Here is a 56,789-nt window from a genome sequence, read left to right as displayed (position 1 = left end):
TCTAAAAAGTGGTCGATGCCAATCCGTAACTGGACGTCTGCTCTGAATCGTTTTATGATTATGTTTGATGACCGTATCAGTAAGCATTTAATCTAAATGGCAGTTACACAGAATCTGGGATGGTCTCAATAAATTACCATTCTCCAGACACGATAAAACCGCATAGCAATCAATTGTTATGCGGTTTTATTGTTAACTATCCATGTTACCTATCACGACTGCTTTTCATGCATCCTTGCACAAATATTCAGTATATTGTGATACTGGGCATCCTGCCCTTTTTACTACACTACAGCTTCAGTATTACTTGCTGCTATCAGCAAAGGGTATGCGTCCTTACTTCAATCGCTATTGTCATCCTGACGCTAGTTATCGAATCATTATCCTTAATGCGGTTAACTCAATCCTTGAGTCACATTCCCTAATGCCGTGTGACTATAATGCCTAACTCTCACTCGTATGTTAAGTCGCGTAAACGTCATTACGTGTAAGCATATGCTTACAACAATCTATTTTACTTGCCACAATTATTACAACTTATTAACGCAAATGACACCTAGCGCAAAGTTTTGTGCTCTATTATAGATAATGTAAGGAAATATTTCGAAAAATAACCTAATAAAGATACTTATTAATTACGATCTAATTTAATTCATCAGAATACTTTTAAAATCTTATAGTTATAGATATTTCTAACATATATCGCCTACTTAATACCATCATAGGATATTGCCTCATGAAAGCAATAAAACCTTTCTCTATTAAGGCCACTGTATCTACTGGTCTTGTCGTTGCATTATTGGGTACGACAGTGGGTTGTGCGGTTGTAGGTTCAGGATATGACAATCAGCCCGTATATCGTGGTGATAATAATAGCCAAAGTAATAACTTTAATCGCGTAAGTCAGCAGCTTCGACAAGACTTGCGCCGTAAAGGCTATCAAGTTATAGATATCAGAGCTGATAGTTACCGTGGTGATCGAGCTCTTACGGCTTATGCTAAAAAGAACAACCAAGCCTACGAGCTAAAATATACTTACCCTACCCTAAGACTTATCAACTCAAGCAAAAAAGCGTGGCCAGATAACTGGGATAATAAGTCGCAAAATAATAATGGCCGCTATAAAGAAAACAAGCGTAAAGATAATTATCAGAATGGTCAGCGCTATAAAAAAGGCGATGTCGAAGACACTATTAAAAGAGAATCACGTTACCCAGCTATTAAACGCCGTGCTATCAACAAAGTAAGGGCTATGGGCTACCGTGTTGAAGATATCGATCTTGAAGAAAAAAATAAGCGCGGTGTCTTTGAGATTGAGGCCAAACGAGGTTCACAGAAGTACGAAATATTATTAAGTTATCCAAATTTAGATGTTATGAAAGTCAGAAAAGATTGATTGCTTTCAGCATTTTTAGCTAATTACCTCGGTACATTTAACTTTTACCCATATTGAGCAACGATATATTGCTAGGAAATCATTATGAAAACTCTATCATTTGCAACATTAAAGACGGTAGCGACTGGCAGCATAGTCGCAGCTTTATTGGCAGTGACCACAGGCTGTGTGACTGCACCGAATGGCTACAATGGCTATGACGACCTATACGAGCATACTCATAAGGACAATAAAGGCCATAAAAAACACAAAGACAAAAAGAACGATAAAAACAGCTATGTCTCCGTTGTCGAGCAACGAGCTGCTAGTAAAGTCCGTAGCATGGGATATCGTGTCAAAGACGTTAAGTATAAAAACGGTGATCGTAAGATTAAGATAAAGGCTGAACGTGGACGCGACGATTATAAAATCGAGCTAGGCTATCCAAGCTACAACGTGATTAAGCTTAAAAAAGATTAATCAGTTGTTAAGGGCTGACATTCACTATTAATACTCAGTTGAAATATTAAAAGCTTTATAGCCAAATAAGTTAGCAAATGGCTTATTTGGTTTTTCTATGAGAATTCTTACAGTCAATCATCTGATACTTTTCTATATAAAACTAAAAATCCAAAACTTTTATCACATCATAAGCTGGCGTTTCATAGGGGTGCGCTTCTTTTAACGCGGCAATGGTAGCATCGATAAAAGCTTCATCTACCACCATTTCCACTCGCCACTCATCGACTATTTCTAAACTATCCTGTGTGCCAATGTGCGGCGTACTACCTGATAATGGCATAAACTGACCGCTTCCTTGTACCTGCCAACAGCATTGCTCATAGTTTCCAATCTTCCCAGCGCCAGCAGCAAACAAAGCAGACTTTACTTGGTCTAACGCTGCATCAGGAATAAAAACGGTCAACTTGTACATAGGCTTACCTCATAGAATAGTTTTGAATCTCAATCTGCTAGCTCTTAGATAAGGAAGGATGCTCGGTCCATATATAACGTAGCAGCCAGTCTTTGGCATCACCGGCATAATCAATACCAATACGTGGGCGTAGTGATACAGGTGGCTGGCAATTATCATCTTCTATCCAAACGTCTGATGTCGGCGAAACAGGTTTGCCATATAAATCGCGATCAATTTGCAAGCGTTTGGTCAATTTGCCAGGGCCTGCAAACTGCTTAGGGTGAGTAAACTGCTTATCTGAACTGAGTTGTTGCTCTTCAATCAGACGGTCACTATCATCCGTCAAAAACCCAGCGCGGATCAATACCGATTCAGGCGACTCTACAGAGCCGCTAATCAAATTTAGCATATGATGCACGCCATAGGTCAAATAGACATAGAACACACCGCCTTGCTCATACATAATCTCTGTGCGTGCCGTTCGAGTGCCTGCATGTGAGTGGCAAGCGGGATCATCTTGACCAATATAGGCCTCAGTCTCAGAGATACGCATACGTAGCGTTTTTTGCTGTCCATCACTATCGGTTAGCTGTCGACATAAGACTTTACCAATCAGGTCAGCAGCGACCACACAGGTCGGACGAGTGAACCAGTCAGGATCCAAAACGGTTGATGAGGCAGTAGACATCAGCGAAACCTTTTCTTATTTTTATGGTCTAATCAATATGAGTAAGCATTAACAAATTAGCATAAAAGTAAGATAAGGTATCGGGGACAGTGTTGGCGCTATGTTTGATTTTTTATACAATCTAAACTACAAGCCTGTGCCTAAAGAGTAATACTGTTTTATAAATAGATAGAAGTTGCAGGCTGTGATGTGTGGTTCCATTATGGCAGTCTATTTTAAGTAGTCTGTTAATACGTTTGAAGAGTGAAATAGCTGGTTCCGTTGGGGTATACCGTTAATACTTTAAGAGTATATTTTCTGATTTTCTAGTTGATACCTGCAAATCTCCTTGATCTAATTTTTTTAAATGCGCGTAATTGTTTCCAAAAGAGATAATGTGTGCCTTAAACTCTTTAGGCAAATCTATGTGATATTTTTGAACTAGATAAATGTGCATGTCATACCAGAAAAAAACTCCATCCGAGTACTCACCTGTACAAACATTATACTTACTATCAATTGGATCCTTTACAAGTCCCATCCATGCATAAACTAATTCTCCACTTCTCATATAATTTGAAAATAAGCTAGCCTCTGCTGAGGTTAGCTTATTTATATGATTTAATACACTTGGAAACTCTTTAAGCTTATCTTTACCTAAAAAGTATTTAGAATCTTGACTTGTATATTCAGTACCTAATTCTTCGATAAATCGTGGCAACACTTTAAATGACATACTCATGACCTCTAATGCGCTAAATAGTCAGCGATAAATTGCCTCTATGATAACTTACTTGAAGAGCCATCAAGCCTAGGTTGTCAAATACACTCGGATGTACACTAATGCGACACAGGAGGTTACGTTAATTGAAATCACTTGAGCTACAGCCGAGCCTTCAAGTCCTCACTAGGGTACCATTATAAATATAATGACATAAAAAAACTGAGCACATGGCTCAGTTTTTTATTTTATGCTAAGTATCAGATACTTATTTTAATGGCACACCAATACGGTCAGCCACTTCTTCATAAGCTTCGATCACATCGCCTAATGACTGACGGAAACGGTCTTTATCAAGTTTCTTCTTAGTGTTCTTATCCCAGATACGGCAGCCATCTGGTGAGAACTCGTCACCTAACACGATACGGTCATGGAATACGCCAAACTCTAGTTTAAAATCAACTAGGATTAAATCACCCGCATCAAACAATGCCTTTAATACATCGTTGACTTGATAGGTCAGCTCTTCCATCTTAGCCAATTGCTCTTTGGTCGCCCAGCCAAGAGATACAGAAAGTGATTCGTTAACCATCGGATCACCTAGCGCATCATCTTTATAAAACAGCTCATAAGTTGGCGGCGTCAATGCTTGACCTTCTTCTAAGCCTAAACGACGCACCAAACTACCAGCTGCAAAGTTACGAACCACGCACTCTACAGGAATCATGTCCAAGCGTTTAACCAACACTTCGTCATCAGACAATTGCTTCTCGAAATGTGTTTCGATACCAGCATCAGACAATTTTTGCATGATAAAAGCATTAAAGCGGTTATTAACCACACCTTTACGTGCTAATTGTTCGATACGCTTACCATCAAGCGCTGAGGTATCATCACGGAAGTGCAAAATCAGAAGATCATTGTCTTCTGTTTCATAGACAGATTTGGCTTTACCTTTATACAGCAGTTGTTGCTTTTGCATTATGGGGGTTCCTGTTCGTTCAAGCTTATGTGGTAAAAACGCGCAGCTACCGCTGACTGATGTAAGATACATGGTTTGCAGCTATGATAAAGACGCAACAGTCAGCGATATAGATAAGGGAATAAGTTTAGTTCGAAGTGTTACTAACAGCACGCTGAGGTTTTGGCAGTTGATACTGATTGCCTGACTCATTTTGTAGTTGGAGCGTGTTTGCCCCAGCATTAGGTGTTGAATACAAAGGTACAAAGGGTGCCGTTTCTTGGGCGGCAGGTAGCTCTATCGGTGCAAGCTTTTTGCTTTGCTGATAATCTAAGCTGCCGTTATCACGTTTACCAAGCAGGTTTTTGGTCGCTTGACAGCCGCTTAATACCAAAGTGCTACCCAAAACCAAGGTCAGCATTGCTGGAAATAATTTTGTCGTTGATGATGCTGTCTTTGATGTTACTGTCATCATGTTGTCTCTCTGAGTTAGCAGTTATTGCTCATGTAGGCGATTGACTTATCGTGATAAGTTGACTTGCTGCTAGCTCGAATGGCACTCATCTAATGTGCAGCAAGTCTTAAATCGCCGAATATCAATTGGCTAAATATCAATTTATCGTATGTTTGCTCGAACCAATGCTTCATCGATAGTCGCATGATGCTGCTCGGCGAGCCAAACCAATGGCAGACGGATACCTTTATCGATAATGCCCATTTTATGCAAGGCGTACTTCACTGGGATAGGGCTTGATTCGATAAATAGGTCACGGTGCAGATGCTTGACCACGTCATGGATTTTACCAGCCGCTTCAAAATCACCACGTAAACCCGCAGAAAAGGTCTCGCTCATAGCTTTTGGTGCCACGTTAGCCGTGACTGAGATATTACCTTTGCCACCTACTTTCATTAGATCAAGCGCAGTGCCGTCATCACCAGATAGTACAACCATTCTGTCACCAACGGCTTTGATCAATTGCTCACCGCGACCGACAGATCCTGTCGCATCTTTGATAGCAACGATATTATTGATATCACATAAACGCTCAACCGTTTCTTGAGCGATATCAACCACTGTACGTCCAGGCACGTTATACAGCATTTGCGGTATATTTACGGCTTTGGCAATGGCTTGATAATGCTGAAATAAGCCTTCTTGTGGCGGCTTATTGTAGTAAGGAGCAACGAGCAACGCACAGTCTGCGCCTGCATCGGCAGCATCCTGAGTCAGCTTGATGGCTTCCATCGTGTTGTTGGCACCAGTACCCGCGATGACCGGTACACGACCCTTGACATGCTGGACAAAATAGCGAATGACATCGCTATGCTCTTGCATAGATAGGGTCGCTGATTCGCCAGTAGTACCAACAGCCACAAGGCAGTGTGTGCCCTGCTCGATCTGCCAATCTATGAGATCTGCGAGACGTTTATAATCGACCTTACCGTCAGGGTGCATGGGCGTTACCAAAGCTACCATTGAGCCTTGTAGTCGGGTTTTGATCTCGTCGTATGCTGTGCTCATAACCGTGCCTTACTGTATTATCCTAGCTTTTATTAAAGCTGTCACATGATAGGTCGTTTGCAAGTGGCCATTGCTTTGTATGCGTTGATAAACGCTGATGGCGTAACTTACTTGATGTTAATGCTGCGTCTCTACTTACTATAATAGCGTTTGTATCATAGATTATTATATCTACGATATCAGTATCGTGATGGCAATCTACCAAGAGTAATGGGCGTACCTACTAACCGACAGAAATATAATAATAAGAGTGCTCGTTAGTGTAGCATATTTTGATTTGACCGCTATCAATCAATTGGCAGTCAGCACATAATTTTAGTACCAAAAAACGGGAGTTATTTTTTGCTTAAATTTATAGAACTTGAACTAAAACCTTGCAAAGAAGTAATCACATTACTGTAGAAGCAGTTTAGCGTAATCAACGTGCGCTGATAAGTCTCTTATGTAATATTAACGAATCGTCAACACATCGATAGTAGGTCGATAGAATCGAAAAGGCAACCCTCTCGTACCGATGCTCATGAATATACAATATTCTATTAATAAGCTAAATAGAAAGCACAATTATTGACGTGCGCGCTGCCTTTATACTCTGCACCCTAATCTGAGTTACATTATTAGTCACATTAACAGTCACGCTTTAATCATGACACCTACTCAATACGCAGACCAATAATAGCAGGAATGCCTTGGCGTATAACCTCTATAGTGACCACGCCTTTTTTAGGAAGAGATGAGATAGCACCTGAAAAGTCTGCCACTGTTTCAATCGGCTTTTGATGAAAGTTGGTAATAACATCGCCTGCCAGAATACCTGAGCGCGCGGCCAATCCAGTAGGATCCACTGTAGTAACCAATATGCCCGTTTTATTATCGACTGCGATTTCTGCTTGTTCATCTGCCGTCAAATCGCGTAAACGCAAGCCCAACTGTACATCATCATTTTGCTCATCACCGCTCTGTGCTCTTACATCATTGGGCGCATAAGCGAGCTTGCCGTTAATCACCATCTGCTTACCGTTACGCTGGATCCGTGCACGGAAGGGATCGCTTGGACGCGCTCGGTTGAGCAAGTTCAGCAAATCTGATGCCTCCATGATTTGTACGTCATTGTATTGCAAAATGATGTCACCAGGTTTTAGGCCTGATTTTTGTGCTGGTGAGTCTGGTGATACACGAGTCAGTAAGGCACCTTGAGGACGCTCTAAATTATAAGCCTCGGCCAGATTTCGATCGATATCTTGTGGATAGATTCCTAAATATGCACGCGCCACTTCACCGTCGTTTTTCAGCTGTTCATAAATATCCATGGCAGCGTCAATAGGGATAGAGAATGACAGTCCCATATAACCGCCAGTACCACTAAAAATGCGCGAATTGATTCCAATCACTTCGCCGCGCTGGTTAAATAGTGGCCCGCCAGAGTTACCAGGGTTTAGCGCTACATCTGTTTGGATAAATGGCACGCTCGTCTCACGTGAGAAACTACGCGACTTGGCACTGACAATACCAGCAGAGGCTGAATAGTCAAAACCAAATGGCGAACCAATTGCTAACACTGGCTCTCCTACTTTTAGACCACTTGAGTCGCCAATAGGCAGAGCTGGAAATTGGCTGCCCTCAACTTTTAGCACGGCCACATCTGAGCGCTCGTCACTACCGACCAAAGTTGCATCAAGCTCGGTTCTATCATTGAGCGTCACAGTGATTTTGTCCGCACCTGCGATGACATGATGATTGGTCAGCATATATCCATTGGAGGTAATAAAAAAGGCCGTACCATAAGCATGTTCAATCGCTGGCGTCGCGACTCGATCAGGGATACGTAGACGATCACCAAAGAACTGACGCAACACTTCAGCAGTCTGAGCCTTAGCAAGCTCGGCTTCACTAATCGTTTTGGTAACATTGACACGTGCCACTGCTGGCGTGACTTGTTGCACCAAACCAGAGAAATCAGCCGTCGTGACTGCAGCCTGAGCACTGTTTATCGTCGTGACATTAATACTAGCAAACATCGCGGTACTAACAGCAAGTGCCAGCGCACTACGTTGTAACCAGCGCTGCATATTAGCAGTGGTCTGTCCTTTGAACATATTGATAGGCATTTTGTGTCCTCCATATGAGTAATCGCTGTTATTAACAGCCACGTTATGATTGTCAGCGATAGCGACTACACCAAGCGGCATGCCCCTATTCGTTACTATTCGGTGAAATTATATTCTTTTATCTATTTATCTTGTCTATTTATGCGGCACAGCACTTTTATTCGAACTTATTGTCATAGCTTTTTAGCCGTTACTTTACGCTTATTTTTATCACTACTCATTATTTGAATACTTATAGAGCGCTCGTCTTTAGGACATGGTTAATAGTGTAGAACATGATTAATAGTGTCTTATAAAAATAAACCATGCCAGCAATCAGTATATGACATTTCATGGCGCTAACACTATTATCCTGTGCGCGACGTGCATGCCCCACGCAGCTACTGCGTGCATGCCCCACGCAGCTACTGTATGATAAATAAAAACTTGAAGTATTATGCTGAAGCCTTTTGCATAGTGCAGGATAACCCAAGGCAACGTTATTTCATATGGGCTTCGTATACTTTCGTGGCCGTGACATGGCTTTTTAGCAGGTACGGCTTACATCAGCTTGAAATAAAATCATGGTATGATGTCAAACCAAATATTTTACTAAACAAACAAAAGTTAGCTTATATATAAGACTGTTTATTACGACCTTATTAAACTGGCTATCATCACTCTTGTTTTCCATCTTTTGCATTTCTAGCGTATTGTGATTTATCTAGAAGCGCTTTTGTCTTTGCTACTTTATAGTAGTTATATCATATCTAGCTTATTTTGTGATTCATGATGGCTATCAGTGCGATGGCTTGGCTACAACAGAAACGGATAACAACTTATTGTTAAATAAACGGTAGCGACTATCTTATAACAGCTATCGGTAGATATAAAATATGACAAGATTATAAAAGGATTAATTTATGGATACCGCCCTTTTGCTATCCGGCGTGGTTGGGATTGGCATTGCCGCCCAATGGTTGGCTTGGTATTTAAAGCAACCATCCATTTTATTTTTATTACTGATTGGTATTATCGTCGGCCCAGTGCTGGGTGTATTTGACCCAGATTTGGTATTAGGCGAGCTCATGTTTCCTTTCATCTCTTTGGGCGTAGCAATTATCCTATTTGAAGGATCGCTAACGCTAGAGTTCGATGAGATTAAGCAACATGGTACCGTGGTACAGATGCTAGTATCGGTCGGTGTACTGATTACGATTGCTATCGTGGCACTATCGACTTATTTACTATTCGATGTCGATCCATTGATTGCTTTACTCTTCGGTGCGCTAGTCTGTGTGACTGGTCCGACGGTTATTATGCCGCTGCTGCGCAGTGTACGCCCTAACAAAACCATTTCCAATATCTTGAAATGGGAAGGTATTATCATTGACCCGATCGGCGCTATCGCTGTGGTATTGGTCTATGAGTACATTATCTCAGGCGGCGAAGCCAGTAGTATTCTACTATTTGCTAAGATTGTCGTATTGGCTACTGCAATGGGTATGGCGGGCGCTTGGCTACTTGCGTTCCTTATGCGTCGTCATATGATTCCTGAGTTTTTGCGTAATGTTTTTACTCTAGCATTTGTACTGGTGTTATTTTCAATATCAAATCATCTAGAGCATGAATCTGGTCTATTGACCGTTACAGTATTGGGTGTGGCGTTGGCAAACTGGCCAAAATTCCCCCGTGAGACGATTTTAGAGTTCAATGAATCGTTAACTATTCTGCTGATTTCAGTGCTATTCATCATTCTGGCGGCGCGTGTAGAGCTAGCAAGCTTGCTTAGTGTGGGTTTTGCAGGGCTAGTGCTGCTCGCTATCGTGATGTTTGTCGCACGTCCACTATCAGTCTGGGCATCGGCTATCGGCTCTAACCTTAAGACTAATGAAAAGCTGATGATTAGCTGGATTGGGCCACGTGGTATCGTCGCTGCTGCTATCTCATCGCTGTTTGCGATTCGTTTGCAAGAGTATGATATTCAGGGCGTAGAGCTACTTGTACCTCTCGTATTTATGGTCATCATCGGTACGGTCATGATTCAGGGTCTGGGTGCAAAAGTCGTCGGTAATTTACTTGGCGTACGTGAGCCTGAGACTAACGGTATCCTTATCGTTGGCTCAAACCCAATTGCACTATTGATTGCTACCTCTCTCAAAGACCAAGGCTTCGACGTCATCGTTGCGCACAATAACTACACCAATATTGCACGCGCACGCATGAGCGGTCTGCGTACTTATTTTGGTAACCCTATCTCTGATCACGCAGATCATCATCTGGATCTAATCGGTATTGGTCGTTTGTTTGCGATGAGTATGGACAAAGAAATGAACACGCTGTCCGAGATTCATTATCGTCATGAGTTTGGTGAGCGTAAGCTATACCGTCTTAAATTCAGTGATGAAAAAGTTAAAAGCGAGCGTGATGATAAGCAATCGAACTTCCACTCACAGTGGTTGTTTGGCAAAGATGTGACCTATACCAAGCTTGCCAGTATGCTGTCCAAAAAAGCTCGAATTAAGATTACCAATATCACGGATAGCTATAGCTTTGAGCAATATAAAGCGGATAATAAGCAATTCGTACCACTATATACGGTAGATAAAGAAGGCAAACTGCACGTCATCACAGATAAGTTTGACGGTACTGTCCCTCGTGACCGTAAGCTTATATCGCTAGTGGTAGACGATGAAGTACAGCCGAAGCCAGTCGATGTAACGCCGAAGCAAGAGCAGGCTCGCATGGCAGCTGATGCTAACTTTGAGTCCAACTCAAAAGCCCCTGAAAAGCGCAAAGATCAGGAGCCTAGCTCTGATGATAGCCAGACAGCAGCGCCAGAGTCTTTGGTAGATAGTGACAAAAATGATGAGCAAAATACCGTCAATCAGTCATCAACCACCCAAAGCAGTAGCACTGAGACTAAGTCACCTTCTAGCACTACTGTAGAGAAAAGTGAGCCAGTAGAAGAGCCAAAAACATCTGCTACTAATGGGGATAATAAAGGCGTTATGTCTGCAAACTCGACAGCGACTTCGAAAACCAAAACCTCTACGAACAGTAATGGCAATGGTAGTGCGCCTAAAAACAAAAAAGGGGCGCTTGACCCAAATCGTCTACCTGACTCTGCTCAAGATAACGACGCCTCTATCGATCCTACTGAGGATATAAAAGTAGATAAAATAGATGACAAATAATGGCCATAGTTATCTGCTTTATTGATTCAATAATAAAGAATTTATCTTAATGAAAAGCCCCAGCAATGAGCTGGGGCTTTTCATTGGTGCTAACTAACTGGCTAATAACTGGCTAATAACTGGCTATCGATACATCTAACTGCCTTATAAATCTACAAACCTACTTGGCAAAACCTAATTATTTAATATCGAATCTATTCATAACCGTCTGCCATATACGCGCACTCACATCATCCGTACTGCCCGATGCATCAATACGCTGTATGCGCTCAGGGTATTCGCTCGCAAGCTGGCTAAAACCAGTATGCACCCAAGTAAAAAACTCGGTAGCCTGCTGCTCAAAACGATCTGCCGCACTGCGCTTGTTGGCACGTTTCATGCCCTCTGCTACTGGCAAATCTAGCCATAATGTTAACTCAGGAAGCTGCGTCACAAATTGCTTGATAAGCATATCTATTTTGCCGCGTACCAACTCGTCACCATACGCACGCCCAAAACCCTGATACGCAATAGTAGAGTCGGTAAACCTGTCACATATTACCCAAGTACCATTTTGGAGCGCTGGTAGAATAACCTGCTGCATATGATCACAGCGCGCCGCAAACAATAGCAGCAGCTCGGTATCGTCTTCGATATCCGTCGCTGGATCTAATAATATGTCACGCAATTGCTCGGCAAATGGGCTACCACCCGGCTCACGAGTACGCAGATATGGAATACCATTAGCTTCTAAGCGCAAGCATAACTGTTCAATCGCGGTGGTTTTGCCCACGCCTTCGGTTCCTTCAAAACTAATAAAGCGGCCTAAAGTAGGTACCGTCTCCGTATTTGAAGCACTTGATTCAGGTAGATTCGATGATGGTGTGTTGGCATGTGACGGTGTTGCGCTGGTGTGCATAGATACTGACATGATATGACCTTATGTCATTGATGAGCGCTACCTCTACTTTGTAGCACTCAATAAACGATAAGTTTTATAAGAAGATTAAGAAGGAATATTACTGCGGCGGCGTTTGAGATTTTTTCTCACGCATGACACTGAGATAGTCTTTTACTGCTTGATTGTGCTCAGCCAAGCTATTGGTAAATTTGTGCCCACCATTGCCCGTTGCCACAAAATACAATGCTTCACTATCGGCAGGATGTAAGGTCGCTTCGATAGAGGCCGCTGATGGTAGCGCAATTGGCGTTGGCGGTAAACCATCAATTTGGTAGGTGTTGTAAGACGTTTTTTCATTGATGTCTTTGCGGCGGATATTGCCATCGTAACGACTGCCCATACCATAGATAATAGTCGGGTCCGTCTGCATACGCATGTTTTTATTCAAGCGATTTCTAAATACGGCAGAAACTAAAGGACGTTCATCAGCAACACTAGTCTCTTTTTCAATAATAGATGCCATCACTAACGCTTCATATGGACTCTTATAAGGAAGATTCGGCGCACGATTTTCCCATGCATCAGTCAGCACCTGCTGCTGACGCTTATATAAGTCAGTCAATACTTTTTTATCGCTGGTTCCTTCACCATAATAATAAGTGTCAGGCGCGAACCAACCTTCAAGATTGTAGTTAACAATCGGGTCACTGCTATTAGCTACACTATCTGGCAATACACCTGTCAAATCCAATGCTTGTGCAATACTCGCATTGTCACTATCTGCGGTCAGTACTTCTTTTTCGATTTTGTCATTATCACGCAGTGCTTGGTAAAGGTCTTTAGATGTCTTACCTTCGATAATCTGTACCTTGACCATGGCCGCTTTTGCGCCTTGACCTAGTATTTGTAGCGCCTCAGCGATAGTCGGGTTTTCGGGTAGTTGATACGTACCAGCATGCAACGGCGCATCGACTTGTGACTTGATATATAGCTTGGCCACGCCTGCCGAAAACAGCGGAATCTGCTGCTGCCACTGCGGTAGTAGACCGTAATACGTCTGACCTGGCTCAATCGTGACCATTTGCTGCGGCTGCTCGATACGACCAAACAACGTCTGATAAACCATGACTAAGAAAAATGCAGCAATAAGCCCTAGCACTAGCAGCACTTGATAGCCGCGTTGCATAAAAAACGATGGGTTATTGACTTTATATTGACGTGGTTTACTGTTGCCGCTGATAAGCGAGACGTTGGTTGCTGGCGTTGCTGATGTGTCTTCCACCTTATCTACCACTGGTTGCGCGTCCGGCAGCGTGGTATCGACACGCTCCTCGACTGTGCCATCTTGTTTGTTTGACGGCGACTCATTGGGACGTTCAGGTGGTATATTGGGTGTAGGCTTGCTCATGGCAACTCGCGAGGCAGATGTTTGCTAGAATTTAGCACTGAACCGTGCGATTTTCAATGGTATTTGCTTAGCTTATGAATTGATGAGTGAAAAATGCTATAATTTTGCGCTCAAATTCTGCAATACAATCTATGCAAAGAAGGTTCTTAGTAATGGCAAAACCATTTGTAAAGTGGGTGGGCGGTAAAGGCCAATTAATACCAGAGATCACTCAACGCTTACCTGAATATGTAAAGAATGGCCTGCCATATATCTATGTCGAGCCTTTTAGTGGTAGTGCTGCATTTGCATTACATCTTTTAGATAGTGAGCATCCTCCTACTGCCGTTATCTTAAACGATATAAATACTGACCTCGTTAACCTTTATAAAGTCATAAAGTCTTACCCTGATGAACTATTAGCATGTCTAAAAGTAATTCAATCAGAATATGACCAACTTGAAGACAAGGAAGCGAAGCAACCTTATTATTATGCTAAACGCGACGAGTTTAATACTCGGCAAGCTAGTGACATTGAGCATGCTGGTCTATTCATCTTTCTAAATCGTGCAGGGTTTAATGGTTTATATAGAGTAAATAGCAAGAACAAATTTAATGTTCCTATTGGTAGCTATAAAAAACCTAATTTTGTTTTTGAAGATACTATCTTAAAAGCATCAGAAGTATTGAGTAAGGTAGAGGTATACAATCAAAGTTATGAAGATACGCTCGCTCATTTGGAGCAATCAAACAAAGACAACTTACCTGCTTTGTTTTATTTTGATCCACCTTATAAACCTTTAAGTGAGTCTTCTAGTTTTACGTCTTATTCTAAAGATAGCTTCAATGATGAAGATCAGGAAAAATTAAAATCTTTTTGTGATTTGATAGACAAAAAAGGCTATCAGTGGCTACTTAGTAATTCTGATACAACCAATCTCGATGCTGAAAATAAGTTCTTTGACACTCTATATTCAGACTATAAAATAGAGAGAGTCAAAGCTAGTCGAAGTATTAACTCAAAAGGTTCAAAACGTGGTCAAATTAATGAGTTACTGATTAGGAATTATTAAATTATTTTTTGGCTTGGTAAACTACTACTCTGTATAGCTTGCATGAACTCTTTTTTGAAATAGAATGCAAAACCTTTATTTGATACATAGCGTCCGAGCTTTTTTGAATAAATAGGGTTATACGGTTTACTATCCTTTGTTCTAATTTGCATATACTGACCATTTGCGGTGTGCAGCATACCATCCTTAGGATCAGCCATCATCTCATGTATTTTGGATTTAATAATCTCAAAATCATTATCAAGTATCTTTTTCAATGTTTCATTATCTTTTAAGTCAAGATAATGCGCTGGTAAAAAATACCAGTCCGCTTCTTTTGCTCCTTTTACCGCTGGCACGTATAAAATACTTTCGATTTTACGATAAAGATGAGTTTCGTGAAATAACTTACCGTCATAAAATAGACTATCAAACTGTGTACCTATTTGAGTAATAGCCATAGTTTCCATCGGACTACCATCTGGTTTTGATTTATTAGTTTTCAACTCACCATTTTCAAAATCTAATTCACTATTAGATAGATTTAATGTCAATAATTTTTCTAAAAACTGACCTGCAAACCCTTTATTGCCTTTGAGCTTAGTCAAATCAATAGGGACTGCTAGGTTTGGATGGTTCTTCAATATGCCAAACTTAACGTTATATAAGCTTGGTAAAAGTGGAAACGCTTCTTCAATTTTCATTTTTCACCTCAAATGTAAATAATTCCGACAAACTTATCTCAAATGCATTAGCAAACACTGCTATGTTTTCTAATGATGGATTGCGTTCACCCCTCTCTATCATGCCCACGTAGTTGTAATGAAAGCCTGTCAACTCTCCCAATTGCTTTTGACTTAACTCACGCCCTCTACGTAACTCACGAATTCTTTTGCCAAACTTAACTAGAATTAGTTTTTTCATTTGCTTTACGCTCAATAATTGGTTACTATAAAAAACACACAATAAGTGTTATTCTTATACTTTTTGGATAAGTCGTTGAGGATAATGTGATGATAAGTATCAAGAACCTTACTATTAATATGAATGCTACCTCATCGACATCCGATGATTTTTTAAATACTCAAAGCCCCATAGACGTAAGGGAAGAACTGATTAACATGCTTCGCATCATTAGCGAAGATAAGAGATTTATTGGTCAAACTGTTGTTATTCCAGACGATTGTGGGCAGTATGGTTTTGTACAGGGAGAGTTCAATTTGCCTGAGCTTCTTTATTTCTTAGCTGATATGCTGGAATAGACATGGAAAGTCATTCGTTTTTTAGTAGTACTCATTTAGATTTTAACTTACTGAAAGGTGATTGCTTAACTGTTATCCCTCAGTTAGATAATAACGTAGATATGGTCTTTGCCGATCCACCTTATTTTTTGTCCAATAATGGTCTGACAGTGAAAAACGGTAAAGTCCAGTCAGTCAATAAAGGTCAGTGGGACAAGCTTGTCAGTGACAATGATGCTTACGTATTTACATACGAATGGCTGTCTGCTGTACGAGAAAAAATGGCAGATAATGCAACCTTATGGGTCAGTGGTACACACCATAATATTTTTACCTTGGGACGTATTTTACCGCAGCTTGGTTTTAAGATACTTAATGTTATAACTTGGGAAAAAACCAATCCACCACCCAACTTTTCTTGTCGGTTTTTTACTCATTCTACAGAATTCATTATTTGGGCAAGAAAACATCCTAAAGTACCGCACTATTTCGATTACGATTTGATGAAGAGACTCAATAACGATAAGCAAATGAAAGATGTGTGGCGATTGCCAGCAATTGCTAAGTGGGAAAAATCTTGTGGTAAGCACCCTACGCAAAAACCTTTGGCATTACTAGCTCAAATTATTTTAGCTTCTACTAAGAAAAATGCAGTGGTTCTTGACCCTTTTGCTGGCTCTGCGACGACAGGAATTGCAAGTAATGTCTTAGGAAGACAATTTATTGGTATTGAACAGGAAGCTGAATACCTACAACTTAGCCAAGCGCGTTACGAAGACCTACAACAAGAAGGAAGAAAAGAGTTTTTCAAACAGCATTTCTATCGTTTATTAAATAAAGAGAGTAACAACTAAACGGATTAAAAATCCACAACCTCACCTGACAATAACATCAGACTGCTCATTGGCATGATACCGCGTAGTGCATTGCAAAAGAATAACTGCGTTAATTTAGGTAAATCCTCATCTTGTAGCGACCTGATTATGACTGGATATTGCGTCGTAGATAGTGCATCTATAATTACCTGACGCATGACGCCAGCGACGCCCGATTGATCCATGGAAGGGGTGTACCATTGGCCAGTGGTTAGGTAGTTTTCATCATCTTTATGAACGCTAGCGCTGGTTTTGGATGCTGATAGTGGTGCTTCTGCCAATTGATAGAATACATTACTCATCGTACCCTCAACCCACTGCCCGCTCATATCACGTAGCAGTCCTTCACCAAGTGTTGAAGCAAGCTTTGATGCCAATGGCTCAGATTTTATACGTTGTAGCTCACCACTAGCGAGGACATTGTCTAAGCGATTAAGGCTCTTGAGACCTGCCAGCGATGGCGGTAAGCAAGCAATCTGAGAAGACAAACATATTGCCGAGCCATTAGGTTGGATGGGTACTAAGCTTCCATCAGGCAAAGACAATTGCAGTGCCGTAGAAACCCTCATTGCCATAGCCTTTAGCCATATTTCACAGTCGCTACCGTTTGTACTAGGTTCATAGCCATAACCGCGCACATTCTGCGCAGCACGAGTGACTACTAGCTTGAGCATACCCTGCTCTAATTGCTGAGCGTACAGTTGCAGTACGGCTAATAGCTCTTCGCTATTTATGTTTAGCTGCAAGGCTTCAGCATGAGAGACAAGCCGCTGATAATGATAATCTGACCACAGTATCAACCCATCGATGACACCCATGGTGGTAAAAAACCCATCAGCATATGCCAGTCCGCGATTATCTAAAGACATCGTTACCGTTTGACTGGTTGTCCTGTTATCTTCAATCACACTGCTGTCTTTGGTCAAACTACTATCTTCGGTCACACTGCTGACTTGTGGGTACAGACACACCCAACCGTTTGGCACTGACGTCATATCGATCATGATTTAGCTATTGTCTGTTTGAGCAGCGGCTTTATTGATAACCAGCATGCAGCTATAAAACTCGCATTTTGCTAGCTCTATTTTTTGTCCACCGACGATTCTGTTTTTGATGATTTGGCTATTGAGCATATCAGCAACCATTTTACCGCCATCATCACCCATCAATTGACGCGATAGCTGATAGGCTTTTTTGGCGTGGTTTTGGCTCAGCTCTTTTTCTTTGTCTGTGTCAGTAGGATTGGCATAGTACCAGCCAAGCTCTAGATATTTTTCAGAGTCGATGATATCTAGATAAGGCGCGTCCGTTTTCATAAAGCGATATTTTGCCGCTGGATTGCTGGCATAGTCTAGGCTGTTTTCGTCAGTGCTCATCACTTCGCCAAACACCGATTTTATACTATCTAACTCGTCCACCGCGAGCGACTCAACCTTATCCGTACCCCATGCTGCGACATCGTATCTCACTGGTGTGCCTTGCTGAGCAGTGGCACCGTCTAGGTCAGGATTGTTTGCGCTGTCCTGTACTGGCTCATTCGTCGTTGCCTGCTCAGTGGTCTCCGCATCTGGATTTGGAGCATCTTCTTTGGTGCTGTCACAGCCACTGAGCGTCACACCAACTGCCATTATCGTACCGACTAGAAGGGTCTGTAGGTTAGGATTCCACATGGATAATTTACTCACACTTTTAGATTGATCTCGAAATAGTATTAACGAGCTGGCAAGAACGCCGCTGATAACGAATAGTTTTCAATAAAGAGCATATTTCACAAATATTATAATCTAGCAGTCATTACAGCATATTGATATAGGTTTCCATATTTTATAGTTTACCCAACTGCTCAGCACTTGACTACCTTTTACGTTACGCGGAGCACTCCCCGAGAGTACAGATTTGTTAAATATATAACGTACTAAAACGACCTTCTCTTTAATAGAAAGTACAAAACTGCTTGCGCGTGTTTTGCGTATGCTTGCCTCAATGTCACAATTTATTTTCAAAAGCGATAAGGCGGCCTCTAATTAACGCTATCACTTTCTAATAATCGATTGGTGATAGCCTCTTGGTTTGTCAATCATAGCGTTATCCCTTATGATGATTGAGCGCCACTTACTTGCTTCTTTGATAGTATTTTTATTTTCTAGCCAGCGGACTATTTATGACCCAACACTTTATCGTTATTGGCAATCCAATCGCCCATAGTAAATCTCCTGAGATTCATGAGCAGTTTGCTATCCAAGCAGAGATTGATATTAGCTATCAGCGTCAGTACTGCCCTGATGATGCCGCTAGTTTTACGGCTGTTGTTGAAGCGTTTTTTTGCGGTGGCGGTGTGGGCGCTAATGTGACAGTTCCTTTTAAACAAGTTGCTTATGATTGCTGTGCGGCGCGTGGTGGTTTATCAGAACATGCCAAGACGGCAGGTGCGGTCAATACGTTACTGTTAAATAAAGCACTATTAGAAAGCGGCGTGCCAATTACTGAAGCACTCTATGGTGATAACACGGATGGACAAGGACTTATCAATCACATTATGAGTATGGACTGGCCGCTGACTGATGCTCGTGTGGCGCTAATAGGTTCAGGCGGTGCCGCTCGTGGCGTGATATTGCCATTATTTGAAGCAGGTATTGGCTCTCTCACGATTGCCAATCGCACCGTGTCTAAGGCAGCTGATTTGGTAAATGAGCTGAGTGCGGCCAGCTCTATAATCGATAATCAACATATCGAGGTTTGCGCGACCAATGAACTCAGCGGTTCTTTTGACATTATTATTAATGCCACCTCTATCGGCTTGTCAGGTGATACGTTACCGCTAGATGATGCTCTAAACTGTCAGTACGCTTACGACATGATGTATGGACGCCCGCTGCCATTCTTGCAGCATTTTGCCGCTCGTGGTGCACAGACCTCTGAAGGCTACGGTATGCTTATCGGTCAGGCCGCTTTAAGCTTTGAGCGTTGGACTGGTCATACTATCGATGTAGCACAAGCGACAACAGCGCTAAATAAAGACAGTTAATCAAAGAGTAATCTTTGTAGAGCTATACCCTATTAACTAAAACGTAATAATAGCCAATTTTCAAAACGGCGCAGCGGTACACGCAATCGCGTAGAGTGTATCGCTAGACCACCACTCAATCCAATCATGCAACCGAGTGCCGTATCAATCATACGCGCTTGAATAACCTCCCCAACGACTGGAGGCACTGACATCGTACTACCATACTCAGCGATAAATATCGTCAGCGGCGTGATAAATATCACCGCCAGCCCATAATGCCGATCGACAAATGACTCAATCAAAAACATCATACATAATATCGCGATAGCGATGCCCCATCCTGATAGTCCCCAAGACAGCATCCAACTTGCCACGCCCATGCCAGCCAACGTACCCAATAATCGATGCAACTGTTTGATCCACATGGTTCGTAGCTGCATACCTTGGATGATAATAAAGCAGCTCATCGCGGCCCAATACGGATAAGGCAGCTCTAACAGAACGGCGATGACCAATGCCAAACTAACGAAACCTACCACAATAAGACTATCGCTAATCATCTCAGGCTGATAATCATAGACAGGTACAGAAGCAACAGGACGGGTCGCCAATAAGAACAAACTATAGAGTAGCGCTAGCAACATCGAGGAGCCACTACCCAATATGACAAGCCCTATCGCTGAGAGCACTTGATCAATCGGCACAGGGATAAACAATGCAATCGCACCCGCCATCAACACAAACAATCCCGCTGGTGGTGGTTGTCGATAGTAACGACCTAGCATCACTACGCTAATGCCAATTAGCATAAACACGGGTAGCCGCAGTATTGGCAATAGCTGCGCGATCAGACCCAGTGCAAAGCTAAGTATCATCGCAAACCCCCAAGCCATGACCGTCACTAGCCGGTGTGGTAGGCCGCCTGCAAACGGTAGGTTTAGAATAATCATCGAGCCTAGCGAGGCTTTGATACCTGAAGACAAGTCACCAAAATAAGCCCCTACAAACACCGGAAAGCTAATCGCAATCGCCGCGATGATTGGCATATGCCATGGTCGCTGACTGCGATTGACTGTCAGTAGATGATTCAGTTCACCATCGATTAACCACTTAATACGAGTTAATAGTGCGCTTAACCAAGAGGCTCGCTGTTGCTTTTTTGAGGTATTCATAAATGGCTTTTCCTATTTGATAAGTCCATTTTTCTTTGAATTTAGATGAGTCTACATAGCCCTTTATAGAGTAATTTCAAGCGAAGATACAATTTACCTATACAAACTAAAATGAATTAATAACATAATTAATCATGAATAATAGTTATTAGTTGTATATTTGTCGCTGTTTAAGATTTATAATCATATCAACGCCATAACAGCTGTCCGTCACTAAAGACGTTCTAATAACTAATACACTAGAAAGCTGTCCACTAATAATTCACTTGATGACTAATATAACGTCTAGCTCATCTAAAATAAGTAAATATCGCTTACATAATTTGTGACTCAGATATTGCGCCATAAGTTTATGATAGCGAACTAACCAAAGAGAGCGATTATGTTAACTTACAAAGCCCCCTTACGTGATATCAAATTTTTGATTAATGATGTATTTGACTATCAGACGCATTATAAAAGCTTAGACAACGGCGAAAACGCTGATCCTGAAACTGTAGACATGATTCTACAAGGTATGGCTGATTTTGCTGAAAACGTCATTGCCCCGCTCTATCAATCAGGTGGTGAAGAAGGCTGTCATTTTGAAGATGGCGTCGTGACCACGCCAAAGGGCTTCAAAGAGGCGTATGACCAGTTCGTAGAAGGCGGCTGGCAAGGTATCTCATATCCTGAAGAATTCGGTGGTATGAATCTGCCAACGTCAATCAACCTTATCAAATCTGAGATGATCGGTACTGCTAACTGGTCATGGTCGATGTATCCTGGTCTATCAACAGGTTGTATCAACACATTGCTTCAGTACGGTACTGACGAGCAAAAAGCCCTGTATTTACCTAAACTGGTCGAAGGCTCATGGGCAGGTACCATGTGTCTGACTGAGCCACAGTGTGGTACGGATTTGGGTCAAGTTAAATCAAAAGCCATTCCACAAGATGACGGTACCTACAAAATCAGCGGTACCAAAATCTTTATCTCAAGCGGTGAGCATGACTTAACAGATAACATCGTCCATATCGTTCTAGCACGTCTACCAAATGCACCAGAAGGCACACGCGGTATTTCACTATTTATCGTACCAAAGTTCACGCCAAACGCTGAAGGTGAAGCTGGCGAGCGCAATGCCGTAGTTTGTGGTTCAATTGAGCACAAAATGGGCATCAGCGCATCATCGACTTGTGTATTGAACTTTGATGGTGCGACAGGCTATCTGATTGGCGAACCGCACAAAGGCCTAAAAGCCATGTTCACCTTTATGAACACGGCTCGTATCGGTACGGGTATCCAAGGTCTGGCGCATACAGAGTTATCTTTCCAAAATGCGCTTCCTTATGCTAAAGAGCGTCGCTCAATGCGTACGTTGTCAGGTACTAAAGACCCTGAAAAAGTAGCTGATGCGATCATCCATCATGCTGATGTACGCCGTATGCTACTGACACAAAAAGCCTTTGCCGAAGGCGGTCGCTCAATGATTTATCATTCAGCACGTTATGCAGATAAAATGGCACAAGGTATTGTCAATGGCGATGATGAAGAGTTCGAAAAATGGGACGACAAACTGGGCTTCTATACGCCAATTCTAAAAGGCTTCTTAACTGAGCTAGGTATCGAAGCTGCTAAGCACGGTCAGCAAGTCTATGGCGGCCACGGCTACATCAAAGAATGGGGCATGGAGATGATCGCTCGTGATGCTCGTATTGCGACGATGTACGAAGGGACTACTGGCGTACAAGCACTTGATCTACTAGGTCGTAAGGTTATCTTACAGTCTAAAGGTAAGATTATCCGTGATTACACGTCAAGCATCATGAAATGGTGTGGCGAGTACGCACTCGATAAAGAAATGCGTAAATTCGTTTGGGCACTGACCAAACTATGTGCTGAGTGGAACACCTTGACGGTACGCTTGATGCTGATGGCACGTAAAGATCGTGAAATCATTTCAGCCGCGTCAGAAGACTTCCTAATGTACTCAGGCTACGTGATGATGGGTTATCATTGGGCTCGTATGGCAGCGGTCGCTTATGAAAAGCTAGAAACTGGCGGCACAGAAGCACCAGAGTTCTATAAAGCAAAAATTCAGACTGCTGAATTCTACTTTGATAAGTTGCTACCACGTACTTCTGGTCACGCAGAAGCGATGGTTGCACCAAGCGAAAGCATGACATCAATGGAAATCGATCACTTTGCTTTCTTAGATTAAAATTGACTAAAACTGCATCGATAATCAATAAAAAAGCGCCTATCATTTAGGCGCTTTTTTGTGCTTAACTAAAAATATGCTTATACATAATAAAAAGCAACGAGCTGTTTAAGGCGAGTACTGTTAGCTACCAAGCATTTTTTTATGATAGACCGCACTTATCTCTTCAACTTCTACACATATCTGCAATGCCGCACGCCCTGACTGCTCTGCGCCTATTTTTTCCTCGATAGTAGCAACCAACAGCTCAGCCAATTGATCACGAGTGGCCATATCACGTCCGCTCATCAGCTTTAGGTGGGCATAAATAAATCCATTGGCCTGCTCATCATCTTCAACACCTACTAGAAATGACTTAATAGGTACAATGCGTGCTTTTATATCAGCAGGTTGCTTGAACTGACCACTATCCCACAATGCTTTGTTTAGCGATTTGAGCAATGATTCTTCGTGAGCAATACTGACGTTGGGTGTCACTTGAATAGTTAAATGTGGCATGAGCATGTCCTTAAATGTAGATAAAAATAATAGATAAGCTGGCGTATAAGTCTATGCCTTATCGCTATGGTCAATCCACAATAATATTGCGCCAAAATATTTTCAATACAAGCGAACCCAGTATAGATTATTCATAAATATGCTTAGCGAAATTGTCGACATGGCGAATTTATAATATGCAGATGATAGCCACCGTATAACATTTTACTCATCAGTGATATCACTAAAGCAAGCATCAAGCGTTGCTGCCAATTGTGTAGGCGGCAATTCAATCTCTAGACCGCGGCGGCCACCACTTACATAGACTGTGGCCTGGTCTTGAGCTGTGCTATCCATCACGGTTTTTAGTCGTTTTTTTTGACCCAGTGGACTGACACCGCCTAGCACATAACCCGTGCTACGCTCTACTTGTTTGGGGTCAGCCATCTGTACTTTTTTGCAGGATAGCAATTTATTAGAAGATAGCGCCTTAGCCATTTTCTTAAAATTAAGTGTTTTATCAACTGGTAATATCGCCACAGCAAGTACGCCAGTATCAGTCGTCACTACTAAAGTTTTGAACACTTGTGTCACCGCTACGCCGAGCTTTTCTGCAGCTTCTAAACCAAACGATGCGGCATTGCTGTCGTGAATATATTCATGTACTTGGTAAGCAAGGTTACGTTTTTTGGCAAGATCGATAGCTGGAGTCATAAGTTTTAGGCTTAATAAAGTGAAATTGAAAAGTGGACGCTATATTTATGAGTCATCGGTGATAAAAATATATTATTACGCTAAATATATGAACTTTCAAATGTTTGAGCATTTTGTATAATACGTCACTCACTACAGCGTAACCAAACCGTATTAATATTGGTAGTATATACAGACACTATATATCGCTTTGGTGGCTTTTATGGCATCATAAGCGCAACATATTTGACTATTTTTGATACTGATTATGATACCGAAGTTCCTAAAAAAACGGATTTTTAAAGCGCCGGTCGCGACTGACCGTGCGTCTGAAACTGACACTGCTGAAACTGATGGCAATGCAATCGCTACGAAGCCTTATTCTAATGCACCGATCAATCAGCTGTATCGTAAGCTGTCTGGTCAGATGCTCGATATCGCCGTAAAACCTAAGTTATTAGGCGAGCTACCTGAGTTCGACAATGATGATCAGACGCTACGGTTTTATGTACTACAGGACTATTCTCGTTCCAACAGTATTCTGATTGATTTGCAAACGCAAGAGCACAACTTACCGCCAGCACTGGTTGGAGTAAATGATGCCGCCCATAATATTAAAGAAAATGCGGCCATCATATTTTTGAATCATCCAAGTGCCAAAGACAGTCAGCTGTCTCCTCGCCTTTCTCGCTTAGTATCTGCTGTGTTGCAATATCCAGAGTTGAAAGTACGTCTAGTGCCAGTATCGATTCTGTGGGGACGCGCACCTGAAAAAGAAGATTCGCTATTTAAGCTACTGACTGCTGACAACTGGCAAGACCCTAGCATCACTAAGCAATTATTTAATATCGGAGTAATGGGCCGCGACACTTTTGTACAGTTCCACCCACCGCAAGACTTACGTACCGTTATCAATGATAATCTTAAAGGTGATGTGGAAGGACCTGCTACCTTTGACTCAGTTGCTACAGATGCACTGAAAGCAAATTTAACAGCGACGGATTCACTCGATACAGAGTCAACGGCTACTAACAGTGATGGCGCAGCTGACGCTGAGCAGACACCAAGCTATGCGCTAGTCGCATCGGCTGATAGTAATCGTGAACTGGTTCGTATGTTGCAGCAGCAATTGTCGATTTATTTAGATAAGCAGCGCGCCAGTATGCTTGGCCCAGATCTATCAGATAGACGCAACTTGGTAGATAAGCTGGTGTACTCGCCAGCGATTAAGCATGCGATCGAGATGGAAGCGGCCGAAAAAGGGACTAGCGTTCGAGAAGCTCGCAGTCAGGCCAGAGGTTATGCTAATGAGATGGTCAATGACTACTCTCATTCTATCATCCGTGGTTTTTATAAATTTCTGACATGGTTGTGGACGCAGTTGTATGACGGCGTAGAAGTCCATCATTTCGAGCGAGTACGTGACCTTGCGACCGATTATGAGCTGATTTATGTGCCTTGTCATCGCAGCCATGTTGATTATCTATTACTGTCTTATGTCATCTACAAACGCGGCCTGAGTATCCCTTATGTCGCAGCAGGTGACAACTTAGATGTGCCTGTATTAGGCCCACTATTACGCGGTGCCGTTGCTTTTTATATTCGTCGTAGCTTCCGTGGTAACGCGCTATATACCGCTGTACTGCGCGAATATATGCATACCCTGATCACACGCAACACCCCGATTGAATACTTTATCGAAGGTGGTCGCTCACGTTCAGGTCGCTTGCTACCGCCAAAAATGGGTATGCTAGCGATGACCGTCCATAGTCAGCTACGCCAAACCAATAAGCCTGTAGTATTTATTCCAACTTATATTGGTTACGAGCGCATTATGGAAGGCGGCACGTATGTCGGCGAGCTAAAAGGTAAGCCGAAAGAGTCAGAGTCTTTAATCGGGCTGCTTAAAGTTGGCCGCAAAATCGAACGTATCTTCGGTAATGTGCACTTGAGCTTCGGTACACCGTTGCACCTTAGTGACTTTATGACAAAATTCGATGTGCCAGCCAATAGCTTGCCATCCGATCGTACTGACTCGCTGCTTGATGAAAAGACCAGCGCTATGGTTGATAACATCGGCGTAAAAGTCATGCAGCATATCAATAAAGCTGCGGTCGTAACCCCTGTATCCTTATTATCATTGGTTCTACTCTCGGCACCGAAAGCAGCATTGGATGAAAATATCTGCCGTGAGCAAATCGCTTTGTATCAAGGTCTGGCTCAGCAGCTGGTCTACTCAGATGATACGGTTATCACTGATATGACGCCGCAGCAAATCATTGATTATGGTATTAAGCTAAAACTTATTGAGCGTACGCCGCATATCTTGGGCGATATCATTCAGGTCGCAGGCAAGCAAGCAGCGTTGCTCAGCTATTTCCGTAATAACATCTTACATGTCTTTATTTTGCTGTCGTTCCTGTCTGCACTAGTCGCACGCAACGGACGTATCAAACGCAGCCGTCTTGATAGCATCGCTGAGCAGCTATATCCGTTCTTACAAAGTGAGCTATTCTTATATTATCCAGCACATGGCTTGGCTGATACGCTTAATAAGAAAGTTGACAACCTGCTGTCTCATGGACTCATCGTTGACTTGGGTGATGATACGCTCAGCGTTCCTGAATCTAATAGCAAGCACTATCAGCAGCTGCAAGTACTGGCAACTCCAGTTGGTCAAAGCCTTGAGCGTTACTTTATGACGCTTGCCCTACTTGCTCAGCAAGGCTCCGGTAATTTGACTGAAAATGAAGTTGTGGACCTGTGTCACCTGCTTGGGCAGCGTTTGTCTGTGCTTTATGCAGATGATATTCCTGACTTCTTTGATCGCGCCTTGTTTACCAGTTTCATTAGTGCGTTGACTCGTCTTGACTATCTACAAAAAGACGATGAAACAGGCATACTGACTTTCGACCATCGTATTAATGACATTGCTCATCATGCTAAGTACGTGTTAACGCCTGATATGATGCAAATATTGCAACAAGTCGCTAGTTTGGACGAAGAAGAAATCACTCACGCCATTACTGAGATTAGTAATAAAAAGCAGCGCAAGTTTGGGCGTAAGCGTTAATTTTAACAACTACCCACACCCTTTGAAATTTTACGCTAAACAAAAAAAGACCGCTAACGATTAGCGGTCTTTTTTTGGTTTGGACTATATTAAACAGCCGTATTAGTTCGTAATTTTCTTATACTTGGCACGTTTAGGACTGGCATCGTCACCCATTGTCTTTTTACGATACGCTTCAAACTCAGTATAGTTACCGTCGAACCAAACTGGACCTTCTTCTTCAAATGCCAAGATGTGGGTTGCGATACGGTCAAGGAACCAGCGATCATGCGATACGACCATTACTGTACCTGGGAATACTTGAATCGCATCCTCTAGTGCACGTAAGGTTTCGATATCCAAATCGTTTGATGGTTCATCGAGGAGCAATACGTTTGCGCCTTGCTTTAGTGTTTTCGCTAACTGCAGACGGTTACGCTCACCACCTGATAATTGACCGACGTGCTTTTGCTGATCTGAACCTTTGAAGTTAAAACGTCCGATATAGGCACGGCTTGGCGTGGTGTAGTCGCCAACCGTAATAATATCAAGGCCGTCAGAGACTTCTTCCCACACGGTTTTGTTATCATCTAGATGATCACGTACCTGACCGACATAGGCAACTTTAACACTTTCACCCAAATCGACTGAACCTGTATCTGGGGTATCACGCTCAGTAATCATGTTAAATAGCGTGGTTTTACCTGCACCATTTGGACCGATAATACCAACGATACCACCAGCTGGTACGTTAAAGCTTAGGTTTTCATACAGCAGACGATCGCCAAATGATTTAGAGATGTCATTAATCTCAATAACCTTGTTACCCAAACGTGGACCAGGTGGAATATAAATCTCAGAAGTCTCATTACGTTTTTGGAACTCAGTTGAGTTCAACTCTTCAAAACGCTGTACACGAGATTTAGACTTAGCCTGTTGGCCTTTTTGGTTTTTGCGAATCCACTCAAGCTCTTTTTTCAGCGCTTTAGCAAATGATTCTTCTTGCTTGTTCTGCTGCTCTAGACGCGTGTTCTTTTGCTCTAGCCACTCGGTATAGTTACCTTCATACGGATAGCCATGGCCACGGTCAAGCTCCAAGATCCACTGAGCAACATTATCCAAGAAATAGCGATCATGGGTAATGGCAACGATCGTACCGCTGTAGTTCTGCAAGAACTGCTCTAGCCATGCAACAGACTCGGCGTCCAAATGGTTGGTCGGTTCGTCAAGTAGTAGCATGTCAGGGCGCGACAATAGCAGACGGCATAGTGCCACACGGCGTTTCTCACCACCTGACAGTTTGCTAACGTCCGCATCCCATGGTGGCAGACGTAGCGCATCGGCTGCTTTTTCTAGCTGGTTATTTAAGTTGTGCGCATCCCAAGACTGGATGATATCTTCCATCTTGCCTTGCTCTTCAGCAAGCTTATCAAAATCAGCATCAGGCTCTGCGTATTCAGCATAGATAGCATCTAAACGTGCTAGCGCATCTAATGCTTCGCGCATACCGTCTTCGACATTACCACGAACGTCTTTACTGTCATCTAGCTGTGGTTCCTGTGGCAGATAGCCAACTTTGGTACCTGCTTGCGCGCGTGCTTCACCACTAAACTCAGTATCGACACCTGCCATGATACGGAGCAAGGTTGATTTACCTGAACCGTTGATACCCAAAACACCAATTTTGGCACCAGGGAAAAACGATAGGTTGATATTTTTTAGGATTTCACGCTTAGGGGGAACAAGTTTTGACACGTTGTTCATCGTGTAAATATATTGAGCCATTAACACTCCGATAGACTGCATAGAAGAGAACAGCAAATGCAACTCAGCGATGATGCCAAGCGTGCCGTACCTCAAAATCAGGGTTACAAATTATAGGTCATTATCGCATTGTGGCGCATACCCTGCAAGCTGACAGGTTGTTTTACCAGTTGTTTTACTGTTTTTGACAGCAGGCTATGCCTTTTGGCTATAAAACTCGCTTTAAAAAATAACTCAAGGAGTCTTATCTTAATGAACTAACTTAACATTTTGATTCATTAGCGTTTTATAAAGACCACAAAAAATAGCATCAAAACTTTCGCAAATTTAATCAATAGCCGTTAGCATATTAGTGTGGCTTAACAAGGTCTATCGGCTCGATTTCATTTTCGATTATTAGAATGAATTATGAACTGACTTTGTATGCGTTACATCATTCACTTTCATAGCAATCATACAGGTACTGATAATATGGCCAACGGCTATCGCCCTGAAATTATTCAACGTGCGTTTGTTGATTTTATCGGATCGCGCTTACATCCGTTTTGGTCATTGACGACTCCTAAGTTACGCCTGATCGCACGCTATACATTAAGTGATAATTTGATAGCACTTCGTTTTGAGACCAATAGAGCCTTTAAACAGCAGACTTCTGAGATGATGGGTGGTTGGCAAGGCGGCCAATATCTCGATTTGCGCGTTTGTATCGATGGAGTTTATCACCAGCGTAGCTACTCGATAGTAGGTTTGGCGCATCAACCCCTCTGGTGGCGCGACGATACTACCGAGAGCCATACGGCAGACCAACGACATACGGTAACTATCGCGATTAAACCGCAAGGGTTGGTATCTAACTATTTAACCAAACAGATGCCACTGGCTAGCGTCGTTGATACAAGCTTGCCACTGGGTCATTTTACTTTAGCACAGGCAAAGGCAAATTTAGACCATAGAGAACCAGATAACCAAAAACTAAACCCTTTATTATTTGTCGCTGGTGGTAGCGGTATCACACCTATGCTCGGACTTATCACTCAAGCCCTGAATAATGGGCACCATGTGACGCTATTGCATTACAGTCGAACTGTTTTATCCAAGCTGCAACATCAATGGCAACAGCTGAGCGATATATATCCAGACTTTATTTATCATTTAATCCATACTGAAGAGCCGACTACCTATTTGGCTGGCACACGATACTTAAGTGTAGAGGGTCTGCTGTCACTAAACTTACCTCTAGCAGATACGCAAATATTTGCCTGCGGTTCACAAGCGTTATTAGCTGGCTTATATAAAGCCGCCGCAGAGATAACTTTACCTATAGACAAACAGCTGCGCGATAACATCATAGTAGAGAACTTTGGTAATGCCCTAGCTAATGTTGATAACGGTAGCAATCAAACATTCGATAAAACGGTACCTGTAGAAGAACACACTGTCTATTTGCGGTCACGGCAACGACAGTTTAACAGTGACACGACCATACTGGCTGCGGCTGAGAATGCAGATGTACGACTAGCACATGGTTGCCGGCAAGGTATTTGCCAATTGTGCCGCTGTAATAAAGTCAGCGGCGTGGTCAAAAACGTCCAGACAGGGAAAGTGAGCGGGGATGGTTACGAGTCTATTCAGACTTGCATCAATATTGCCATGACTGATGTGGTTCTCGATGTTTAATGACTGATTTAATAGAACGACTGGCTCAATAGAAAGCATATGCTAGACAACCTATGAGAAATAAAAGACAAACGTTACTTTATAGACTACAACTCAGATAACTTATCAAACCGGATGCAGTGCTGCTTATTCATGCCGTTTCGGTTAAGGATTTATTTATGCGCTTATTACCACCCGTTACTACGCCACAATCTGCTGTGCCTATCTTGACGCCTTTGTCCGATGCACAACTAGCGAAAAACGCGCCTTTACCTTTGACGCCGCAAACGCCTTACACGCAGCTTAATGATGAAGCAATCAATGATAGCGATCAGCCAGACACGTCAACACGGACTCGCTACCCAACAGTAACTGACGCCCCTCTATCAAAGCCTCAAAGTGATGCTTTAGCTGCAGAGCTCAATGCCCTGTACAAAAGCGTTATGGACTCGCTAGGTAGTGAGGATGCACGCTACATACAGCGAATATATGCCACCGTGGTATATAGTGAAATTATCGCCCGTGGTCTACTTGCAGCGGCTGGGCGTATGCCATCGAAACGCAGTCTGGTCGCTAATTGGCTACTAGGTACGTCTTTACTTAGCTTTAGCAAAATATTGAACAACATGGAGCTGGGTCATAACGTCATGCATGGTCAATATGACTGGATGCAACACCCGCACCTTAATAGTCAAAAATTCGACTGGGATATTGTCTGCCCTGCTCCACTATGGCAACACTCTCATAATTATTTACATCATACTTTTACCAATATTGTTGGCCGTGATCATGACGTAGGCTATCACTTGATTCGAGTGACTGACGAGCAGCCTTGGGCGCCAGAAGATCGCTACAATATGTTTAGTACAGCGATACTGGCATTTGGCTTTGAATGGGCGGTAGCCTTTCATGACATCCAAATCAGTGCAGATGAATACGCTGACTCTCCTGATCTGCACAAAATCATGCAGCAAAAGTCTCGTGCGTTATTTGCCAAAATTGGACGACAAATAGGCAAAGACTATATTGCACTGCCGTCTGTAGTTGCGCTGACACTAGGTCGTCGTAGCGCCTTTAGTACGTTGAGCGGTAACATGACTGCCAACACTGTCCGTAACCTATGGACGTGGGCAGTGATTTTTTGCGGGCATTTCACTGAGCAAGCGCATATCTATACCCATCTCGATGCCAATGAAAGTAAAGGCGACTGTTATGTACGCCAAATCCTTGGCTCTAGCAATATCAAAGGCAGCAAACGGTTCCATCTTTTAACAGGTAACTTGTCTCATCAGATTGAGCATCATATATTTCCTGATATGCCAGCCGGCCACTATGCAAAGATTGCGCCGCAGGTACAGGCCATATGCCGTAAGTATGGTTTAAGCTATAACACTGGCCGCTTTGGTACGCAACTCAAGCAAGTACTGGGACGTATTTATCACTTTAGCAAACCTAGTGAAAAAGAATGGCAAGCCTATGTACAGTCAACGAAAAATGCAGATAGTACTACTCATAAAGATGATAGGTCAGCTGTCAATTTAGAAAACAAATTAGCGATAGAGAACACTGATGGTCTCACTCGCTTTTTGCCTCCAGTCGTCCGTAAAGCCATATCCTATGCATGGTGACATATTCATATTTGCAACTAGATACGGCCATGATAAGGTAGGACGGAAGATATAGATGACGTTAACAGTCGTCCTATCAACCATTACGGTAAGGGTCTAGATTATTAAGCATCAAACCTACATACTAAACTGGTACTATTAAATTAATAAGAATTTAGTTACTAATAAAAATTTGATAATAAGAAATGGAGTATATTAATGAGTAATCAAGCCTCTAAATCAAATCTAGACATTGTTCATAATCAAGCAGCGAACCGCTTTGAGACATCTATCGACGGTCAGACAGGTTATATTAGCTATCAGGACAGTGCTGACAAATTGGTCTACGATCATACTATCGTACCGCAGCAATTAGGCGGTCAAGGCGTTGGTTCAGCACTCGTTAAGCACGCATTGAATTATGCACGTGAGCAAGACAAGAAAGTGATACCACAATGCTCATTTGTCGCGTCATACATTAGCAAACATCCTGAGTATCAAGATTTGATTTAACTGGCTACGTAGTTAGGTTCAACTAATTCGTTAACTAAGTTCAGTTAAGTGATATCGGGTGAAGCAGAAAAATATGCAAATATTTATTTAGCATAGGAGACATACCCCAGCACCACTTTTAATAAACCAATTCGACATAACAATAAAGGTTATTAATATGAGTAGTTTATCTGACAAACAAATCAATCTACAGCTAGAAGAGCTTGCTGGTTGGCAGCGTGACGGCAATAGCATCGTCAAGACCTATCACTTTAGCGATTTTATCGAGGCTATGAGCTTTATGAATCAAGCGGCATTTCATGCTGAAGCGCTTGAGCACCATCCAGAATGGCGTAATACCTACAATATCGTAGAGGTTCGTTTAACCAACCACGATACAAGTGGTATATCTAGTCTGGATATTCGTTTAGCCAAGCGTATGGAGCATATTATTCAGCCTAAACGGTTGTAGTAGAAAGTCTATAATGCATACCTTGATACTAATTATCTTGGTTCTGTACTGATTATCATAGTTGAAGCAGACAAAAAAAGACCCTCAATTGAGGGTCTTTTTTATAGTAGGTATTTACAACGATAAGCTGTATTTACATTTTACGACTGACAAAGGCAACGATAAACAAAATCACAGCGACTGCTAAGAAAATGTATGCCAAATTAGCAGACAATCCTGCGACACCGCCAAAACCTAGGAAACTCGCTAATAATGCGATCACTGCAAAAATAATAGCCCAACGAAACATAATCTTCTCCTCAAATAATGGTAAAAAACAGATATTAGAATTTATATAGCATCTATTTAACTTGTTTTTATCTAATGCTAGTTATTACTGTTTACGCTTATAGATTAGCAATGTTCGTCTCTAAAAAACGTTCATTTTAGTAATAATATCGGTAGGTTATGTAAAGTTTGTAGTAACTGTTAATGTCTCATACCTCTTTTTCCTTAATAGATGATATTTTCGAAATAGAATTATATTTCTGAATACAGCGTTATTTAACTGAGAGTTCTTAAACTAAGCGCTTTTTACCTGAATGTGCTTTTATTGAATACTCTTTTACTGAACGCTACTCTTCTAACTGTATGCATAACTATTTTAAATTTCTAACGTTATATGCAATGTCGTATGGGAGGTAGGCTGCAAACTATAAACTGTAGCGACCTCACAAACCTCTAACCTAATCAAACGACTTGGTTTATAGTTTACTATCCACTTATTCTCAAATCTATTAAGGACAATACATATGGATACCAATACGGATACTGAAACCCCTATACAAAAAACCAGCGGCGACACACGCCCTTATGCAGTTGTTCTATATGGTGCGACAAGCTTCGTCGGTCAGATCACTGCCCACTATTTAACCAATTTTTTATCAAATAATAAGAACGAAGATGGCTCAAATGTATCATGGGCAATCGCAGGTCGTGATGAAGATAAACTCAATAAGTTGCAGGCCAAACTTGAGAGCAAGGTAGACATTATTATTGCCAACAGTAACGATGCTGCCAGCCTTGATAAGATGACAAAGCAAACTCAAGTCATCATCTCAACTGTCGGCCCATATCTGAAATATGGTGAGCCACTGATTAAATCTTGTGCTGAAAACGGTACAGATTACGTCGATCTTACTGGTGAGGCTATTTTCATTAAAGATATGATGGACAAGTACCAAGACACTGCCAAGCAAAGTGGTGCCCGTATCGTAAACTCTTGTGGTTTTGACTCTATCCCGTCAGATTTGGGCGCGTACTTTACCCAAGCCAAGGCAGAAGAAAAGTTCGGCGAGACCTGTAATGTCATTCATATGCGTGTCAAAGCAGCGAAAGGTGGGATCTCAGGCGGTACTATCGCATCGATGGCATCAATATTTGAAGAAGCTGGTGAGGACAAAGCACGTCGCAAACAAGTGGCCAATCCATACCTGTTAAACGATGATGCCAACGCACCAAACGTACGTCAGGATAATGTTAGCAAACCGGTATATGACAGCAACCATAAGCGTTGGTTAGCACCGTTCGTCATGGCGACCATCAATACGCGTATCGTCCATCGCACTAACCAATTGCTCAGCTATGAGTACGGTCGCGATTTCAAGTATGACGAAGCGATGTGGATGAAAGATGGTGTCAAAGGAAAACTGTCTAGCTATGCTATGAGCGCAGGTTTATTGGGCTTTGCCACTGCGATGATGATTAAACCAAGTCGCGAGTTACTATCCAAGCACGTCTTACCAAAAGCTGGCTCAGGCCCTTCTAAAGACGAGCAAGAGAACGGCTACTTTGATATTCGTCACTTTGGACAAACGGCCAAAAATGACACTATTACCGTTAAAGTAACAGGTGATAGAGATCCTGGTTACGGCAGTACTTCTCGCATGATTTCGCAAGCGGCATTATGCTTGGCACACGATATCAGCAAAGAGGACGTTGGCGGTGGGTTCTGGACACCAGCATCTGCGATGGGTGATAAGCTAATAGCTCGCTTAGAAGCGCATTCTGGTCTTAGCTTTAAAGTAGTTGATAGTTAATCTATTGAGTGATAACAAAGGCTCAATGTCTTTACGACCGTATCTTGGTTTCGAGATACGGTTTTTTTATTGTCTACTCTAAATATTTAGACGAAGATTAAATTAAGAATAACGTACTTTTTTGGTGAACAATGTTTCTGTTTACCGATTATTTAATACTTTATGATACTAACCACTAATCTAATATTGCTACTATCGTTTTATAAACATTGTAGAAAAATTATATGTAAACATTAGTTTAATAAAGTATATGTTATCAAAGGATTTATATAATAGAACTTAAGAATTATCTAAACACTAGCTTTAAATCATAAATAAAAATTTTTAAAATAATTCTCTATAACACTGATAGATAGCCTTAAAAAGACTATTAATAACAAACAGCTAAGTTCAAATAACAACTATAAGCAATCAAATATTCATATTTTTAATACTAGAGACATTGTTAGATATTTATTATTAACAGACTCACTTATTAACAGCTTTAATAACACAATCAACCTTTGCTACTAATGAATCTTTAATAAAATTTAAAGACAGAGTGCTAGCTAGACTTTAAGTATGGCAGTTTCATAACGTCACAAGAAAACATTAAACTGTTAGAACCTTAATGAGTTTGCTACTGAAATATAAACTACATCGTTGATAATTTGCATACAGTAGTTGTAGACACTTTTAAATAAAAACAGCTCATCATTGAATATGAGTTATCGTTTTTAACTATTGCTAATTATGTATCATGGAGTTTTATAATGAAAAAGAATATTTTATCACTAATCGTCGGCGCCAGCCTTGTATTGCCAACTATGGCAATGGCCGCACCCGTTAACAATAGCGATCTAATGCCAGCAGATATGCGTAATACTGCTGTCGAGAGCACTGTACAGGCTGAAATAGAAGGTCCTGATGGTGAGTTGCTAGCGACCCAACCTGGCGCTGTAGATGTCGAAGCGTCAAATACTGCTGATGTCGATATGGACATGGATAATGAAGCAGATGAAATGGACGACGAAACTGACGATATGAATAATGAAGCACGCGATGATAACGCAGCTTTGATGAACAACGCTCAAGCAACAACCAATGCGGCAGCAATGACTAATGCTACAACTGCTCAGGCTCCTGTACAGAACGCTCAAGCGCCTAATATGCAACACAGCAATGCAGACTATCAGCCTTTAATCGCTGGTGAAGCGGCTACTGAAAACAAAGTTGCAGATGCTGCTAGTACGTTGCAAGAAAAGAAAAAAGACAAGCGTGGTGAGTTATTAGCTACTCAGCCAGCAAACGTACAGTTTAAAGAAAACCGTCGTATCTCTGTATCACGCTAAGCAGATAGTTAGTTTATTTGATTAGTTTGTAAGCGTATTACTTATATAAAAAGGCAGCCATATGGCTGCCTTTTTTGTTATACCAAACTATAAATTTTAGCTATTTTTAGCAGTATTTATTTCTTAGCTTTAGTCACACCAGCTTCTTGTAATAAAGCGCCGAATGTACCCATTTTACTTGAGGCTTCAGCTTTATCATTTTTTACTGGCTTACTACGATTGCTCGCGTTGTCTTTATCCTGACGTTTGCCACGTGGCTTAGACGGACGTTTGTCAGCAGCTGGACGGCTATTATTTGGACGGTCACTATTTGCGTTATTATTGCGTGGACGACTGGTTTTCTCACCATCTGTACTAGCTGTCGTAGACTTGGCAGCCGTACGGACAGGTTTTTCAGATTCAGGTTTCATGCTAAAGCCGATACGACCACGTTTTTCATCGATAGAGATAACCCGTACCGAAACGATATCGCCAGGTTTGACACGATTCATAGGATCTGCGACAAAGTCATTGGCCATCTGTGAGATATGTACCAAACCATCCTGATGCACACCGACGTCAACGAAACAACCGAAGGCTGTTACGTTCGTTACCACGCCTTCTAAGGTCATACCTTCGCTCAAATCTTTGATACTATTGACGTCATCACGGAAATTGGCCGTTTTAAATTCAGGACGAGGATCGCGAGCAGGTTTGGCAAGCTCTTCGATAATCGCTTTTACGCTGACATTATCGTCATTAGCAGCCAGTGTAGTCGTATCGATAGTATTTAACACGCCATCATTACCGATGACTTCTGACAATGGCTTGCTCGCTTGTGCAAGTAAACTATCGACCAATGCATAGCTCTCTGGATGCACACCAGTGGCATCTAATGGATTGCTACCATTATGAATACGCAAGAAACCGGCTGCTTGCTCAAATGTCTTAGCGCCTAGACGTGGGACGTTTTTAAGCGCTTCACGGCTATCAAATGCACCGTGCTCTTTGCGATAAGTGACGATTTGCTGCGCCACATTGCGGTTAAGACCAGCGATATGAGCCAAGATAGCTGGGCTCGCCGTATTTACATCAACGCCAACCGCGTTTACGCTGTCTTGAGTGACTTTATCAAGGCTATCTGCAAGCTGGTTTTGATTGACGTCATGCTGATATTGACCCACACCAATGGCTTTTGGATCCACTTTAACGAGCTCTGACAATGGATCTTGCAAGCGACGTGCGATAGAAACCGCGCCGCGCACAGACACATCTAGATTAGCAAGCTCATCACTGGCAAGCTCACTGGCAGAATAGACCGATGCGCCTGACTCATTCACAATGACGGTTTTGGCTTTGAGTGCATCGTTCGCAGCCAAAATCTCTTTGATCATCGCATCTGTTTCGCGACTTGCCGTACCATTACCGATAGCGACCAAATCAACGTTATAAGTGCTCAACAGCGCATCGATGACTTTTTTGGCTTCATCCATCTTATTATCAGGTGCAAACGGATACACCGTCGCAATAACAGGTTTCTCTTCACTATCTGACATCACATGACCTTGCGCATCGACGATGGCCATTTTTACGCCATGACGGATACCAGGATCAACGCCCAAGATCACTTTAGGACCTGCTGGCGCAGACATCAGCAGATGCTGTAGATTGCTAGCAAACACATCGATCGCATCTGCTTCTGCAGCTAGGCGCTTTTCAGTCAATAAACGATGCTCGATATGCGGACGCCATTTGTCTTTCCATAAGCTACTGGCTGCTTCTACCAAAAACTCACGGCGTTCTGCTGGCGCTTTGGCATCGACGTCGAAATGACTGATGATCTTTTCGATAAATGGAGCGTCTTCGCCTTCAATTTTTAGACCCAAGACATTTTCTTGACGACCACGTAACATCGCTAATAGGCGATGGTTAGGTAGACGGGCAAGGCTTTCGCTATGTTCAAAGTAGTCTTTGAATTTTTCGCCGACTTCACGCTTTTCCTCACTCGCAACGCTCGATACGATACTGGCAGTCTTCGCAAACCCGCTGCGCAAGTTATCCAACAAGCCCAGTGCTTGTGTCCACTCATCGACGATAATGGCTTGTACGCCTGCGAGTTGTTTTTCGATATCGCTAAAATCAACCTCGATTTCATTACCACTGTCATCAGTGATACTTGACTGGACTTGATAATCAGCCAAGGCATCCGTCGGGGTGATTTCTTGGGTCAAGACCGCTTGGGCAGCAGTATCAAGACCAGCGGCGCGAGCTTTGGCAGCAGGTGAACGACGACGCGGACGATATGGCAGATAGATGTCTTCAAGCTCAAGCTTAGAAGTCGCGTTATCAATGCGCGTCTGTAGCTCGTCAGTCATATTGCCCTGTGTGCTTAACAACTCAGTAATTTTGAGGCGACGTGTTGCCATGTCACGCTCATAATTAAGCGACTTCTCTAAAGCACGCAGCTGCGCATCATCAAGATTCTGAGTCTTCTCTTTGCGATAACGCGCAATAAAAGGAACCGTCGCGCCTTCATCATAAAGTTTGACAAACGCATTGACTTGAGCAGTCTTAATGCCAAGCGCGCGAGCAAGCTTGTCGTGAATATTCGCGTGTGTGGTTGCATCTAAAACCTGTGCATTTGTCGAGGTTTGAGATGACGTTAAGGTATCAGTGCTACTCATATACGTATCAATCGTTGAGAAATGTAGCTTTGCATTATAGCAAAAGCTGCATGAATAAAAATCCTTTTTATCTTTTCGTTATTTATTGCGCTTTTTAGGACGCAAATCGTTCTATATCACACATCCTATGGACTTGTTAAACAAACGCATACAGCATTTATTATCATGGGTGATGCAATTCTCGGTGCAATCTTATACACTAAAGTATCAATAACACAAATATTGATATGTGCTGACATATTGAACAATAGTTTTTAATTTTATGAAGTGCTTATTCGTAACCAATAATTAAATAATGATAATTAGTGGCAGTGTTTTTGCTCATAGCTATTTACTTGTATTTTCTGATAACAATAATTTTTATAAAAGGATGCCTGTATGACTGATAACAACAGCCCTGACACGTTGACTCAGCGTATTTTAGTCGTCGATGACGATGCTCGTTTGCGCTCTTTGTTGCAACGCTTCCTAGAAGACGACGGTTTTGTCGTTCGTACTGCTCATGATGGCAGTCAAATGGACAAACTCATGCAACGTGAGCTTTTCTCTTTGGTCGTGCTCGATTTGATGCTACCGGGCGAAGACGGTATTAGCATCTGTAAGCGCCTACGTGCAGACAATGCGGATATTCCAATCATTATGCTGACTGCTAAAGGTGGCGATGCTGATCGTATCGCAGGTTTGGAAGCGGGTGCAGATGATTACCTGCCTAAACCGTTTAACCCAAAAGAGCTATTGGCGCGTATCAAAGCGGTGTTGCGTCGTCAAAACCGTGAGCTTCCAGGGGCACCAAGTCACCAATTAGAAGTGGTTGAATTTGGTCCATGGACACTAGATCTATCGACTCGCACGCTCAAACGTGATGGGAATGTCGTCACTTTGACGACAGGTGAGTTTTCGGTGTTAAAGGCTTTAGTTCAGCATCCACGTGAGCCGTTGACCCGTGACAAATTGATGAACCTTGCTCGTGGTCGTGAGTGGGGTGCGATGGAGCGCTCTATCGATGTGCAAGTATCGCGTCTGCGTCGTCTGATTGAAGACAATCCTTCACAGGCTCGTTATATCCAAACTGTTTGGGGCGTGGGATATGTGTTCGTTCCTGATGAAGCTGAGGTCGAAACTATCAAGAGTGAATAACTTTTGGCTGATCTAATTTCTTTTAATATAGGCCGTGTTTGGTTATTCACAAACACGTGCAAATATGATGAGCATATCTGTGAAAAAACCTACGATTTTTCAAAATATACCCTGCACATTAGTGACAGGGTTTTTAGGTGCTGGCAAAACTACCGTAATCAATCAGTTACTGGCCTCGAAACCGAATGACGAGCGCTGGGCTCTCTTAATCAATGAGTTTGGCCGTATCGGTATTGATGGAGCACTCCTTGCAAGCTCCCAAGATAACGATCTTGAGCAAAAGAATATCGCCATTCGTGAAGTCAGTGGTGGCTGTATTTGCTGCACCAGTCAGCTGCCCTTACAGATTGCAATCAGTCGTCTGCTCAGTGAGCATCATCCACAGCGATTGTTAATCGAGCCCACAGGTTTGGCACATCCACGTGAGCTGATACTACAACTCAGTGCGCCGCATTGGCAAACTGCCTTACAGATGAATGCGGTAATAACCGTACTGAATGGCAAGCAGTGGCAACAGATTAAGTATCGTGACCATGATGGTTTTCAAGCGCATGTCCGTGATTCTGATGTGCTGATAATCAATCGTTATACCCAATTAGATACTAGCGAAAAACAAGCCTTGGTAGAATGGATAACCAAGCTAAATTCACAAGTAAGAATTATTTGGACAGCATCAGGACTAACTGCACCTGAGACAACAGATTCCTCAGACGTCCATTCATCAGATAAGTTTGTAGCAAATAAACTTGTAGCAGATGCATATTCGTCTACGTTAAACGACCAACTGAATCAGCCCAGCTCTATCATTTCGAATCAACGAAAAGTTAGTATTTCTAATCCTCAAAAATTGATGATTGGTTTACAGTCTCAAGCTAACTCTTTAGCAACTGCGTCATCATCGAGTCTATCTACCGATGAGAGCGAGGCTCAGGCCAATCCTCAGACCAGTGCTGATAGTGATCTCCCCTATCGCTACCATGAAGAGCAGCAAGATTTTCAATTGGCTGGATGGCGACTACCCGCTCACTACATACTAAACGCTGACGATTTACAGAATTGGTTGTTAGCATTGCCAAATTGGCAACGTATCAAAGGCGTGGTACATACTTCTGATGGCTGGATGCAGATCAATTTTAACCCTGGTAGTCTAACCACCAGAACCATCGACCCACAGACTGATAGTCGATTGGAAATTATTTTGCGATTAGACAATGCTGTCGATACAAATGCTGCCAATACAGATATAGAAGAAACTGAGAATGATGCCAAAGCGTCATCAATATGGATAGATTGGGAAGAGTGCGATCGCGAACTGATGGCACTGGTTATATAGAAACAGACAAAGAAAGTGCGGACATTGCTATTTTAGCTAGCAATGTCCGCACTTTCTTTTCAACGCAACTAACTATTTTTAACGCAATTGACTGTCTTTACTACCACGACGATTAAACAGCTCAGCCGCTTTTGCTTCTTGTTCAAGCTCCGTCTGACAGCTAACACAATGCTGAATACCAGGCACCGCTAGTCGCCTTGCCTCTGGAATAGGCTTACCACATTCGTCACACAGCTCAGCACTCACACCTGTCGGTAACGAACGTCGCGCGCGTTCCAATGCATCATTTACAGTTGCATCCATTTGTTCGTGCTCAGCACCATCTCTTGACCAGCCACCTGCCATAATCTTATCCTATTTTTTTATTCATTATAATTAGACAACACAAATGTCTTTAATAACAAATAGATGGGGCTAGCTATTATTAATTGCAACCTGCAATAGTTTATAAAATCATCCATAAAGAATGACGCAGTTATTTCGACTCAACTTAAAACTTGGCCACTAGTCTTTTGGTTGTAGCTCAATGACTTGACCACGTACGCCAATGCTCTCATCACTCATCAGACAAACGTAGCCTGCCATGATATCTTCAGGTGTTTTCAAGCTCATAGGGTTTTCACCTGGATACGCATGCGCACGCATATTGGTACGAGTACCACCTGGATTAATGCAGTTAAAACGCAAATTGGTTGTGTTCTTCGTCTCTTGAGTAAAGATATCACTCATACCTTCTACTGCTTGTTTAGAGAGTGCATAAGCACCCCAAAATGCGCGAGGATGTGTACCTACAGTGCTAGAGGTAAAGACGATCGAGCCATGATCAGCATCTTTTAATAACGGCAATAGCGCTTGAGTCAGCATAAAAGTCGCTGTGAAATTGACTTTCATCACTTGGGCGAAAGTATCAACGTCATACATCTCAAGCGGCGTCAATTGTCCTAATACACCAGCATTATGCAATATACCATCTAACTGGCCGACCTCTTTATTGATTAGCCCTTCAAGCTGCTGCATTTCAGCGTAAGTTGCCCCTTCTAAATTCATCGGCAACATAGCAGGCTGCTTACCTCCAAGGCTTTCAATCTCATCGTAGACGTATTCAAGCTTGCTACTAGTGCGTCCTAACAATAAGACAGTGGCGCCATAACGCGCATAGGTCAATGCAGCAACACGGCCAATACCATCCCCTGCTCCAGTCACCAAAATAGTCTTACCATCTAAGCAGTTACTTGACGGTACAAAGCTACGAATATCATCATGTGTCAAAGGCTGAATAGGACTCTGAACAGTTTTTTTATTGTCTTGTGGAACGACTGGTTGATTATTATTGTCACTCATGGCATTGCTCACTACTTATCATTAAATCGTTGAGGATATGTGCTTATGGTTGTAAAACTGGTGATATATAGCAGTCTATAAATACTCAAACTTACCAGACGATAGCAGTAATTTATTTAACTGCTCAGGCGTATCCGTAATATAGTCGGCACCCCATTTTTTCAAAGACTTTTGATCTTCAGGTGGAATATATCCATAAGCGGCCAAAATCGTTGGCATGCCAGCAGCGTTGCCAGCTTCAATGTCACGTACATGGTCACCGACATAGAGCACGCAGCCTGCCGCGCCTCGAGGGATGCCGAGTTTTTCTAGCGCCATATACATTGGCTCTGGGTCTGGTTTGGTACGTGATACATCATCTGGACAGACCAAAACCGCACAGCGTTGATCCAGTTGCATCTCACTTAATAGCTTTTCGGCTAAATAACGTGGCTTGTTGGTAACGATACCCCAAGGCACACCTTTTGCTTCAAGCTCAGTCAGCACCGCTTCAAGCGCCTGAAACACGCAGCTATCGACACAGATATCTGCTTCATAATCATCTAAGAACTGCTGACGAAACTCAAGCAACGCTTCCTCGCTGACTTCAAGCTGATCGTTATGTCTTAGCATCAATTGCACCATAGCTGAGGCACCCGCAGAGACTTGCTCACGGATTTCTGCTTCAGGCGGTGCCTGCCAATCATTTTCGAGACTCATCTTACCAATGATACGAACAAAATCAGCAGCAGTATCGATTAATGTCCCATCAAGGTCAAATAAAACAGCTTTTACAAATTGGGTCATAGTGAATGCTCTTGAGATTGATGACGTGTTTAGTGAAAGTATGGCACATAAATGGCTGCGTGCAGCATCAAGCCAATGGCTTTTGTACGGCTATCATATAATTGACATCGACGTTTTGGGCAAGCCAGTAGCGTTTGGTCAGCGGATTATAATGCAAACCGATAATATCCTGACGAACAAATCCAGAATTAAGTGCCATTTTGTCTAACTCTGCTGGCGTAATAAATTTGGCATAGTCATGGGTGCCGCGATCAAGCAACCGCAGCACATACTCTGCACCAACGATGGCAAACAGATAAGACTTAGGATTGCGATTAATCGTTGATAACACACAGACGCCGCCAGGAGCCAGTAACTCATAACAAGCCTGCACAATCGAGCTAGGATCTGGCACGTGCTCTAGCATCTCCATGCAAGTCACCACATCAAACTGACCAGCCTGCGTTTTTGCCAACTCTTCAACGGGTATATGCTGATAACGAAGCGTATTCTCTAACTGGCTTTGCTCTGCATGTAACGCAGCAGCTTTTAGGTTCTCTGTACCTAAATCAATCCCTGTCACATCAGCCCCGCGGCGTGCCATAGATTCTGACAATATTCCGCCGCCGCACCCTACATCGAGTACTTTTTTGCCAGCAAGTCCTTGCTCAGCGGTTTTATTAGCAGCATTTTGATAGCCACGTTTGACGTTTTCTTCTATCCAATTTAAACGTAATGGATTGATCTCGTGTAGCGTTGCAAAGGCCCCTGTGTTGCTCCACCACTCACTCGCCAAGTTATTAAATTTTTCGACTTCGCTAGGATCCACGTTGATGGTGTTAGATTCTGTATTATTGAAAGTGCTATTGTTATTTTGATCACTCGAAGTTGATGAAGAATTTAAAACTGAGCTCATGGTATGTTCCTTGATTGTCACTATCGTTATTATCGTTTACAGTGCATGATTATGTATTTAATATTAGCATGAGAGTAGCAGTTTTGTCGTAAGCACATCGTCACCGATTGTGAATAGGCTTAAACTTTACCCTGTTTTTTGGGCAGTATCTCAATATAAAAGAGCTTGTCATTTTCGTGACAATATCGCATCCTAATACTTTCGACTATCTTAAATATTACATAGAAATAAAGCAGACGTTTGAGAAACAGTAGGTTCAGAAAGTAACAAGCAATATACCTTAAATAATAGCTAACAGCTTTACAACTATCGGTTAAGAATGCGATTCACAAGTACATACATTTTACGTTATCATAGTCGATACTTTGCTATTGTTCGATTATACTCGACACTGTCTGGTTTAGACGCTTTAAGAGCTATATATTTTAAAGTGTCACATGTTTTACAACCATATAGACACCAACCTCTTAACCCATTCTAAGTCTCCACACCTCAAGGATAAAGTATGAAACGTGTCATCACACTGACTGGTCTAGCCATGGCCATTGGACTTGCCTCTATGGGCGCACAAGCTGCAGACTATGTCGCTGGAAAAGATTACCGTGTGCTAGACAACCCAGAGAAAATCAGCGGTGATGCTATCATTGTTCGTGAATTCTTTTGGTATGGTTGCCCACATTGTAATGTGCTTGATCCACATATGGAAAAATGGGCAAAGACTAAAGACAAAGATGTCGTATTCTTCAAAACACCAGCGGCACTTAACCCTGTTTGGGAAGCCAATGCACGCGGTTTTTATGCGGCTCAGCTTTTAGGGTTCGAAGACAAAACTCATTCTGCATTATTTGATGCTATCCATAAAGATGGTAAAAAACTGTTTGATCAATCATCATTGAGCAAATGGTATGCATCAAAAGGCGTGAATGAAAAGAAATTTAACAGCCTATATAACTCATTCGCTGTTGGTACAAAAATTGGTCGCTCACAAGAAGGCGCTAAACGTTATCAGCTTTCTGGCGTACCAGCCGTGGTCGTACAAGGCAAATACGTGGTAACGGGTGAAGACGCTAAAGTGCCTAAAGTTGTTGACTATCTAGTTGATAAAGCCCGCGCTGAAAAGAAATAATTCGAGCCATAAGTACTTGAATAACTCGCATGACGTACAGCATATCTGTATGTCGTGCACAAAAAAGCCAATCATATATTGATTGGCTTTTTTGCATCTTAACCTTTTAGCTATACGTCGTTTAATCACTCATTTTTAATTGCTCGTCTTTCAACTAATAAAATTCTAATTAATAGATTTCTAGCTTGGTATATAGATGTTATTTCTTCAGCTGCGATAAAATAGCCACTTCACGAATATAACTTGCCAAATCTGCTTTAGATTCTGCTAGCAACTCATCATCTTGCATGTGTTTGGCATATTCTATCCATAATAATAGTTGATACATACTGTGGTGCTCAGAAGCTTTATATTGCTTCACAAACTGCTTGAGCGTACCTTCATCATTGATATTCAGGCGCTCGTACCAGCTCTCTATTTTTGAGACCTGCTCTTTAGGGAAAAAGGCATCAAATAGTGCCTTTATCAGCTCATGACGATTTTCTTCAATCATCAGCTTGCCAACACGTTTGGTTTGACGGTTGCGAGCATTGGCGCTGGTAATATCAGCCAATGCCATTAGCTCTGCCATAAAATAATCACTTGCAGGTAAGGCTTTTAGCTGTTTTTTCGATAAGCTAGCAAGCGGTATAGATAACTGCTGCAAGCGCTCATGGGCTTTTTTGAGTTCTGTGCGCGAAACGCGCATATCCTGTTCTTTCCAGTCGATCATAAAAGCTTTCCAAAATAATAATTAATAAATTAAATAGTGTCTGATATCACTACCAGCGACTTTTTTCGCGGTGTTTTGCCAAGACCTTCACGCCTTTAGGCATAGCGTCAGCAAGACGGCGTTGTAGATGATCAGTGATAAAAACAGAGCGATGTTTGCCGCCCGTACAGCCTATAGCAACCGTGACCGTATGACGATTATTGTGCAAAAACTCCGGTAGCCAACGGGTCAAAAACTTATCAATATCACCCATCATTTCTGCTACTTCTGGATAATCTAAGAAGAATGCCCCTACTTCAGTATCCAGACCTGTCGAGTCACGTAACTCAGGGTTCCAATGCGGATTCGGTAAAATTCTAACGTCGAATACAAAGTCAGCATCAATAGGGCTACCGTATTTAAAACCAAAAGACAGTAGATTGATGACAATCTGATTGTCCATGCCTATATGTTCACGCAAGCTGTCTTTTAATTGATGAATATTTAGGCTACTGGTATCAATCCTAATATCAGCATGACCAGCAATTGGCTCTAACAGCTCAACTTCTTTCTTGATAGCAGCCGGTAAATTAAAGGCAATATGCTTAGCATTGTCACTATCAATATCTTGAGACATCAGCGGATGTACACGGCGCGTCGCGTTAAAACGAGCTATCAGCGTACTCTCTTGTGCAGTCACATATAAAATCTGTACCGCATGCGACCCATAGGTTTCCTTGAGAGAAGCATACGTTACTGCAAAGTTAGATAAATCAGCACGTGGCGTTCGAATATCGACACCCAGCGCAATACGATGAATGCCGCTTTCATTGACCAGTTTATGAGCAGCATTAGGTAACAAAGACAGCGGTAAGTTATCAATAGAGTAATAGCCTAGATCTTCTAAGATATTCAATACTGAGGTTTTACCAGATCCTGAACGCCCTGAGACCACCAATATACTGAGCTTATTCGTAGACGTCTGATCCGCTATCGTTGCTGCCGCATTACTATTTTGATCCTGACTTACACCCATGATCTACTCATCCAAGTCTATTGTATCTAGTCTACTGCTATATCATAAAAGCTAATTTACCACTACCAACTGATTGTCTAACAAACGCGCTTTTCCTAGCCATGCTGCGACTAAAATAACGATGTTTTTGTTTTCTATATTAAAGGTTTTAGAGTCACTTACGACAGAACATAGCTCTTCAGTCTTTATTTCCAGATAATCAATAATAAAACCTGCGTCACTAATACGTGTTCGCGTATCTACTAATAGCTTATCAAATGCTTGCTGACTAAGAGCCTTACTTTTCAAACTCTGTGCTAATTCTTGCAATGCTTGATGTAATACAGGGGCAGCTTGACGCTCATTTGCACTTAAGTATTGATTACGCGATGATAGCGCTAAGCCATCATCAGCACGAACAATAGGCGCACCAATGATATTAATAGGATAACTCAAGTCACGTACCAATTGCTTAATGATAGCAAGCTGCTGATAGTCTTTTTGTCCAAATACTGCCACATCTGGTTGTACGATATTGAATAGTTTAGCAACAACAATACCAACACCATCAAAGTGTCCAGGACGCGATTGACCACATAACTGATTGGCAATAGCACCAGCCAACACCGCAGTAGGTGGTGGTAATACTGGATACATCGCATCAATACTAGGTGCAAACACATAATCTGCATCAACTGTCGCAAGCTTAGCCACATCTGCATCTAGCGTACGCGGATAGCTATCAAAATCTTCTCCAACGCCAAACTGCGTAGGGTTAACGAAGATACTGACCACCACTACATCCGCATGCTGTTTGGCAATCTTTACCAGCTCAAGATGACCGTCATGCAGATTACCCATCGTTGGTACTAACGCAATGCGCTGCTGACGGCCTTGTTTGCCACTTTGCTGACCACGATAAGGCTGAAGCGCTTCACGTAGTGATGAGATATCATGATAAATAATTGGAGACATGATTACTTTTCTTCTATTCAAACGTTCTGTTGTTCAATAGCTTCAAAATCAGCTAAATTGGTGCTGCTCAGTCGGGAAGCTACCTTCGCGTACTGACTGCTGATAGAGCGCAAAAGCACCTTCGATACTGTGTGCGCTATTACGCTCATCCGTTAAAAAGTCATGGACAAAACGTGGCACTCGGCCATGCACCATACCTAGCATGTCATGCATAACCAATACCTGACCATCAGTATCGGCTCCAGCACCAATACCGATAACTGGCACGGCAACCGCATCTGTCACTGCTTTTGCAAGTGCGGCTGGAACACATTCTAATACTAGCAGTGCAGCGCCAGCGTCAACGACTGCTTTGGCATCAGCAAGCAGTTTGTCAGCTGCTTCATCACCGCGACCTTGAATTTTATAACCGCCAAACACGTTGACTGATTGCGGAGTCAAACCAAGATGTACACAAGTTGGTGTACCTGCTTGCGCCAAGGTCGTTACCAATTCACACAGCTCGCTACCGCCTTCGATTTTTATGACATGCGCCCCTGCTTGCATTAGCGTGCGACTATTAGCAACGGCTTCTGGTAGTGTCACATAACTCATAAACGGTAGGTCAGCCAATATCAGCGCGTGTTTGTTGCTACGGGCAATATTGGCAGTGTGATAAGCCATATCATTGACTGTTACAGGTAATGTTGAGTCATGGCCTTGTACAACCATGCCCAAGCTATCCCCAATTAAAATCGTATCAATTTCGGCTTTTTCCATCATTCGTGCAAACATCGAGTCATAACAGGTCAAGCAAGTGAACTTGGTACCGTCTTTTTTAAACTTATTTAGAGTAGATAATGTCGTCATATGACCCTCAATTAATCTGCAATGCCTTTTATTATCAATATTGCTACTATTCTAGCTATGATTGAGATGTCTTAGACAAACCTCCCAATCATTTATTAACTCTCACTTAGTATTAGTTGCTTATAATCAATCGCTTGATAGTAATGTTAAACCTGTCCAATCGCGACTTTGGGAATAGTCACCTATCGACTTACCGGCGATGGTTAAGTTTGGTGCCAACTCTCGCAGTGGTATTAAGACAAAATTGCGCTCACTTAAACCAGCGTGCGGTATTGTCAGTGTTGGATCAGTAATCTGTGTCTCGCCGTATAGCAAAATATCAACATCTAGACTACGTTCACCCCAACGGCGCAAACGTGCCCGCTTGGCCATGCTCTCTAACTGCTGACAAAAAGCAAGCAGCTCATAAGGGGCAAACGTTGTCTCAAAACCAGCTACTGCATTAACAAAATCCGGCTGATCTTGCGGACCCATCGGTGCTGAAGCGTAAAAAGAAGAGACACTTACTTCACGTACCTGCTCATGTGCTCGCATTACTGCAAGCGCCTGCCGCAAATGATCGGCAGGCGAACCTAGTTCATTAGCGAGGTTGCTACCCAAGCCCACATAACAGGTAACCCAGTTACTATTATCTGTACTGTTATCCATATTATACGCTTTCAGTACTAGGCTGACGGCGGCGGCGCTTCGATGGTACAGGGCCTTTGTTATCAGTTACTTTCACAGCAGGCATTTGATCGCTCGTATCTTGCTTCGCTTTAGCAGCCTTTGCAGTAGTTGCTTTCACCGATTTCTTGGCTCTCGCAGGTGCAGCGGTTTTTGCCGCGTCTTTGCTATCTACTGCCTTGCTACCTACTTCCTTTACAACTTTAGTATCGCTTTTATCAGGCGATTCAACTGCAGGTTTAGGCGCTTTTTTCGCATACTTCGCTGCTAGCTGTGCTTTGCCATTATTGCCCTTCGCATCGCTATTGCTTTGTACTTCAATGTTGCTCGCACTATTTACAGTAGGTTGACGACGGCGACGCTTATGCGGGATCGGCTCGTTATTCATACTAACTAACGCAGGTGATCTTGCGATTGAGCGAGCTGGTCTAGCCTGACTAGCTGATGCTTGATCTTCTGGGTGGTTATTATTAGACGGCTGAGTGCTACTATTTACGCGCTCGGCTTTAGCCACTTGCTTTGATGCATCTTGATTGGTTAATGCTTGCTTTCGTACAGGTGCTTTGCTGCGCTTCGACGTATCATCAGCTGACAGTTGCTTCTGCAATGGCGGCACGACATTCTCGTGCTCGATCACAAACAATGGCTTAGGCTTTGCCTGTTGACTTGCCGATTGCTTGTTACTAGCAAGAGACAGCTGCTGTAGCTGAGCAAGCTCATTATTGTCTTGCTCTACTTGCTGCACGTTGTGTCTACCACTGTCAGTGCGGCCAGCTTTAGATTGGTTGGCAGCGCGGCGGCGACGGGCTGGAATATTTGACGAATCATTTACCATTGTTTGATCATTTCTACCTTTTTCAGCACGGTCATCGGCTTTATTTTGCTTTGTACTGTTCTGATTAGGTGCTGCATTATCAGTAGTCTGTATTGTTGATTCTTGACGATTACGTCCGCGACCACGTTGCCCTTTTTTATAAGCACCTCGGCGAATATTTTCGTCAAATTCATCAATCGCTTGCTGCTGCTCTTGTTCAGATAAGGTTTGATACGTCTGCCACCAGTCACCCATATCGTTGGTTGACTCTGATAGCGGATGCTCTGCATCGCCACATTGCTCACGCAATAATAAAAAGTCAAAACCCGCACGGAAACGTGGATGCTCAGATAGCTGAACGATTTGCTTGCTACGTGGGGCTGCAAGTTTCGGCTGCAATATCCAGATATCACGGATAAACTGCTCAGCAAATTTCGGAATAGCGGTTTTGATACGCTGACGGTCGATGACTTTACCAGCCGCATGCATTTGCGCTTCGGCAAACGGCATATTGCGTTTCTTAGCTTTTGCCAATTGATGTAGGTAATTTTCCCACAGTAAGGCAGCATAGAAGAACGCAGGGTTGATACTCTTGCCTGCCGCAATACGCTTATCGGTATTGATAGCTACCTGATTGACTAAAGCACTTGGCTCAGACGGTGGATAGATAATGAGGCTATCAATCGCACCTGATTCAAACAATAATGGCAATAGGGGTACTAGATAGCCACCGGTAAACATCTTTTGCGTTTCATCATAGAGACGATGCGGTGATATTTGCTCAAGCAGCGCCCAGTTCCCGTCATTGAATTGCTCGGACAACGCTTCATCAAACTCAAAACCTAGCTTGGCTTTGAAACGTAAGGCACGGAGCAAGCGCACAGGATCTTCTTCGATACGTACTGGCGCATTGCCCAATAGACGAATGATTCTGTTGTCAATATCATCAAGCGCACCGCAGAAATCATGAACGATGCCTTTGAGCGGTTGATAATAAAGCGCATTAATAGAGAAGTCGCGACGGGAAAAATCTTGTCGGATATCGCCCCAAACATTGTCACGCAGAATCATACCATCTTGATTGGTATTGGCATCACTGGTTGGTGGACCACGGAAAGTAGCAACTTCGATCAGCTCGCGACCTGAGTATACATGCGCTAACTGGAAGCGGCGACCGATAATGCGGCAGCGCTTACCAAAGACATCTTTAATCTCATGTGGCTTGGCATCGGTGACGGCATCAAAGTCTTTCGGGCGCAGACCTAATAAAGTATCGCGCACACCACCACCAACGATATACGCATCAAACCCAGCACGGGTCAATGTGGCAATCACTTCAGTAATGGAATTGGGTAATTCAGATTTGTTCAGTTCTAACTGCTTGGCGGCACGCTCGGCCATGCATCTACTCCTCGCCGGTATTCTTTAACTACCCCTGAATAACACAGCGTTTATCAGGCGGATGTACCCGCTAGTTTAACAAATTTTGGACCTACTGGGGGTGTTATGACATTTACTTACATGCTATTTTGTCAATATTAGGGTTAATTAATGCAAAACACCATCATTAATCGCGCACGCTTAAACGTCTTTGGTTTTTCTCGACTGTTTTTGCACCGATACCTTTCACTTTGGCTAACTCATCCACTGTCTTAAAATCGCCAAACATGTCACGATATAAAATTATCGCCTGCGCTTTACTGCTGCCGATACCATCTAACGAAACTAGCTCGCCTTCATTGGCTCGATTGATATTAATGACTTTCTGTTCACGCGCTTGTGTAATAGCTTTTTCTTTTGCGATTAAATACTCATAGGCACGTTTAGGGTCGTCAAAACAAGGATCTGCATTCGCATTGCTGAGTGCGACCACAGACAATAGGAGACTAACAGCTGTGGTCGTCAGTAAGCTGGCAAATGAAAATTTACGATGAGCGTTCATGTTGTTTCGCCGCTTCCCACAGTGCATCCATTTCTGTTATATCGCTGTCCTCTAACTGCTTGCCAGCGAGTTCTAGCTGCTCCTCAATATAACCAAAGCGAGATTTAAACTTGTGCACGCAGGTTAAGGTAGCCGCTTCTGCATCAAGGTTTAGTTTGCGTGCAACGTTCACGAGTGCAAACATACAGTCGCCTAATTCTTTTTCGACCTCTCTGATGTTAGCTTTAACCTCGGCTGTAGACTTATCTGTTAGCTCATGTTTTAGCTCAGCAATCTCTTCGTCTAGCTTATCTACGGCACCTGCAATACCTTCCCAATCAAAACCCAACTTTGACGCTTGCTTTTGTACATCCTGCGCCTGCATCAAAGCACTACCCGCTTTGATTTGATCTAAGCGACGCTTTGATTTACCACGTGCTTCGCGTGCCTGCTGCTCCTCGAGCTTAATCTCATCCCAGCGTACTTTTACTGCTGCATCGTCTTTAAGCGTTTCGGCTTCAAACACATGTGGATGACGACGAACCAGCTTCTCTTGTAAGGTCGTAATAACATCACTCATATCAAAGCGCCCCTGCTCCGCATACATCTGACAATGAAATACCACTTGCAGCAGCACATCACCAAGCTCACCTTTGATGTCTTCATCATCGTCGCTTTGTACCGCTTCGCCTAGCTCGTAAGCCTCTTCAATGGCGTACGGAATAAGGCTATGATTGGTTTGCTTTTTGTCCCACGGACAGTCTGCCCTTAGTCGTGCCATCAACGCTAACAAATCATCAAGCTGGCCAGTAGCGTCTGGAGTTCCTTGCACGGGCTTGGGCACGGTAATTTTATTGTCTGAAATACTCATAAGGATGGCTCTTATCGTTTTATGTGTTGTTTGCTGATTCGTCTAATAGTTAGTGTATCATTGAACACAGCTTGGCTTATAATTGTGCTACTGACGACTTCATTTTACCACTGCTCATGCGAGAGGAACTTTATCATTATGTCCACTTCTGCGACCACCAACTATCAACCAGCTGCGACATTCGACCCTATTACTATCAGCTCATTTAAGGCCTATGACATTCGGGGTGAGCTTGGGGTCAATCTCAATGAAGAGATTGCCTACCGTATCGGGCGCGCGTTTGCACAGATTTTGTATCAGTGTTATCAGGCAGCGGCTCAAACTCAAGCCAATGATATAGCAATTCTAAAACCTGCTATCGTTATCGGTAGTGATATTCGCCACTCTAGTGAGCAGTTAAAGCAAGCAGCTATCACAGGTATGATGGATGCAGGCGTTGATGTGATTGATTTGGGCATGAGTGGTACTGAAGAAGTATATTTTGCTACCAGTCACTATCAGGCGTTAGGTGGTATCGAAGTGACTGCCAGTCATAACCCTATCAATTATAATGGCCTAAAACTGGTTAAAGAACATTCAAAACCAATCAGCGCTGATGATGGTTTGGCAGAGATTCAAGCACTGGCAGAATCTGGGCAGTTCACTACGGATAATCAATCAGGCAAATTACAGTTATTGACGGATAAAAGCGCGTACATCGATCATGTCATGACTTTTATCGATACTGATAAACTAAAACCACTCAAACTGGTCGTTAATTCAGGCAATGGTAGCGCAGGTCCTGTGGTCGATTTATTAATCGATAAATTAGCACAGGCAGATGCACCGATTGAAGTCGTTAAACTGCATCATACACCAGATGGTAGCTTCCCTAATGGCATCCCCAACCCAATGATTGAAGCCAATAGAGTGGCCACCCAGAAAGCCGTTTTGGAAAACAACGCGGATCTTGGTATTGCTTTTGATGGGGACTTTGATCGCTGCTTCTTATTTGATGAACGTGGCGAATTTATCGATGGTAGCTACATCGTCGGCATGCTCGCTCAAGCATTTTTGAACAAATATCCGAGTGAATCAATCGTCTATGATCCACGGGTAATTTATAATACCGAAGCAGTGATAGAAGAACATAACGGTACAGCTGTCATTAGCAAATCTGGACATTCATTTATCAAGCAAGTCATGCGTGACTCAGGTGCTGTATATGGTGGTGAAATGTCTGCCCATCACTATTTCCGCGACTTCTTCTATTGCGACAGTGGTATGATTCCATGGTTATTGACTATTGAGCTATTGTCTATCACCGGTAAAACACTATCCGAATTGGTCACAGGCTATATTGCCGCCTATCCTAGCTCAGGCGAATTAAACTTTCACCTCACTACTCACGATGCACCAGCTATCATCAGCGCTATTGAAGCCAAATTCAGCAACGAGCAACCAATTAAATCGACACTTGATGGTTTAAGTCTTAACTTTGGAGAGTGGCGCTTTAATTTGCGAGCATCGAATACCGAACCACTTATCAGATTAAATATCGAAAGTCGCGGCGAGCAACCGTTACTAGCTGCTAAAACCCAAGAGATAGAGCAGTGGCTAGCAACTCAAGGTGCCGTACCAACATAAAGTGATTACCCCAGTAAAATAATTCTGATTGTCAGTCGAAAAAGGCTCGCTAATGAGTATTAGCGAGCCTTTTTTCTATACACAGAAAACCTTAAATCAAACTATTTAGTTCGACCAATACCCATATAGTCACCTACTAAGCTATTAATTTGCGAGCGTGTCAGTGCATTTTGCGCATCAAATACTGGCATGGCTTGTTGATTGATTTTGCCAATATCCAATTGATCTCGTGGTGACCAACTAACAATAAAAATAGCATGGGTATCGCAAAGCTGTTGATAGGGACTAGTAATCAGCTCAAGCAAGGGTTGTTGCTGATAAAGCTCAGCAAGCTCGTGCTGTGCCTTATCACTATAAACCAGTGTGCGAATATTATAAGACCACAGTAATGCTAATAACGGATGGATAGCTGAGCTAGCAGTACGTCCTGAACCTGATTTATAACTACCGCCCCAAATCATGACTGTTTTATTATCAATAAAACCATCAAAATATTGCCAAAATTTACGGAATATCAGCTCTTTTTGATCTTCATTAATATGCATAATAGATTGTAATAAAGGCATATCTAAGCTATGCCTATAGCTTGACTGCTGCAATTTAGCCAGCTCAGTGGGCAAAGTATTACCACCGAAGCCCCACCCTGCTTTTAGATAACTACTGCCTACCCGCTCATCCAATCCCATAATGCGACTGACTTGACTGATATCAACATTTTGACTATCAGCCAAACGTGACATCTCATTCATAAAGCTCACTCTAGTCGCTAGCATCGCCATGATACTACTGCGAGCAAACTCTATCGTTGCGATATCAGCATGATGAGTAGCGCGTGCGTGCTGCATTAAAGGCTTCAGTACATTCAAGTGCTGGCTGCTACTTGCTGTCTTTTCACCCAGTAGCCATAACGAAGGATTCAACATCGAGCTATACGCATCGCCATCTTGTAAGAATACAAATGGCACATAATAGACCCAAGCACGTTGTAAACGCTGAGCCAAATCGGCTACATGGCCTAATTGCTCAATGCCGCTCATAATCACAGGTAGCGCCTGCTGATAGCTGTGATTAAACACGGTAATCCAGCTGTCTTCTGTCCATGCTAGCTTGACACTGTCTAAAAACAACCAATAAAGCGTCACCGTATTTTGAGCATCAGTTTCGTTATGACCAGCTGCTTCGTAGCCTTTTATTA

At 42.6% G+C, this 56,789-nt stretch carries 51 protein-coding genes (1 of these 51 only partly in view); 19 read left to right on the top strand and 32 right to left on the bottom strand.

All coding sequences use genetic code 11. The annotated features are described in order from the left end of the window. Positions 1-736 precede the first annotated feature (736 nt). Both JMY00_RS04965 and JMY00_RS04960 read left to right on the top strand, forming a co-directional pair. Positions 737-1,396 (top strand): hypothetical protein, encoded by a 660-nt coding sequence (locus tag JMY00_RS04965; protein ID WP_201579327.1) that lies wholly within the window; start codon positions 737-739, stop codon positions 1,394-1,396. A gap of 84 nt (positions 1,397-1,480) precedes the next feature. Then, entirely contained in the window at positions 1,481-1,855 is a 375-nt protein-coding gene (locus tag JMY00_RS04960; RefSeq protein WP_057758003.1) for a hypothetical protein, read from the top strand. 142 nt (positions 1,856-1,997) lie between these two features. On the opposite strand, the gene JMY00_RS04955 is transcribed toward JMY00_RS04960, so the two are convergent. The 7 genes from JMY00_RS04955 to JMY00_RS04925 all read right to left on the bottom strand — a co-directional run bounded on the left by JMY00_RS04955 (position 1,998) and on the right by JMY00_RS04925 (position 8,270). Beyond that, the gene (locus tag JMY00_RS04955) at positions 1,998-2,309 is read right to left on the bottom strand and encodes an NGG1p interacting factor NIF3 (protein ID WP_201579326.1); all 312 of its coding nucleotides are present in this window, start codon (positions 2,307-2,309) and stop codon (positions 1,998-2,000) included. 37 nt (positions 2,310-2,346) lie between these two features. Further along, the gene (locus JMY00_RS04950) at positions 2,347-2,979 is read right to left on the bottom strand and encodes a DNA-3-methyladenine glycosylase (protein WP_201579325.1); all 633 of its coding nucleotides are present in this window, start codon (positions 2,977-2,979) and stop codon (positions 2,347-2,349) included. Between the two features lie 274 nt (positions 2,980-3,253). Further along, positions 3,254-3,694, bottom strand: a complete 441-nt coding sequence (locus JMY00_RS04945) for a hypothetical protein (protein WP_201579324.1) — start codon at positions 3,692-3,694, stop codon at positions 3,254-3,256. A 253-nt stretch (positions 3,695-3,947) separates the two neighbouring features. Next, on the bottom strand, positions 3,948-4,661 hold the full coding sequence (purC, locus tag JMY00_RS04940; RefSeq protein ID WP_057757995.1) for a phosphoribosylaminoimidazolesuccinocarboxamide synthase: 714 nt from the start codon (positions 4,659-4,661) through the stop codon (positions 3,948-3,950). Between the two features lie 127 nt (positions 4,662-4,788). Then, positions 4,789-5,136 carry a hypothetical protein gene (locus JMY00_RS04935; protein WP_160021461.1) on the bottom strand — a complete coding sequence of 116 codons (348 nt, stop codon included), beginning with the start codon at positions 5,134-5,136 and terminating at the stop codon, positions 4,789-4,791. A 120-nt stretch (positions 5,137-5,256) separates the two neighbouring features. Continuing rightward, complete coding sequence (dapA, locus tag JMY00_RS04930) at positions 5,257-6,162, bottom strand: 4-hydroxy-tetrahydrodipicolinate synthase (protein ID WP_201579323.1); 906 nt, start codon at positions 6,160-6,162, stop codon at positions 5,257-5,259. A gap of 653 nt (positions 6,163-6,815) precedes the next feature. Beyond that, the gene (locus tag JMY00_RS04925) at positions 6,816-8,270 is read right to left on the bottom strand and encodes a Do family serine endopeptidase (RefSeq protein WP_201573024.1); all 1,455 of its coding nucleotides are present in this window, start codon (positions 8,268-8,270) and stop codon (positions 6,816-6,818) included. 902 nt (positions 8,271-9,172) lie between these two features. Here JMY00_RS04925 and JMY00_RS04920 point away from each other — a divergent pair. Then, positions 9,173-11,446 carry a sodium:proton antiporter gene (locus tag JMY00_RS04920; protein ID WP_201579322.1) on the top strand — a complete coding sequence of 758 codons (2,274 nt, stop codon included), beginning with the start codon at positions 9,173-9,175 and terminating at the stop codon, positions 11,444-11,446. Positions 11,447-11,624: 178 nt separating this feature from the next. Here the strand turns inward: JMY00_RS04920 and tmk are convergent, their stop codons facing one another. Next, positions 11,625-12,356, bottom strand: a complete 732-nt coding sequence (gene tmk, locus JMY00_RS04915) for a dTMP kinase (RefSeq protein ID WP_240990658.1) — start codon at positions 12,354-12,356, stop codon at positions 11,625-11,627. 88 nt (positions 12,357-12,444) lie between these two features. Continuing rightward, positions 12,445-13,734 carry an endolytic transglycosylase MltG gene (mltG, locus tag JMY00_RS04910; protein WP_201579321.1) on the bottom strand — a complete coding sequence of 430 codons (1,290 nt, stop codon included), beginning with the start codon at positions 13,732-13,734 and terminating at the stop codon, positions 12,445-12,447. Between the two features lie 86 nt (positions 13,735-13,820). Here mltG and JMY00_RS04905 point away from each other — a divergent pair, with 86 nt between their 5' ends. Beyond that, the gene (locus JMY00_RS04905) at positions 13,821-14,786 is read left to right on the top strand and encodes a DNA adenine methylase (protein ID WP_201579320.1); all 966 of its coding nucleotides are present in this window, start codon (positions 13,821-13,823) and stop codon (positions 14,784-14,786) included. Here JMY00_RS04905 and JMY00_RS04900 read toward each other — a convergent pair. Together JMY00_RS04900 and JMY00_RS04895 are read right to left on the bottom strand one after the other, a co-directional pair. Next, positions 14,783-15,469 (bottom strand): hypothetical protein, encoded by a 687-nt coding sequence (locus JMY00_RS04900; protein ID WP_201579319.1) that lies wholly within the window; start codon positions 15,467-15,469, stop codon positions 14,783-14,785. The genes JMY00_RS04905 and JMY00_RS04900 overlap by 4 nt on opposite strands. Continuing rightward, a complete protein-coding gene (locus JMY00_RS04895) occupies positions 15,459-15,689 on the bottom strand; it encodes a helix-turn-helix transcriptional regulator (protein WP_201579318.1) in 231 nt (76 codons plus the stop codon). Before JMY00_RS04895 ends, JMY00_RS04900 begins: the two co-directional genes overlap by 11 nt. An 89-nt stretch (positions 15,690-15,778) precedes the next feature. On the opposite strand from JMY00_RS04895, the gene JMY00_RS04890 reads away from it, so the two are divergent. Then, entirely contained in the window at positions 15,779-16,027 is a 249-nt protein-coding gene (locus JMY00_RS04890; RefSeq protein ID WP_201579317.1) for a hypothetical protein, read from the top strand. A gap of 2 nt (positions 16,028-16,029) precedes the next feature. Then, complete coding sequence (locus JMY00_RS04885) at positions 16,030-16,860, top strand: site-specific DNA-methyltransferase (protein WP_201579316.1); 831 nt, start codon at positions 16,030-16,032, stop codon at positions 16,858-16,860. Between the two features lie 5 nt (positions 16,861-16,865). On the opposite strand, the gene JMY00_RS04880 is transcribed toward JMY00_RS04885, so the two are convergent. After that, complete coding sequence (locus JMY00_RS04880; RefSeq protein WP_240990657.1) at positions 16,866-17,885, bottom strand: aminotransferase class IV; 1,020 nt, start codon at positions 17,883-17,885, stop codon at positions 16,866-16,868. 3 nt (positions 17,886-17,888) lie between these two features. Then, positions 17,889-18,551, bottom strand: coding sequence for a hypothetical protein (locus JMY00_RS04875; RefSeq protein WP_165598150.1), 663 nt, complete (start codon positions 18,549-18,551; stop codon positions 17,889-17,891). Positions 18,552-19,042: 491 nt separating this feature from the next. On the opposite strand from JMY00_RS04875, the gene aroE reads away from it, so the two are divergent. Next, entirely contained in the window at positions 19,043-19,906 is an 864-nt protein-coding gene (gene aroE / locus JMY00_RS04870) for a shikimate dehydrogenase (protein WP_201579315.1), read from the top strand. A 32-nt stretch (positions 19,907-19,938) separates the two neighbouring features. Here the strand turns inward: aroE and JMY00_RS04865 are convergent, their stop codons facing one another. Beyond that, positions 19,939-21,060 (bottom strand): FUSC family protein, encoded by a 1,122-nt coding sequence (locus JMY00_RS04865; RefSeq protein WP_201579314.1) that lies wholly within the window; start codon positions 21,058-21,060, stop codon positions 19,939-19,941. Positions 21,061-21,442: 382 nt separating this feature from the next. Here JMY00_RS04865 and JMY00_RS04860 point away from each other — a divergent pair, with 382 nt between their 5' ends. Next, positions 21,443-23,263, top strand: a complete 1,821-nt coding sequence (locus JMY00_RS04860) for an acyl-CoA dehydrogenase C-terminal domain-containing protein (protein ID WP_201579313.1) — start codon at positions 21,443-21,445, stop codon at positions 23,261-23,263. 123 nt (positions 23,264-23,386) lie between these two features. Here the strand turns inward: JMY00_RS04860 and JMY00_RS04855 are convergent, their stop codons facing one another. Further along, positions 23,387-23,761, bottom strand: a complete 375-nt coding sequence (locus JMY00_RS04855) for a 5-carboxymethyl-2-hydroxymuconate Delta-isomerase (RefSeq protein ID WP_201579312.1) — start codon at positions 23,759-23,761, stop codon at positions 23,387-23,389. Positions 23,762-23,965: 204 nt separating this feature from the next. After that, positions 23,966-24,454, bottom strand: coding sequence for a Cys-tRNA(Pro) deacylase (gene ybaK / locus JMY00_RS04850; protein WP_201579311.1), 489 nt, complete (start codon positions 24,452-24,454; stop codon positions 23,966-23,968). 247 nt (positions 24,455-24,701) lie between these two features. Here ybaK and plsB point away from each other — a divergent pair, with 247 nt between their 5' ends. Beyond that, positions 24,702-27,506, top strand: coding sequence for a glycerol-3-phosphate 1-O-acyltransferase PlsB (gene plsB / locus JMY00_RS04845; protein ID WP_201579310.1), 2,805 nt, complete (start codon positions 24,702-24,704; stop codon positions 27,504-27,506). A 102-nt stretch (positions 27,507-27,608) separates the two neighbouring features. On the opposite strand, the gene ettA is transcribed toward plsB, so the two are convergent. Beyond that, positions 27,609-29,270, bottom strand: coding sequence for an energy-dependent translational throttle protein EttA (gene ettA, locus JMY00_RS04840; RefSeq protein WP_057757965.1), 1,662 nt, complete (start codon positions 29,268-29,270; stop codon positions 27,609-27,611). Between the two features lie 402 nt (positions 29,271-29,672). Between ettA and JMY00_RS04835 the strand changes: the two genes are divergently transcribed. The 4 genes from JMY00_RS04835 (at position 29,673) to JMY00_RS04820 (ending at position 33,476) form a co-directional block, all read left to right on the top strand. Then, complete coding sequence (locus tag JMY00_RS04835) at positions 29,673-30,926, top strand: iron-sulfur cluster-binding domain-containing protein (protein ID WP_240990656.1); 1,254 nt, start codon at positions 29,673-29,675, stop codon at positions 30,924-30,926. A gap of 158 nt (positions 30,927-31,084) precedes the next feature. Beyond that, positions 31,085-32,533 carry an acyl-CoA desaturase gene (locus tag JMY00_RS04830; protein WP_201579309.1) on the top strand — a complete coding sequence of 483 codons (1,449 nt, stop codon included), beginning with the start codon at positions 31,085-31,087 and terminating at the stop codon, positions 32,531-32,533. A gap of 198 nt (positions 32,534-32,731) precedes the next feature. After that, positions 32,732-33,025 (top strand): GNAT family N-acetyltransferase, encoded by a 294-nt coding sequence (locus tag JMY00_RS04825; protein ID WP_201579308.1) that lies wholly within the window; start codon positions 32,732-32,734, stop codon positions 33,023-33,025. A 157-nt stretch (positions 33,026-33,182) separates the two neighbouring features. Then, positions 33,183-33,476, top strand: a complete 294-nt coding sequence (locus JMY00_RS04820) for a 4a-hydroxytetrahydrobiopterin dehydratase (protein ID WP_201579307.1) — start codon at positions 33,183-33,185, stop codon at positions 33,474-33,476. Positions 33,477-33,609: 133 nt separating this feature from the next. Here JMY00_RS04820 and JMY00_RS04815 read toward each other — a convergent pair whose 3' ends face one another. Continuing rightward, positions 33,610-33,765 carry a DUF1328 domain-containing protein gene (locus JMY00_RS04815; RefSeq protein ID WP_082624527.1) on the bottom strand — a complete coding sequence of 52 codons (156 nt, stop codon included), beginning with the start codon at positions 33,763-33,765 and terminating at the stop codon, positions 33,610-33,612. 502 nt (positions 33,766-34,267) lie between these two features. Here JMY00_RS04815 and JMY00_RS04810 point away from each other — a divergent pair. Next, positions 34,268-35,554 (top strand): saccharopine dehydrogenase NADP-binding domain-containing protein, encoded by a 1,287-nt coding sequence (locus JMY00_RS04810; protein ID WP_201579306.1) that lies wholly within the window; start codon positions 34,268-34,270, stop codon positions 35,552-35,554. A 752-nt stretch (positions 35,555-36,306) separates the two neighbouring features. After that, a complete protein-coding gene (locus tag JMY00_RS04805; protein ID WP_201579305.1) occupies positions 36,307-36,885 on the top strand; it encodes a hypothetical protein in 579 nt (192 codons plus the stop codon). A gap of 116 nt (positions 36,886-37,001) precedes the next feature. Here the strand turns inward: JMY00_RS04805 and JMY00_RS04800 are convergent, their stop codons facing one another. Next, positions 37,002-39,548: a Tex family protein gene (locus JMY00_RS04800; RefSeq protein ID WP_240990655.1), complete on the bottom strand. Its 2,547-nt coding sequence runs from the start codon at positions 39,546-39,548 to the stop codon at positions 37,002-37,004. A 378-nt stretch (positions 39,549-39,926) separates the two neighbouring features. Here JMY00_RS04800 and ompR point away from each other — a divergent pair, with 378 nt between their 5' ends. Beyond that, entirely contained in the window at positions 39,927-40,685 is a 759-nt protein-coding gene (gene ompR, locus JMY00_RS04795) for a two-component system response regulator OmpR (protein ID WP_201579304.1), read from the top strand. A 67-nt stretch (positions 40,686-40,752) separates the two neighbouring features. Then, positions 40,753-42,018 carry a GTP-binding protein gene (locus JMY00_RS04790; protein WP_201579337.1) on the top strand — a complete coding sequence of 422 codons (1,266 nt, stop codon included), beginning with the start codon at positions 40,753-40,755 and terminating at the stop codon, positions 42,016-42,018. A gap of 78 nt (positions 42,019-42,096) precedes the next feature. On the opposite strand, the gene JMY00_RS04785 is transcribed toward JMY00_RS04790, so the two are convergent. The 4 genes from JMY00_RS04785 to ubiG all read right to left on the bottom strand — a co-directional run bounded on the left by JMY00_RS04785 (position 42,097) and on the right by ubiG (position 45,040). Further along, positions 42,097-42,363 (bottom strand): DksA/TraR family C4-type zinc finger protein, encoded by a 267-nt coding sequence (locus JMY00_RS04785; RefSeq protein ID WP_101204603.1) that lies wholly within the window; start codon positions 42,361-42,363, stop codon positions 42,097-42,099. A gap of 159 nt (positions 42,364-42,522) precedes the next feature. Continuing rightward, complete coding sequence (locus JMY00_RS04780) at positions 42,523-43,359, bottom strand: YciK family oxidoreductase (protein WP_240990653.1); 837 nt, start codon at positions 43,357-43,359, stop codon at positions 42,523-42,525. A 75-nt stretch (positions 43,360-43,434) separates the two neighbouring features. Then, entirely contained in the window at positions 43,435-44,145 is a 711-nt protein-coding gene (locus tag JMY00_RS04775) for an HAD-IA family hydrolase (RefSeq protein ID WP_101204604.1), read from the bottom strand. A 67-nt stretch (positions 44,146-44,212) separates the two neighbouring features. Next, a complete protein-coding gene (gene ubiG / locus JMY00_RS04770) occupies positions 44,213-45,040 on the bottom strand; it encodes a bifunctional 2-polyprenyl-6-hydroxyphenol methylase/3-demethylubiquinol 3-O-methyltransferase UbiG (protein ID WP_201579303.1) in 828 nt (275 codons plus the stop codon). Between the two features lie 505 nt (positions 45,041-45,545). Between ubiG and JMY00_RS04765 the strand changes: the two genes are divergently transcribed. Further along, complete coding sequence (locus JMY00_RS04765; RefSeq protein WP_201579302.1) at positions 45,546-46,166, top strand: thiol:disulfide interchange protein DsbA/DsbL; 621 nt, start codon at positions 45,546-45,548, stop codon at positions 46,164-46,166. A 199-nt stretch (positions 46,167-46,365) separates the two neighbouring features. Here JMY00_RS04765 and yjgA read toward each other — a convergent pair whose 3' ends face one another. The 8 genes from yjgA to mazG form a co-directional block, all read right to left on the bottom strand. Then, entirely contained in the window at positions 46,366-46,878 is a 513-nt protein-coding gene (gene yjgA / locus JMY00_RS04760) for a ribosome biogenesis factor YjgA (protein WP_057757930.1), read from the bottom strand. A gap of 49 nt (positions 46,879-46,927) precedes the next feature. Further along, positions 46,928-47,893: an RNase adapter RapZ gene (rapZ, locus tag JMY00_RS04755; RefSeq protein ID WP_201579301.1), complete on the bottom strand. Its 966-nt coding sequence runs from the start codon at positions 47,891-47,893 to the stop codon at positions 46,928-46,930. Between the two features lie 51 nt (positions 47,894-47,944). Further along, positions 47,945-48,847 carry a pantoate--beta-alanine ligase gene (panC, locus tag JMY00_RS04750; protein WP_201579300.1) on the bottom strand — a complete coding sequence of 301 codons (903 nt, stop codon included), beginning with the start codon at positions 48,845-48,847 and terminating at the stop codon, positions 47,945-47,947. Between the two features lie 48 nt (positions 48,848-48,895). Beyond that, complete coding sequence (gene panB / locus JMY00_RS04745; protein ID WP_201579299.1) at positions 48,896-49,696, bottom strand: 3-methyl-2-oxobutanoate hydroxymethyltransferase; 801 nt, start codon at positions 49,694-49,696, stop codon at positions 48,896-48,898. Between the two features lie 126 nt (positions 49,697-49,822). Then, entirely contained in the window at positions 49,823-50,344 is a 522-nt protein-coding gene (gene folK, locus JMY00_RS04740) for a 2-amino-4-hydroxy-6-hydroxymethyldihydropteridine diphosphokinase (protein ID WP_201579298.1), read from the bottom strand. A gap of 1 nt (position 50,345) precedes the next feature. Next, positions 50,346-52,577, bottom strand: a complete 2,232-nt coding sequence (gene pcnB, locus JMY00_RS04735; protein ID WP_201579297.1) for a polynucleotide adenylyltransferase PcnB — start codon at positions 52,575-52,577, stop codon at positions 50,346-50,348. Between the two features lie 166 nt (positions 52,578-52,743). Next, positions 52,744-53,118 carry a ComEA family DNA-binding protein gene (locus tag JMY00_RS04730; protein WP_201579296.1) on the bottom strand — a complete coding sequence of 125 codons (375 nt, stop codon included), beginning with the start codon at positions 53,116-53,118 and terminating at the stop codon, positions 52,744-52,746. Further along, on the bottom strand, positions 53,102-53,968 hold the full coding sequence (gene mazG, locus JMY00_RS04725) for a nucleoside triphosphate pyrophosphohydrolase (RefSeq protein WP_201579295.1): 867 nt from the start codon (positions 53,966-53,968) through the stop codon (positions 53,102-53,104). Before mazG ends, JMY00_RS04730 begins: the two co-directional genes overlap by 17 nt. Positions 53,969-54,106: 138 nt before the next feature. On the opposite strand from mazG, the gene JMY00_RS04720 reads away from it, so the two are divergent. Next, positions 54,107-55,594, top strand: a complete 1,488-nt coding sequence (locus tag JMY00_RS04720) for a phosphomannomutase CpsG (protein ID WP_201579294.1) — start codon at positions 54,107-54,109, stop codon at positions 55,592-55,594. Between the two features lie 101 nt (positions 55,595-55,695). On the opposite strand, the gene JMY00_RS04715 is transcribed toward JMY00_RS04720, so the two are convergent. Continuing rightward, positions 55,696-56,789: the 3' portion of a UDP-glucose/GDP-mannose dehydrogenase family protein gene (locus JMY00_RS04715; RefSeq protein WP_240990652.1), read on the bottom strand. Its footprint extends 292 nt past the window's final position; the window shows 1,094 of its 1,386 coding nt (coding positions 293-1,386); its start codon lies off the right edge, out of view; the stop codon is at positions 55,696-55,698.

The sequence above is a fragment of the Psychrobacter sp. Pi2-52 genome (assembly GCF_904846705.1).
GTDB lineage: Bacteria > Pseudomonadota > Gammaproteobacteria > Pseudomonadales > Moraxellaceae > Psychrobacter.
The sequence above is the reverse complement of the archived record's forward strand: the minus strand, read 5'-3'. Positions and strand labels throughout refer to the sequence as shown.

Bases quoted from the DNA above. Each gene is read 5' to 3' on its own strand.
- JMY00_RS04965 (WP_201579327.1), top strand. From the start codon at position 737: ATGAAAGCAATAAAACCTTTCTCTATTAAGGCCACTGTATCTACTGGT.
- JMY00_RS04960 (WP_057758003.1), top strand. From the start codon at position 1,481: ATGAAAACTCTATCATTTGCAACATTAAAGACGGTAGCGACTGGCAGC.
- JMY00_RS04955 (WP_201579326.1), bottom strand. From the start codon at position 2,309: ATGTACAAGTTGACCGTTTTTATTCCTGATGCAGCGTTAGACCAAGTA.
- JMY00_RS04950 (WP_201579325.1), bottom strand. From the start codon at position 2,979: ATGTCTACTGCCTCATCAACCGTTTTGGATCCTGACTGGTTCACTCGT.
- JMY00_RS04945 (WP_201579324.1), bottom strand. From the start codon at position 3,694: ATGTCATTTAAAGTGTTGCCACGATTTATCGAAGAATTAGGTACTGAA.
- purC (WP_057757995.1), bottom strand. From the start codon at position 4,661: ATGCAAAAGCAACAACTGCTGTATAAAGGTAAAGCCAAATCTGTCTAT.
- dapA (WP_201579323.1), bottom strand. From the start codon at position 6,162: ATGAGCACAGCATACGACGAGATCAAAACCCGACTACAAGGCTCAATG.
- JMY00_RS04925 (WP_201573024.1), bottom strand. From the start codon at position 8,270: ATGCCTATCAATATGTTCAAAGGACAGACCACTGCTAATATGCAGCGC.
- JMY00_RS04920 (WP_201579322.1), top strand. From the start codon at position 9,173: ATGGATACCGCCCTTTTGCTATCCGGCGTGGTTGGGATTGGCATTGCC.
- tmk (WP_240990658.1), bottom strand. From the start codon at position 12,356: ATGTCAGTATCTATGCACACCAGCGCAACACCGTCACATGCCAACACA.
- mltG (WP_201579321.1), bottom strand. From the start codon at position 13,734: ATGAGCAAGCCTACACCCAATATACCACCTGAACGTCCCAATGAGTCG.
- JMY00_RS04900 (WP_201579319.1), bottom strand. From the start codon at position 15,469: ATGAAAATTGAAGAAGCGTTTCCACTTTTACCAAGCTTATATAACGTT.
- JMY00_RS04895 (WP_201579318.1), bottom strand. From the start codon at position 15,689: ATGAAAAAACTAATTCTAGTTAAGTTTGGCAAAAGAATTCGTGAGTTA.
- JMY00_RS04890 (WP_201579317.1), top strand. From the start codon at position 15,779: ATGATAAGTATCAAGAACCTTACTATTAATATGAATGCTACCTCATCG.
- JMY00_RS04885 (WP_201579316.1), top strand. From the start codon at position 16,030: ATGGAAAGTCATTCGTTTTTTAGTAGTACTCATTTAGATTTTAACTTA.
- JMY00_RS04880 (WP_240990657.1), bottom strand. From the start codon at position 17,885: ATGATCGATATGACGTCAGTGCCAAACGGTTGGGTGTGTCTGTACCCA.
- JMY00_RS04875 (WP_165598150.1), bottom strand. From the start codon at position 18,551: ATGTGGAATCCTAACCTACAGACCCTTCTAGTCGGTACGATAATGGCA.
- aroE (WP_201579315.1), top strand. From the start codon at position 19,043: ATGACCCAACACTTTATCGTTATTGGCAATCCAATCGCCCATAGTAAA.
- JMY00_RS04865 (WP_201579314.1), bottom strand. From the start codon at position 21,060: ATGAATACCTCAAAAAAGCAACAGCGAGCCTCTTGGTTAAGCGCACTA.
- JMY00_RS04860 (WP_201579313.1), top strand. From the start codon at position 21,443: ATGTTAACTTACAAAGCCCCCTTACGTGATATCAAATTTTTGATTAAT.
- JMY00_RS04855 (WP_201579312.1), bottom strand. From the start codon at position 23,761: ATGCCACATTTAACTATTCAAGTGACACCCAACGTCAGTATTGCTCAC.
- ybaK (WP_201579311.1), bottom strand. From the start codon at position 24,454: ATGACTCCAGCTATCGATCTTGCCAAAAAACGTAACCTTGCTTACCAA.
- plsB (WP_201579310.1), top strand. From the start codon at position 24,702: ATGATACCGAAGTTCCTAAAAAAACGGATTTTTAAAGCGCCGGTCGCG.
- ettA (WP_057757965.1), bottom strand. From the start codon at position 29,270: ATGGCTCAATATATTTACACGATGAACAACGTGTCAAAACTTGTTCCC.
- JMY00_RS04835 (WP_240990656.1), top strand. From the start codon at position 29,673: ATGCGTTACATCATTCACTTTCATAGCAATCATACAGGTACTGATAAT.
- JMY00_RS04830 (WP_201579309.1), top strand. From the start codon at position 31,085: ATGCGCTTATTACCACCCGTTACTACGCCACAATCTGCTGTGCCTATC.
- JMY00_RS04825 (WP_201579308.1), top strand. From the start codon at position 32,732: ATGAGTAATCAAGCCTCTAAATCAAATCTAGACATTGTTCATAATCAA.
- JMY00_RS04820 (WP_201579307.1), top strand. From the start codon at position 33,183: ATGAGTAGTTTATCTGACAAACAAATCAATCTACAGCTAGAAGAGCTT.
- JMY00_RS04815 (WP_082624527.1), bottom strand. From the start codon at position 33,765: ATGTTTCGTTGGGCTATTATTTTTGCAGTGATCGCATTATTAGCGAGT.
- JMY00_RS04810 (WP_201579306.1), top strand. From the start codon at position 34,268: ATGGATACCAATACGGATACTGAAACCCCTATACAAAAAACCAGCGGC.
- JMY00_RS04805 (WP_201579305.1), top strand. From the start codon at position 36,307: ATGAAAAAGAATATTTTATCACTAATCGTCGGCGCCAGCCTTGTATTG.
- JMY00_RS04800 (WP_240990655.1), bottom strand. From the start codon at position 39,548: ATGAGTAGCACTGATACCTTAACGTCATCTCAAACCTCGACAAATGCA.
- ompR (WP_201579304.1), top strand. From the start codon at position 39,927: ATGACTGATAACAACAGCCCTGACACGTTGACTCAGCGTATTTTAGTC.
- JMY00_RS04790 (WP_201579337.1), top strand. From the start codon at position 40,753: ATGAGCATATCTGTGAAAAAACCTACGATTTTTCAAAATATACCCTGC.
- JMY00_RS04785 (WP_101204603.1), bottom strand. From the start codon at position 42,363: ATGGCAGGTGGCTGGTCAAGAGATGGTGCTGAGCACGAACAAATGGAT.
- JMY00_RS04780 (WP_240990653.1), bottom strand. From the start codon at position 43,359: ATGAGTGACAATAATAATCAACCAGTCGTTCCACAAGACAATAAAAAA.
- JMY00_RS04775 (WP_101204604.1), bottom strand. From the start codon at position 44,145: ATGACCCAATTTGTAAAAGCTGTTTTATTTGACCTTGATGGGACATTA.
- ubiG (WP_201579303.1), bottom strand. From the start codon at position 45,040: ATGAGCTCAGTTTTAAATTCTTCATCAACTTCGAGTGATCAAAATAAC.
- JMY00_RS04765 (WP_201579302.1), top strand. From the start codon at position 45,546: ATGAAACGTGTCATCACACTGACTGGTCTAGCCATGGCCATTGGACTT.
- yjgA (WP_057757930.1), bottom strand. From the start codon at position 46,878: ATGATCGACTGGAAAGAACAGGATATGCGCGTTTCGCGCACAGAACTC.
- rapZ (WP_201579301.1), bottom strand. From the start codon at position 47,893: ATGGGTGTAAGTCAGGATCAAAATAGTAATGCGGCAGCAACGATAGCG.
- panC (WP_201579300.1), bottom strand. From the start codon at position 48,847: ATGTCTCCAATTATTTATCATGATATCTCATCACTACGTGAAGCGCTT.
- panB (WP_201579299.1), bottom strand. From the start codon at position 49,696: ATGACGACATTATCTACTCTAAATAAGTTTAAAAAAGACGGTACCAAG.
- folK (WP_201579298.1), bottom strand. From the start codon at position 50,344: ATGGATAACAGTACAGATAATAGTAACTGGGTTACCTGTTATGTGGGC.
- pcnB (WP_201579297.1), bottom strand. From the start codon at position 52,577: ATGGCCGAGCGTGCCGCCAAGCAGTTAGAACTGAACAAATCTGAATTA.
- JMY00_RS04730 (WP_201579296.1), bottom strand. From the start codon at position 53,118: ATGAACGCTCATCGTAAATTTTCATTTGCCAGCTTACTGACGACCACA.
- mazG (WP_201579295.1), bottom strand. From the start codon at position 53,968: ATGAGTATTTCAGACAATAAAATTACCGTGCCCAAGCCCGTGCAAGGA.
- JMY00_RS04720 (WP_201579294.1), top strand. From the start codon at position 54,107: ATGTCCACTTCTGCGACCACCAACTATCAACCAGCTGCGACATTCGAC.